This window comes from Pseudoalteromonas sp. SR44-8, from assembly GCF_014163635.1.
GTDB lineage: Bacteria > Pseudomonadota > Gammaproteobacteria > Enterobacterales > Alteromonadaceae > Pseudoalteromonas > Pseudoalteromonas rhizosphaerae.
The window spans coordinates 57,672-115,342 of the sequence record NZ_JACJDS010000002.1; the positions used below are offsets into that span (position 1 = coordinate 57,672).

A 57,671-nucleotide genomic window follows, 5' to 3' on the forward strand; every position below is an offset into this window, starting at 1 on the left:
GTGCATTTTGCTTTCCGATTTGTCAAAGACGGTGTATTTAACTTACTACCTATTATGGTTGTGTTTGTTACGCAGGTTGAAAATAAGTGGTTTTGGGGGCAAGTTGCATTAGCGGTAGCGATTATTAGCTTGTTAATTTATTCATTTTTTTACTATATTAATTTTCGCTTTTGCATTACTGATGAGCATGAAATATTACTTAATAAAGGGGTGTTTAAAAAAGAGCGTTTAACCTTGAACTTTTTGCGAGTGCAGAATGTTAATATTGCCGAACCGTTTTATTTTAAGCCTCTGGGTTTGGTTAACTGTATTTTTGATGCCGCTGGCAGCACTAGCCAAGAGGCTGTATTACCCGGGGTTACATCGCTATATGCTGAGCAAATGCGCGAGCGAGTATTGGCTTATAAAGAAACCCAACAACAAACTGCAGCTAAGCAGCAACCTGAAGATACACATACCAACGAACCACAACAATGTTTGGTGCTGAGCAATAAAGAAGTTGCAAAATTTGGCTTGATGTCGAATATGGCTATTTTGGCATTAGCAGCGCTTGCACCTTTTATGAATGTTGTGCTGGAGTTTTTAGAAAAAGCGGTGATCAATCGCCTAGAATCATTCTATCAGCAAGAAGTGGGCGTGTTGGTTGATGCTGCAGCACTCGCTGTGTTTTCAATACTTGTGCTTGTTGTGTTGGTTGCCGTTTTATTATCGGTATTAATGTCATTAATCCGCTTTTATAATTTTCAGCTTTACTTTCAGGCCGGAAAATTTAAACGCATTGCTGGATTATTAGAGCGTCATCAGTTGTCGGTGAGTCTTGATAAAGTACAATCGCTGCTGATTAAGCAAAACCTAATTGCACGACTACTTAAACGTTATACCGTGCAGTGCTTGCAAGCAACCAGCGGCGGCTTTAGCGCGGGCGCAAAGAGCAAACAAAGCTTAGTGATGCCAGTGCTTTCACTTGAGCAAGTAAAACAAGTTTGTCAGTGGGTACATCCTTGGCTTAATTTAACCAGTGATGATTTTAAAGCACTCAACTTTAAAGGTGTCGAAAAAGCGTTACTGATCAAAAATCTATGCTTTTATGCTTTGTTACCGAGCGCTTTAATTGCATTTATGGGCTATGCAGGACAAGGTTACAGCCCGGTATATGGCCTGCTTTGTGCTGTATTACTAAGTTCCTTGGTGTACTTATCATATCGACGATACGGTTATTATTTTTATCAATATCAAGGGCGATATTACGCAGTGTTTCGCAGTGGCATGATAAGTGTGCATTATCGAGTGTTTGAACTATATAAAGCGCAAAGCACGCGCGCAGTAAGCACTTATTTTATGCGAAAAAGTGGTTTGAAGAGCTTGTCTATACAACTCGCTGCGGGCACAGCGACTATGCCTTATATCAAAGCAGAGCAAGCCGATAAAATTATCGACTTTATTCTTTGCCAAGCCGAATCGGATCAACGAAGTTGGATGTAATTCACCGCTTTCAAGTTCTTAGGATGGTATTTTATTAGGCTATAAAGCGTAATAGCGGTAACTCACGTTTTCTTACATTTTTATGCTCTCTTTTTAGACTAAGTTATGACAATAATGGGTTTAAAATAAGAGATCAGGGAACATGATGAAAAAAACCTTACTCGCTACTTCGTTATTATTAGCCACACATACACAGGCCGCCGTGCAATGGCAAACTATTCATACCGAACACTTTAATGTTCATTACAGTCAAGAAAATGCAGATTGGGCACGCTCTGCGGCCAATGAATTAGAAATCGTCCGCAGCAAAGTGCTTGAGCAACAAAACCGTGCTTTAGATGAAGCGGTTGATGTGGTGGTGTTTGATCCACTCAATGCCGCTAATGGTTTTGCATTACCGGTTTCAAATAAGCCATTGATGGCGCTTTTTACTACACCACCGCAGTCAGATACAGTGATCTCAAATAATAGTGGTTGGCAGCAATTACTGGTACTGCACGAATATATTCATCTAGTGCATTTAGCACAACCTACCCGCAGTAAATGGCGTCAAGAGCTCAGGAATATTTGGGATTTATACGATATAACACACAGCGAGATGCCTCGCTGGGTGGCAGAGGGTTACGCAACATTACTTGAATCGAAAATGACGGGGCGTGGTCGGTTATTTGATAACTACAGCGAGGCGATTTTAATCGAATTTGCTCAGCAAGGTGCATTGCCCCGCTATGATCAGTTGAATAGTACAGATGGTGGCTTTATGGCTGGCTCTATGGCGTATTTAATGGGCGCCCGATTTTTAGCTTGGCTAGAGAAAAACTATTCAGAGCAAACCCTTGATGCTGTTTGGACGCGTATGCAAGGGGTTAAGCAACGCGAATTTGATGACGCATTCGAAGGGGTCTTTGGTGACTCTGCGAGTAAGTTGTATCGACGTTTTATTGCTGAGTATACCTATCAAGCAATGAGTAAAGAAAGAAGTGAACAGTCACTTACTAGTGAGCTTTGGTTGGCGTTAGATCACTATGCTAGTGGTCCTGCTTTATCACCAAATAGCGAGCAACTTGCAGTGGTGGAGCGTGATCAAGACGGCAAGACTCAGTTAAAACTCTACAGTACTGAGGATAACCTCAAAGCTGCAGAAGAGTTTAACCAAGAGCAACAAGAGCTACTCGCTGATGATCCTAAAGATGTTGCTGATAAACCACCCAAGGTGTTTCAACGTAAGCAAAAGCAAGTCTTGAATCAAATCAACCGTGCGGGTATTCAAAACCCACAATGGCTAAATGACGACGTGTTGTATTTTTCAGCCTACAGCAACGTAGATAATATTGATAATCAGCGTATATCAGATATATTTAGCTGGGATACGCAAACCGGTGAAGTTACCAAACTAACTGATTTAGCTGGCCTGCGGCGCTTTAGTATTGCAGATAATGGGCAAACACTTTATGGAGAACAGGTTAAAGGAGGTTACTCAGAGTTAGTGCGAGTTGATTTACAAACCGGTCAAGCTCAACCATTATTCGAAAAAAGTCTAGCAACGGTTTACGATTATCCTGTAGTTAGCCCCGATCAACAGCAACTCGCCTTTCTTAAAACTGAGTTTAATCATAATTGGCAATTGTATATACAAGATATTGATGGACAAAAATCAATTGCTGTACCAATGCCTAAGGGATATCAATACTTATCACAACCAAGTTGGAGTGCGGATGGCAAGCAGCTTTATTTTGTTGCAGGATTAGCTCAGGCAACGGATATCTATCGTTATGATTTAACTACACAACGTTTGTTCAAGCTGACTCAAGGTCAACAAGCGGTTGCTAATCCACTCGCATTATCTGACGGGGATTTACTGTATTTTTCAATCAGTAGTGATGGCCCTGACATTATGCAGCTACAGGTAAATAATAACGAAGAAGAAATCACCGATTTTGCAACTAACAGTATTGCGCCTTTGTTGCTTGTGAATGAGCACACCTTGCCAAAAGCTCAAGTATATCAACAACCCATTGGTGAGCAAACGCACTACGATATTTGGCAGCAAAAAGCCACTTTTGCGTTAGGTGAACAATATCATTCAGCCTCTGCGGCATTATTTTCAGCGAGTATTAAAGGCAGCGATTTACTCAAGCAATTAGATTGGCAGCTGGGCTACAGTATTGATTTACATGACACTGCACTGCAAGGCATTTATGCCCAAGCACGTTACAGTGCGCTTGCAATCAAGTTTGACAGCCAGTTATTTTCTTATGATTTGAATGCTAGCAAGCAATATCAGCATGGCCTGTTGGCTGATCAGTCAGTGCAAGGCGGCTATATTGCTGCCAGCCTGCCACTGAGCTTTGGAGAGTTTAAAGTACAGCCAGAACTGGCTTATAACTACTCAGAGATAGATGATGCAAATATCAAGCAAGAGCAGAGTTCACAGTGGCTTAGAGTCGGCTTGAAGCAATCTTGGAGCTATGACAGACAAGATTATGCCATTGGCCAAGCGATTGATGCGCGTTGGTATAGTGGCGATAGCGACACGCAGAATTGGCAGGGCTATGATGTTGCTGCGCAGCTATTTGGTAAAGCGCTGGCAATCCCTATGTATGCTAATTATAGCCAGCAATATAGAGATGATAGTGAGTTGCGATTAGGTGGTTTTAGCTCTTCGTTGTTATCAAAAAATATTCGCAGTGACTTTGTTTTTGCACCTGAACTGCCCTTTTACAGCGCTATTGGCAAACGCTATCAAGGTTATGGTGGAGGTATTAGTTGGGCAGAAGGCATGCCATGGTTGTACTATCAACAGCATCAGATTGACCAACAGGTATACGGGCAAAGCTATGGTGTGAAATGGCAAGGCCCCTTTAGTTTTGGCTTAGGCCCTGCAGGCCTCAATGATGTGAAGCTTGATTTTGGCCTAGTCAGAGTAGAAGGCGACAGCTTTGATGATGAGCTTAGAGGCTGGCTCGGGTTTTATTATTCGTTGTAAACGCTTACGCCTTGAGTCTTTTCACTCAAGGCGGTTATTGGTGACTTCTTATAGCGGCAAGCTTTGCCGCATAAATACTACGTTGTTGATGATCTCTTTCGAGATCCATAGCTTGTTTGAGTAATTTATGAGCGTCATTTAAATTACCTTGCTGATAACGGATTTTTGCAAGAGCTACATAGGGATCAGCCAAATAAGGTGCCTTGTTTATTGCTTCATCTATGTGTTTTTTAGCGCTCATTAAGCGCCCACTCAATGCTTCTGTTTCACCAAGAGCAATTAATTCATAAGGATCTTTTTCTTGAGCACCTAACAATGAATTAATTTGTTCAACTAACATTTCATTGCCAATATCTTCTGCGAGTACTTTGTAATTGCTTAGTAAGTTTAAACTTTGTAATTGCTGATCAAGCGCTGTTTGGTAAATTAATTGACTGGTTGTTTTATCGTTAATTCGACGATGTAATATAGCCGCAAGATTGAATAACTCAGCATCATTTGGGGCGTACTGATTAGCCTTAATTAACAAGCTATACACTTGATTATAATCACTTTCTAGTAAAGCATCAGCCGCTAAATTACTATAATATTTGGCAATGAGATCCTCATAACTAGCACTGCCAACATAAAAACTTCCTCGCGAAGGAAAATAGTCAATAAGTACTCCTGGTCGAATAAAAGTAATTTGATCGTCATCTTCAGTGAAAGGGCTATATAACTTAGTACGAAAATGGTTAGCAATAAATACCAGATTGCCTTCTTTGGCATAAACAGGCTGGCTTGTCATTTCTTGAAAACCAGTTTCCAGATCAATTAAGTTTGCATAGGCTTGGGTTAATATTGCCAGACTTATACAGTTACCATGAGATAACTCGAGGGTTTGCTCTGCTGTGAGGGTATCGCCATGATAGCTAAAATTACTAAAGCTGCGTTCAATGTAGTTATAAAGAATAATATCGTCAGTTAAACCGTCTTGGCGTTGATTCTCGACATAAGATAGAAAGATCTTAGCTTCATCGTTGGGCAGTTGAAAAATAACTTGTTCTGAAGGGACTTGCTGTAACTCAAAGAGAGTGTGATTTAGTAAACTAGTTAGTGTTGGCGCAACCGTACTCTGCTGTTCTGTGCTTTTACAAGCTGTTAATAAACATATTAATAATAAAGAAAAGTAAAGTTTCATAGTCACCTCAGCGTTTAGATAAAGGTACGCTGAGGTAAAAATTTAATCAAGTATTAAATGCTGTCGCTGTTCGCCTTTGCTCGCGATTTCTTTGTGATTGTTTTTTACGATTACGGCGGCTAAGCCACAAGTAAAAACCAGTGCCTGCAAGCCATACTGGGCTTAGGCCAATCACGCACCATAAGATTTTACTGAGTAAACCGGCAAAATAACCAAAGTGTAATTTTCTAAAGCTATCAATTACTTGCCAACCAATGCCGACTTCGCGAATATCCCAGTTAGCTATATGTTCACCGGTTTGTTTATCATAAGTAACGGTGTTAGCGTATTCGCTTGCCAGTGGATTGTTGCTATCAACTTCACCAAATAGCGTAATGTTTTCGTCAGGCTCCAGTGGCATAACTAAAAAAGTACCATTAAATGTCGGGATTTGTTTTTTGCTGTCATCTAGAATGGCTTGAAAGTTAATGGTATCGCTATGTAAGTTTTTAGTGAGTATAAAATGCTGTTCTTCTGCGTGTTCGACTACTTCGTGATACCACACAGCCCAATTAAAGTAGCCGCCAGTGATCGCCAAAATTAAAATAATGGGTGAGCCAAGTACCCCTGTCATTTTATGAATATCGCTTAGTACAATTTGCAGCGTCGCCTTGAAGCGTACTGAAAATAAACGTTGCCAAAATTTACGATAAATTATTAAGCCTGTAACGCCGAGGATAAATAGAAAGATTGCAAAAAAGAACCCAAGGACGGTGCCTGTTTGACCTGGTAGAGTTTTTAAATCGTTTAGCAAAAATGTGTAATGCAGTTCTAAAAACCAATCTGTGAAGTAGTGACTGGTGCTAACTGGCTGCGAGAGTATTTCGCCAGAATATTGATTGATATGAAATTTATACCAAGTGTCGGTACCGCGTTCGATTAAATAAACCCGATCAGCAGTATCATCATTAAATATTTCCCAACTACCTACTATATAGCTAGGAAATTCATGCTCAGCAACCGCTATTAATTTATCAATGGGTTTGCGTTCTGCGTGACTATCAACGACAAAGTGACTATCTGGCATGAGTAAGCCATCAATTTCACTTTTAAACACTAATACGCTGCCAGTAATACTGATCACAATAAGTGGAACTAAAGCACAAAGCGCAATCCAACTGTGTATTTTAAAAAGTGTTTTTCTCATAAGGCAAAGAGCTATCAAAATTAATTTGTTGCATGATAACAATTATCAATGTTATTTCAATTCTATGCGATGAGATGTTTACTTGCTAACTGCAAAGTGTCAGTCGAAAAACGGAAACTGTAAGGTTAACTTGCCGCATTAGCAATGAGTTTATTTTGTACAAATGGTTGCTTGTTTTTATAGGACCTTTACAATGCCGCGCCTTACATAAAGCATATAAAAACAGTAATTTACACTGATTTATTGTTTTGTTTATAAGTTGCTAACTTATTAATCAACTACTAACGAGCGAGGTCTACTTTGGCGCATTACCTGCCTATTTTATCATCATTTATTTTAGTGTTTAGCTTTTTACCGTTACTCAATAAAATTCGTAAAAATCGCAGTGTATCGGGTTTATCATTACTAATGATGGCCTTTGGTGTTGCCCAAAGTGTCTACTTTATTACATATAACTTGTACTTTGAGCGCTTTTATATGGTGCTGCCTTTTGTGGTGACTGGATGCTTAAGTGGCTTAATTTTGTATTATTTTGCCCGTTATAATGCAAAGACAAGAGAGCGAATTCAATTAACTGCCATGCTAGGCTTTTCGTTCTTACCATTTTTATTGTTGCTTAATCCTCAGTTAGAAACTGCACAGGTACTCACATGGCTTACTTTTGTGGGTTTGATCATGAGCTCTGTACGAGTGATGCCGCAAACCTATAAAACGCTGCGCAGTGGTGATATAAGCAACTTAAGTGCTCGTTATTTTAGTTTACAGTTTATAGCGGGTGTATGTGGTTTATTTGCAGAATTAGCGATGGCAGCACCAAGTACTTCGCATGTTTTAACGTTTGTGATGATCTTACTGACTAATGCCGCGCAACTTGGTTGTATTCAATATTATAAAATGCGCCCTGTCGCAGCTTGAGATTAGCTAGATAAATTTAATACTCTTTTAGCTCAATTTGTGGCAAGTTATTAGAAACTTAGCCTGATAAATTGAGCAAAAATGCAACTCACAATCCATCAAATAGACGCTTTCACTAACGAGCTGTTTAAAGGTAACTATGCCGCAGTTATTGATTTAGATAATTGGCTTGATAATGAGCTAATGCTAAAAATTGGCGCAGAAAATAACGTCTCCGAAACCGCGTTTACTTGTCGTCAAACTGACGGTAGTTTTGCTATCCGTTGGTTTTCGCCGTTAATGGAAATCGATTTTTGCGGGCATGCTACACTCGCTGCGGCATTTGTGTTGTGCGAACAGCACAATTTATCGCAAGTTCGTTTTCAAGCTGCTGCAGTCGGTGAGTTAGTTATTAATAAAAATAGCGATGGCAGCTTTGCCATGACTTTTCCAAAACAAGCTCCTTTTGTTACAACAGAAATACCCTCTGAGCTATTTTCTGGCTTGTCTATACAACCAGTTAAGGTGTTGAAAAACAAACAAGCTTACTTTGCGATTTATGAAAGTGAGCAGGATATATTAAACCTTAAAACAGATTCAAACTTGCTAAAAACACTAGCTCCACTTGATGTAGTTGCAACCGCACCAAGCGCAAAATACGACTTTATTTCACGTTATTTTTGGCCTGCTAATGGCGGTGATGAAGATTACGTTACCGGCTCAATTCATACCGGTCTCGCGCCTTATTGGGCGCAGCAATTAGTTAAAAAAACCTTAAGTGCTTATCAAGCCTCTAGTCGTGGCGGCCATATGCAATGCGAAGTCAGTGAACATAGTGTTACTCTCACAGGATACGCAGTGCGGTATATGCAAGGCACAATTTATTTGTAAGTTTTTAACAGCTATTTTGCGGTAGTTTAATGGTGATTTGCGCGCCATCTGCTGTGTTAGCTAACTGCAATTGGCCGTTGTGCTTTTGCACAATATCATTACACAAGGCAAGGCCTAAGCCGTTGCCTTGTTTTTTGGTGGTGTATAAAGGTTGCAGGGCATTATCAATATTGGCAAAACCAGGACCGTTATCAGTCAGCTGTAATATTTGCATGTCGCTTTGTGCAAAACAGCGCAATGTTATGCAAGCTTGCTCTGCGCAGGCTTCATAGCTGTTTTTAAATACATTAATTAATAATTGTTCTATCAGTAGTTTATCGGCAAAAAAGGATGGGGAACCTGCGAAGTTAAGTTGAACGCTTTGTTCTTTTGCGTTGAGTATTGCGAGCGCTTTTAAATCAAAGGTTTGCGGTTTTGCGCTCGGTAAACGACTTAACTCTGCATAGGCTTTAATAAAAAGCAGCAGTGACTCACTGCGCGATTTAATCCGTGTTAACACTTGTCTCGTTTGTATTTCGTCTAATTCATCTGCCGCCATTAGTGTATCTGTCATTGAGGCCATGGGCGTCAGTGAGTTGTTTAATTCATGCGATAAAATACGAATTAGATCAGCTTGTGATTGGCGCTTTGCATCTTGTAACTGATGGCCTATATAGCTGGCGGTAATAAGTGTTTGTTTAGCATCGCTCAGGGCAATGCGTTGTATTTGCCAATCCTGGTTTAATTTTGCATGGCTGCATTGGTTATTATCAAGGCTAAAACCACATTCTGTAAAAGTCATTCCTCGTAGTAATGGCGTTTTCAGCTGAGCATACATTGGGTGGTTAAAAAATATCAGTTGGCTTTGCTCGTTAAATACTGCAATAGGGTGTGGCCAATGCTGAAATAACCCATCAATTAAGTGCTCAGACTGCGGTTGTTGTGTTGTAAATAATGTTTCTATTTGTGCGCCGAGTATTGCCCATGGGGAGCTTGGATCACTGTAGCCTAAGCTAAGGTTACTTTGCCCTTGCTGTTTTGCATCAATATAAGCTTGTAATTGTGCCACGGGTGAAAAATGACTATGGAATAACCGATAGGCGCAAACAATCAATGCATAACTTAAGCAAACCCCTAAAGTGACGGTGAGTAGAGTGTCTTGGCTTAGTTGGTACACTAAAGCAGCAGTAGGAATAAGAATTGCGGCAAATATGGCGCTTAAAATGGCAATCATCTTGGCTTTATGGCTCATTTTAAAATGATTCATCCAAACCCTCTAATTGATATTTTTCCATACGCCGATAAAGCGCATTACGAGAAATACCTAAGCTTTTAGCTGCCGCTGTGATCTGCTGATTATGTTGTTGTAGTACTTCGACTATGCGTTGTTTTTCTAGCTCCTCTAAAGTCAGCGCAGGGATAGATTGACTTTGTGTTGTTTGATAGTCGAGCATGATATGATTTATTTCAATTGCTTCACCGTTACAGATCAGCACCGCACGTTCGATTACATGACTTAATTCTCGAATATTGCCAGGCCAAGGGTGGTTTTTTAGCAACTCGCGAGCACTGGCGGATAATGGCAATATGGGCTTGTTGTACTTAGCCGCAAACTGATTGATAAAATGTTCGCACAGCGCAGAGATATCGTCTTTACGTTCGCGTAGCGCAGGCAGACGAATGACAAAGGTATTTAAGCGATAATATAAATCTTGGCGAAATTGGCCGTTTGTAATTGCGCTGGCTAAGTCTTGATTGGTAGCTGCGATTAGTCGCACGTTTATATTTTCGCTGGCGTTTGCGCCAAGCGGAGTGAACTCACCAGTTTCTAAAACCTGTAATAATTTAGGCTGTAAATGAAACGGTAAAGTGCCGATTTCATCCATAAACAAGGTGCCATTTTTAGCACGGCTAAATGCGCCTAAGCGGTCTTGCTTGGCATCGGTAAAAGCCCCTTTATGATGACCGAATAGTTCACTTTCAAATAACGACTCTGCTAATGCCCCCATATTGAGACTTATCAGCGGCGCTTCGCAGCGGCCACTGAGCAGATGAATTCGCTTTGCTAATTGCGATTTCCCGGTACCGTTTTCACCTAAAATTAATAAATTCGCATCGGTCGGCGCCAGTTGCTTGATGAGTGTCTCGAGAGACTGCATCGCGCTGGATTGAGCAATCCAACTAGTGTCTACAGGCTTTGCCGTTACGGACTTAATATGATTAGCAATTTGGCTTAGCAATTTTTCTTTACGCCATGGTTTTTCAATAAAATCTTTTGCGCCATTTTGTAAACCAGTGACTGCCAGCTCAATGTTAGCCCAAGCGGTCATTAAAATGACGGGAATATTTAATGGGTTAATTTGTGCAAGTAACGCGAGCCCTTCTTTTCCTGAGGTGGTATCACGAGTAAAGTTCATATCCAATAACACCAGTGCAGGCGTTAATCGGCTAAGCAATTGCATGCATTGCACCGGTCCATCAGCTTCAACCACGCGATAACCGGCTTGCTCTAACAGTAATGTGAGTGCAAAGCGGATATCGTCATCGTCATCCACAACCAAAATAGTGGGTTGGTTCATAATGGTCGTATTGGCAGCGTTTGCTGCCAACTCCTTAAATTTATTGCTCTCTAAGCGCACGCATAGGATCAGCATTTATAATACGCCATACTACCAAAACAATGGCAATAAAGACGATAGCAATCAATAAACTAGTAAATATTGTAAGTGCTTGCCAGGAAAATGCCGGCAACAAAGGTATTTGCAATTGCAATAGTAAGTAAATACCACATGCAAGTGTAATCGCAATGACAAGTGCGCTCAGCAGTAAACCATTAAAGCTTTTAATGGTGCGTTTCATCAGATTACTACGACTTGCTCCTGTTGCCATACGGATGGCAAGCTCAAAGCGTTTTAGTTCTGTAAAGCTGATTGCCATACCATTACTCCCCACCGCGGCTAACAATAGCGTTAATACCGATAATGCACTGATAAAGTAAAACTGTACGCGAGCTGGCATTGTTTGCTCATCCCAGCGTTCAGTCAGTGTACGAGCTTTAACTTCGCTGACTTGTGGATGAGCACTTTTAATTGCTTGAATAATGGCGTTCTTATCAAACTCTTGCCCTTCTGGCAGTTGCATCACCAAGTTTATTGTTGAGGTGTTGCTCTTGTCAGTATAAAGCATAGCTGGGTAGCCTTGGTTTTTAGCCATGATAGTATAGGTATCGGCAACCACTCCAATGATACGTCGGCTAGCAATATTTTTTCCTACCACAGATTCAAGCGTACCGTCAGTCGAGATTTGTTTGGCAAAGGTCTCGTTAATAAGTGCTACATCATCTAAATCTTGGTATTGTGCTTGGCTAATATTTTGCCCAGCTAGTAATGTTAAACCAAAGCTATCCACATAATCAGCCGCTATGTTTATATTCATAAAGGTGAATCTTTTTTGGGTTTCATCATCCTGATTCATGCTAATTGTGGTATTAAAATTAAACGGTTCACCTTGGCTTTGTAATATGGTTATATTTGGTTGTATCTTTTGAACAGCCTGACTTAATTGGCGCTTTATATCGAGGGTGCCCAAAAAGCGTTGCTTCGCTTTTTGCTCGCTATCTTGGTCATTATCTAGCGCTACTTTTTGTGCTTCCAACTCGGCATTTGTTAAAAGAGCTTTTTCGTTATTGTGTAGGTTTACCTGAGCAACAAGTGTATTACCAGGGGTGAAACCTAAATCGACATTTAAGCTGTTATAAGCCGCATTTGCTAGCATCGCGGTACCTGTTAATATCACGGCGGCAGAGCTTAATTGTGCAATAAACAGTATACGACTAAGCATGGTTATTTTCCCTGCATTAACGCCTTTATTGCCGTTATTTAAATTGCTTATCAGCTGCGTTTGATCAAATTGCTGGGTTGATAGAAACGCAAAAAACAAGTTGATAGTTAAAACGGCCACTAGTGCAACCAATATAGTTACGGCGTCAATTTTTACCAGTTCGAGCATCTCTATATTACCGCCACTGATTATGGGTAATATGCGGATCAACCACGCAGCACCTAATAAACCTAACACTGCGGCAAGTAAAAAGGTGCTGAGATTTTCTAAGAAACTCATCACCAGTAGCTTGTTGCGGGTGGCACCCATGCATAGATGAGTTGCAAATTCTTGTTCACGCTGCTGATAGTGAGCAATAAATAAATTGAGTAGGTTTAGGCTTGCCATTATGAGTAGAATGGTGACAGCGGCGAGTAAAAACCAGATCATAGTTTGTTGCTCAGCCATTAAACTATCTCGATAGAGAACCGCAGTACTTTCTGGATTCATGCTTTCAAACATTTGCTTCATCGGGCCAAGTTGTTCACTTTCTTGTTGGTAATATTGCAGCCAGAAATCTTCGATGTCGCTTGTTGTAATTGCTTGCTGAGTTTTTCTAAACAGAGGTTGCAGGCTGCCATCAATCGTCATTTGTGTTGGCTTTGAAACTTGCTCTGCTAAATTGTAGTAAAGCCATATTTGCTGGGCGTACTTTTCGTCAGTTTCCGATAAAAAAGATGAAAAATCAGTAACAACGCCACGAACTTGCAGTGATTGGCCTTCAAGTTGTAAGGTTTGACCGATTACATTAGCATTATTTTGAAATGCACTGCGCCATAAACTTTGAGAAATCCACACTGCATTTTGGCTATTTTCTTGACTTGGTCGTTCGCCAACTAATAACTCGCCGCCGACTACCGTCATAAAGTTATCACTGGCATCAAAGCGCGATACAGGATAAGCAACCTCATCCACTTTTATAGCACTTTCATCTGCTTGAAAGCCTGCAAATTTGCCATACTGTTTATATTGTTCAGCTAACAGTGCAAGGCGTTTAGTGGTAAATATTGATACTCGCATATCGTCTGAGACAGCCATAGTCCGGTTAATTGTATAGAGACTTTGTTCGTCTTTAATATCGGGTAGCGGTTTAAAAATTAGGTTGCTACTCATTGCGACCACAACCAACACGGCTGCCAGCGTAAAGCTGAGTGTAATTAAAATGGGCAAAGATAGGCGCGGCAAAGTAAATAGCCTCAAAACGCCATGGCGCAGAGCGCGAAGGTAAAAACTCATGCTACCGCTTCCTTATGTTCAACAAGTACTTTGCCGTCAAATAAGCGAATTTGACGCTGTGCCATTTGGCTATACCGTTCGTCATGGGTCACCATGACGACAGTGGCACCTTGTTTGTTTAGCTCTAGCAAGAGTCGCATTACAGCATCGCCATTTTGGCTATCTAGATTACCAGTTGGTTCATCCACAAGTAGTAAGTCGGGGTTGCCAACTAGCGCGCGAGCAATCGCAACGCGCTGTTGCTGTCCGCCAGAGAGTTGGCTTGGTTTATGATGTAAACGGGCGCTCATGTTAACTGCCGCTAGTTGTTGCTCTACGGCGGCCTTAATATCTTTACTTGGCGTACCTCGGTGCTCCAGCGGCAAAGCCACGTTTTCAAATACGGTTAGGCTATCAATCAAGTTAAACGACTGAAATACATAGCCAATATGCTTATTCCTAACACTAGAGCGTTGATCAACATTGAGGCTGTGAGTGTCAATATTCGCCAGTTGATAGTCGCCATCGGTTGGCGTATCCAGCAATCCTAAAATACTCAGTAAGGTTGATTTTCCGCAGCCAGATGAGCCAGATATAGCGATAAACTCGCCTTTGTTTATTGTTAAAGAAACATCCTGTAGCGCATGAGTTTTAACTTGGCCTTTGCTATACACTTTATTGATGTTGTTAATGGTAACGAGTGCTGTCATGGTGTTTTTCCTTAAAGTTTTGCAGTATCTAGCGCCAAGTGGCTGTAAGTATGCCATTGGCTTAAATCATTTGTGATAATTTTTTCACCAGCGTTTGCACCAGCTGTGATGAGTAAATCTTTGCCCGTTAGCTCGCCAAAGGTGATCTCTTGTTGCTGTAATTGCGCTTGATTCGCTGAGTGTTTATAGAGCAGTTGCGCACCGAGAGGTTTTAATCCTGGTTGCTGGCTCACATAGAGGGCATTTTCTTTACGCTCAACAAATACTAAAGCATTGACAGGCTGCGCAGGGCGCAGGTTGGTCGGTAATGGTTCACTCAGGTGTACTTCGGCAATAATAAAGCCGTTTTCGACTACGGATGTTAGTTGCTTAACTGTGCCTTTTAACATGCCTGATGGATGTTTTAGTTCGACTCGAGCACCAAGTGTTATGCGCTCAGCAATGCGTTGCGGAATATTTAATTTAGCCATTAGTTGGCTTTTTGAGCCCACTCGCGCCATAGCTTGTCCTTGGCTTACTCGCTGACCAAGTTCAATATCTAAGCGCTGTAATGTACCTGCAATCCCTGCGATGATTGTTAATGCCGTCACTTTATTACTGACTAAATCTACTTGTTTTTGTTGCTGTGTTAATAAAATTTGTTGCTGCTGCAGTTCTAACTTGTGCATTTCTTTTTGTTTTTCAAAACGGTAGATTGCAAACTCAAGACGCTTTTTAAGTTGTTGGTATTTCAACGTAGCTCGTTCTAAATCAATTTTGGCGGCGATACCTTGCTCTGATAAGCGCTGATTGACATCAACATCTAATTTAGCGCTTTGTATTTGGCTATCAATATCAGCAAGCTCAGCTTGAAAGGTCAGTTGCTCATTTTGTTTTTGAAATTTAAATGCAGCAAATTCAGAGTGCATACGTTCTAGCTTGGCTTGAGCTTCAAAAAATTGCTGTTCTAGATCTGGGTTGGTGAGTTTGGCAATCACAGTGTCAGCTTCAACATCTGCGCCAGCACGTAGATAAATTTCACTAACTTGACCAACTGCAGGGGCACTAATTAGGCGCTCATAGCGTGATGCATATTGACCATACACCGGCGTCATAATATCAATATCACCTTGTTGGACGGTCACCACATTGAGCGTACTCGCATTTAGCTGCGGCACAGCAGGTTGCACAGCAAAATAGCTGATGCTTGCAAGCAGTATGAGTGCGGCAACAATGAGGGCTATTTTAACTTTGTTTAGTTTTGTGGTTTTCTCAATATTAATATTCATAATCTACAAATCTACGTGGTTGATAGTGTAGTTAATGAAAGTTTGATGCCAGAAATAAATACTGTTTATTTTCAGTTGGTTAAATTTTTATATGGTGATTATAAAGTGATAGCTGTTCGATATCGAACACGCAGGTGTTCGGTTTTAAAAATAAAAAAGGCCACACTTGAAGGTGCGGCCTTATTATTGCGTGGTTAGTTATGCTTCGAGCGCTTTATTGATTAGGCGATCGATATACTTTTTATGTGCTTTTGTCGCTGTATCTGCACCCCATGGCGTGCTGCTGTCTGCAATTTGAGTTAATTGATAAAGCGCTGCAGTTTTTGCTAAGTTATCGTGCTTGCTTGGTTTACCTAGTCCCGCGATAGCAATTAGCTGATTGACATATTCAATTTGCAAGTTATGACTGATTGAATTAGCTGCTTTACTGTCAATAAAAATACTCGCCGTTAAATCGTTCATAAACTGACTTAAGCTATATTCATTACCGTATAGTGCCGTGTCTGAGATGCGTTGCATAACAGCGGGGTGAAGTAATTGGGCTAATACTGATTTTTGCATCCCCAAAATCATTTTATGTGGTTTTGGATCTTCATTTTTGCCGTAATGATTAAAGCCGCGACGTTGTTGTTGCATGTAGTTATATAGAGGCTGCATGCTGGTAAGTACATCTGGGGCAAATACATTTTTCGCTAAAATTTGCATGGCTTGTTGTTGGCGCTCTAGTGGCACAGGGGTAAATGGTGCAACAGCATCATTACCACCCACAACAGCGCGCTCTACGTAGACTCCGCCAATTTGGCGAGAAATTATATTCGCTTGGGTGCGATATTGACCAAATAAGCTGTTTGCTGAGATCAGTAATTGTTGGTGTGACTCACCAGCAACACGCGCTTTATCTTTGAGCTCAGTAAACAGTTTGTTGATTAGCGCCATGCGATCAGCACCATACGCTGCTGGGTTTGATGACATATCGCCAATCATCACGCGAGGATCAATATGTCTACCGGGTGCGCGCATATCATCGGCATCGTTACCAAACGCAAGTTTGTGTTCGATTGAACGGGCTAAAATCTTTTCAAGGCGTTGCTGTTCAGCTGCTTCATCCGCTAATGCTTGGCTGTAACCAAACTCAATTGCCCAATCATCATAAGGACCAGGCTTGGTTTGGAAAATATCACCCTGAGCCATACCAATAGGAGAAATATTAGCAGGGGCATAATCCATCACTGAACCTGTTACGATCCCTTGTGTTTTATTTTTGTCGTGAACGTCTTTTTCATTCCACAAAATGGATGATTTCATATTGTGGTTTAAACCTAGTGTGTGGCCAACTTCATGTAGCACTAGTTGGGTTAAACCTTGACGTAAAATTTCTTTGTCTTCAATGCTTGCACCGGTTGAAAGGCTGTTTGCTAGCATCATATTTTGTTGTATTTCATGTCCTAGCGAGCAGTTTAGTTCACCGGTATTAGCAGCACCATTGCTGTGGCTCATAGTGCCTTGTGTAAATAGCGTATCGTAAATCCAGCGATTTTTCATAAATACAAACTCAAGCATGATGTCTGAGCCTAAAATTTCACCGGTTAATGGGTTTGCTAGGGCTGGACCGTAGCCGCCAAATGGTGGCTTTGGTGATGAAGTCCAACGTAGCACGTTGTAGTTGATGTCGCCTGCGTCCCACTTTGCATCATCCGGCTGGATTTTTACTTCTATAGCATTTTTAAAACCAGCCTTTTCAAATGAGCTATTCCATGCCAGGGTTGCTTTTGCAATGGTGTCGCGCCACTCAATTGGGGTGGTGTTTTCAATCCACCAAGTAATTGGTTTTACAGGTTCGGATAACGCAGCGCTTGGATCTTTCTTTTGTAAGTCCCAACGCTTGATCACATCATTATATGGTGCCCAGTCTGGGGAGGTCATTTGATCAAACTGATTTGTGAAATAACCAATGCGAGCATCGTCAATACGAGATTGGTAATCATTCTTTGGCAGTGCTACGAATGAATGCTGTACCTTTAAGGATACGTTGCGAGGATCACTTACTGCACTTGAGCCGCGCACGCTTGGGTTAGCATTTTCAAATACGTAGTCAACAACAACATCGAGGTTATTAGGGTAAGGGCGCTGTTTGATAATACGTGACTTTTTGTCGCTCAATTTACCAAGATTAAAGCGTTTTTTGGCATTTTTATCATCTGGGTTTGGCCAAGGAGAAACTTTATGTAGTGCTTCACTTAAAAATAGTTTGTTTACATTAAAAGCAATTTTGCCTTGCTCTTGTTTTTCAATCTTAATACTAGCTAGTACCGCTTCACTGATGTTTGCATTAGCAGCTTTTGCAATAGCACTACTTTCATCAAACTGGTAACGAGGTGTTTTACTGATAATGTCTATGCGATCAAAATACTTTCTAAATTCAATAAGCTTTGTTTCACGATAAGCCCCACGGAAGTGACCAGCATCAGTAACGCCATCGACAGTATGGGCAAAGTACACAAATGGGGTATCAAGCTGTGATTCATCAATTACCATTAAGTGATCACCGGTTTTTTCATCTTGATAGAGGCTAAATATCCCCGCAAACTCGGTTTTATCTTTGATCAGCTCGGCAATGGTTTTGTCTTTTTTTTCGTCTTTTTTATCTGCGGCCAAAGCGTGGCCGTTGGTCGCTAAAGCTAAACTTAATGCTAGCGTAATGGTTGTTAACTTCATTTTATACTCTTTATTTTACTTGTTAAAATCTTATTCAGTGTACCCAAACTGACTCGGGAAGAAACAAATCTAGGATGAAATTCCTAAGCTTGTTTTTATCATTTTGATTTATATGGTTTATTTTTTATATCAAAATATAACAAAAAATATTAAATAATAGATTAACAATGGTTTTTTAAAGCTTTTTAAAGATATCAATTTTTTTGTAACAGTTGCTTACAAATGTCACGTTAATGTTTCATTCAGCTCTGTTATTATGGCTTTAGTAAAATATTAAGGGGACTGATTATGCGAACAACGATATTAAAATGGGGACTTCCTTTTGTCGCGCTTGGCATAGGGATTGTTGGCTTTGTGGGAATTAATGCGATTGCCCAAGAACCAGAAAAAAAAGAAATAGTCGACACTCGGCCGGTTGTAAAAGTTGAGGCTGTGGCTGCCAACGATCACCAAGTAATGATTAACAGTTATGGTGAAGTAAAACCGTTGGAAAACACACAGCTTTCAGCACAAGTGTCAGGTGAAGTTGTTAGTTGGCATCCTAATTTTGTCGCCGGTGGTATTGTTGGACGTGGAGAAGTTCTATTTACTATTGAAAAAGATAATTACGAAGCGGCTGTACTGCAAGCTGAAGCTGAACTAGCTCGTGCGCAGGCGATGTTAATTGAAGAGCAAGCGCAAGCCAAAGTAGCAGAAGACGAAGCTAAGCGATTCCCTAGCAAAGCACGCACCGATTTATTTTTACGTAAGCCACAAGTGCTAAGTGCACAAGCGTCAGTTAAGTCAGCGCAAGCAGGATTAAAACGTGCACAGCGTGATTTAGACAACTGTGAAGTAACCGCTCCATACGATGCATTAGTTATTAATCGTAATGTTGGTGTGGGTCAATTTGTTTCTATGGGCGCACAAGTTGCTGAATTAAATAATATTGAAACCGCTGAAGTCATCATACCTATAGCTGGGTTTGATAGTGTTTTTTTACCTGAGCGCGTCAAAGGCGTCACTGCAACAGTGATTAAAACGGGCTTAAATGGTTTTACTCGCCAAGCGGTAATAGATCGTGATTTAGGTATTGTTGATAATGCTACGCGTATGAGTAGTTTGGTTGTTCGAATTGACGATCCGTATGGTTTAGTGAATAAACAACCAGCGATTAAGTTTGGCACTTATGTACAAGTTAATTTTGCCGGCACCATGCTTAATAATATCTATCGTTTACCGCAAGAACTGGTGAATAACCAAATGGTATGGATAGTTAATGATGAACAGCAACTTGAACCACGTAAAGTGAAAGTGATCCGCGAAGAAGGAGAGTTCTTTTATATTAGTGATGGTTTAGAGGCTGATGATCAATTAGTTGTTACCTTACCGGAGTATCCACAAAAAGGCATGGCAGTAAAAATTGCAGGCCTTCAAGATGCTAAAGAAATAGAGGCACCGAAAAGTGCATCTACTGAACAACTATAAAAGGTAGATTGAGTTATGAATAACACCGAACTACCCAACAAGGCTAAACAAACAGGGGTAATTGCTTACTTTGCTAATAACTCTGTTGCTGCTAATTTAATGATGTTTTTTATCATTGTAATGGGGTTGATAAGTTACTTTACGATTCAGCGACAAATGTTCCCTAATATAGAAATTAACTATATTAATGTGTCGGCGAACTATCCTGGGGCCTCGCCACAAGAAATTGAAGAAAGTATTCTAATAAAAATTGAAGAATCATTAAAAGATATAACAGAGATAAAAAAAGGGGTGTATCGCGCATTTCGAAATGGCGGCACGGCCAGCCTTGAAATAAACACTGATGCCGAACTTACCGACGTGCTTGATAAGGTAAAACTACGCGTTGATGGTATTGCCACTTTCCCTGCTGGAATGGAACCGGTCACCATAAGTCAAGTGGAGTTTCGCCAAGACGTAATAGGTATGACGCTGGTGGCCGACTTACCCTTAATTGAATTAAAACCTATAGCCAATCAAATTGAGAATGAGCTGTTACAGCTATCTAATGTGTCATTGGTGGTTAATGACGTTCCTCTGGATGAGATCGCAATAGAAATTGAACCAGATACATTACGCCAATATAATTTAACTTTGTCGGACGTGGTAAATGCTGTACGTCGTTATTCGGCTAACTTTTCAGCTGGGCAATTAAAAACAGATGCAGGAGTTATTTCGGTTCGTGTAGAGAATCAGTTTTACTCGGGTGAAGAGTTTAGACAAATTCCGGTTAAAATTGGCGCTAATGGCGCAAAAGTATTACTACAAGATATTGCTGTTATTAAAGACCAGTTCACTGAAGGGGAGCGTTACTTTAAGTTTAACGGTGAAAATGCGGTTTACTTATCGGTAAAAGCAACCGAAGATCAAAATATTATTCCGGTGGCTGACTCGGTAAAAGCGTATATTGATCAAAAAAATAAAGAGTTACCGCTCGGTGTGCGTTTAGAGCCATTAATGGACTTTACCTACTACCTAAATGCGCGCTTAGATATGATGAAAGCTAACTTATTTCAAGGCGCTATTTTGGTAGCAATCATGCTTTCGTTATTTTTACGCTTTAAATTAGCGCTATGGGTAATGATTGGCTTACCTGTGTGTTTTTTAGGGGCGATGATGTTGATGCCGCTGTTTGGTGTCACTATTAATATTGTGTCCCTGTTTGCCTTTATTATGGTGCTGGGGATTGTGGTGGATGACGCCATAGTCATAGGCGAAAGTGCCTACACCGAAATAGAGAAAAAAGGCGGTGGTGTTGTTAATGTGGTCAATGGCGCTAAGCGAGTGGCAACCCCTGCAACCTTTGGTGTACTAACAACTATTGCCGTGTTTGCTCCGTTTACGCTTTCGAGTGGTCCTGAAAGTGCCTTCTTTTATGGTATTTCAGTGGTGGTTATTTTATGTTTAGTTTTCAGCCTCATTGAATCTAAATTAATTTTACCAGCACATATTGCGCATACGCATTTCTCACCTATTAATCCTGATGGTTGGCGAGCACGTTTTAATAACCGTTTTTTTGGCTTTGTTAATGGCCCTTATAAACAATTTATAGTGAACTGCATAAAATGGCGCTGGACGGTGATGTTTGGTTTTATTGCGCTGTTAATTTTAACCTTTGGTTTAATTTCATCTAATCAAGTGCGTATGATCCCTTCACCTAAGGTACCTCATGACTTCCCGCAAATTAATGTAGAAATGAACGACAATGTATCCGACATTCAAACCATTAATGCGATACGTGAAATTGAAGCTATGGTGCTAGAGGTTGATAGACAAACAGAGCGTGAAGAAGGCCAGAAGATGGTGCGTGATGTGCTAGTGTTCAATCAAGGTCGCACTGAAGCGCAATTACTCGCACCATTAGTTGACGAAGAACTGCGTCCATATAATGCATTTGAGCTATCTCGACGTTGGCGTGAAGCGATGCCGGTTATCGCTGGTGTCAAATCATTAACTATTCAAGATGATGTTGGCGGCGGAGGCGGCGGTAGTGGTGGCGAGTTTGGCTATTTACTATATGGCTCTGATATCGATACGCTTAATGATGCGGGTCGTCGTTTTATACAGCTATTACAACAGCAAGAAGGTTTGTTTGATATTAGCTCAACTATCGATCCTGCCAGTAAAGAAGTGCAAATGAGCTTAAAACCAGTTGCCTATGACTTAGGCTTAGATCTGGCGGCAATTGCGAACCAAGTAGGTGCAAGCTTTTATGGTGGTGAAGCGCAGCGCGTTATTCGCCGTGGTGAGGAGGTTCGGGTGATGGTGCGTTATCCTAAGCTCACTCGTGAGGCATTTTCATCACTTAAGCATGCGGTTGTTACAACGCCACAAGGCCGAGAAGTTTTATTAGGTGATGTGGTTGAGCTAACAGAAACACCGGGCATTAGTTATATTCGCCGTGAAGGTGGTTATCGTACTGTTTACGTTTATGGCAACATTGACGAGGAAGCAATTGAACCGAGTGAGGTAGTCAAACAAGTTAAAGAAAACTTACTACCACAGCTTCAAGAAGAATACCCAAGTGTTAAGTCTGAATTAGGCGGTGCAATAGAAGAGCAGCAAGCGCAAGCAAATGAGCAGCAACTGTTTTTTGCAGGCGGGATGATTTTAGTTTACATATTATTGGCCGTACCGCTTAAAAGTTATTCACAACCTTTAATTGTAATGTCGGTTATTCCATTTAGTCTGACAGGAGCAATTTGGGGTCACTTTTGGTTTGGCTTAGACATTAGTCTAATGTCGGGTTTTGGATTAATTGCCGCAGCAGGGGTGGTTATTAATGACTCCTTGGTAATGACTGATTTTATTAATCAAGCACGCCGTGCAGGAATAGATATTAAAGATGCGGTTATAGAGGCCGGTTGTGCTCGTTTTAGACCTATATTGCTGACATCTATTACTACATTTGCAGGCGTATTGCCGATTATGTTTGAAACCAGCTTACAGGCTAAATTTGTAATACCTATGGCAGTTGCACTTGGTTTTGCTGTGATGTTTGCAACCTTAATTACACTTATTTTAGTGCCATGTCTGTATATTATTTTAACGGATATTGGGGGTTTGTTTAAACGTCCATTTACTAGCCAAAAGGTTAAAGTAAGCTAACTTTGAGTGTTAAGGTTTTGCTTACACCATAATAAAAAGCCAACCAGCTTAAGGTTGGCTTTTTTATTTTATGTCGACACAACTAAGTGTAAGCTTCTGAATTGTATGTAATAAATCATGTTTGAGCAGCTGTTTATAATACTGGTAGCTTTGAGTTTAATTACAAGAGGCCAGCTATTGAGACGTAAATTAACCTTGTTTTTACAGAAAATCTCTTAACCAGAGTGCAGGTTAATTAAACTTAAGTGCCAGCTTTAACTTTTGATTACATTCTTTAGTTTGATCTTCGAGCTATGTCACACTATACTCACGCTGTTTTGGCAAACTAACCGAAAGGTTAGGACGCAAAGTTTCCGGTCTAAGGTTTTAGCATTAAAACTAAGATAGCGGGGCCGTCGCACAGGGTAATACCAACCTCACTGTGTGTCATCAGCCCTACAATGTAGTTAAAAGTATTTCTTTTATCCAATAAATGCTGGATAGTACCTATTAGATATTCTTAAGGTGTTGCTTTGTTTATGCATACGTCATTGGCCTGTGGAAATTGGATGCCAATAGGTTGTCTAAATCATCATACCCAATTGTTTGTAGGTGATATGGTGACGGTGACTTTTTATGACACGCAAGGAGAGCTAGTCGATTTATCATTTCAATATGAAATTATCACCGAAGAACAAGGTGAGCCACATAATTGGCCACGCTTTGTCGCGGAATATATTAATACTCATATACCCTTAGTCGAAGCAGGAAGAATGACTGAGCAAGGTTTAGTGGTAGCTTATCGTTCAAACCAGATTTATGCACTCGAAGGTTGCGGGATTACTCGTGCGGAATTAACTTTTCAATGTATTGCTAAATGTGATGATTACCAGGTTGTTAAGCCCGCATATGATTATATCTATCCTGAAAAGTGTGGTGTATATAATGCGGGTGTAAAAGTATTACAGCCAAAAACAGGCTTAATTTATAAATGTAAACCTTGGCCTTTCAGCCAGTTTTGCAATGTGAAAGAAGAAAATAATCCACTTTACGAGCCCGGTGTTGGACAAAGTTGGCACCTTGCTTGGCAGCAAGTTTCCCCTTAATGCTATTTAGCATTTTTCGGCCCACTCATTGAGTGGGCTTTTTTATGCACTTTTGAAAATTATGTTAAACTCCAGCCATCGAAATTTTTTATTGGTTTTTCTGTGGCTCTATCAAACTTATCGTTGTCTTCACTTCCTAATGCTCCTGTTGCGCGTAAACAGCCGCACACGTTAACAACACACCAAAAAATACGCATTGATGATTATTATTGGATGCGTGATGACGAACGTACAGATCCAGCGATGCTGGCACATTTAGCTGCTGAAAATGACTATTGTGAACAGCAACTAGCGCCTATTCAGTCTTTTCAGAAGCAACTGTTCGAAGAACTAAAAGGGCGTATTGTTAAAGACGATAATACTTTTCCCGTTAAAGATGGCCAGTATTGGTATCACTCTGAAGTACGTGGCGATGATGAATATTCTCGCCATTACCGTAGTCGTCAGATGGATGCCGCAGATAAGCAGCTACTGTTAGATGTAAATATACTTGCAGAAAGTTTTGAATTTTATGAATTAGGCGAGGTGGCAATTAGTCCTAATGAACAATTGTTGGCTTACTCTGAAGATACCGATGGTCGTCGTATCTATACTGTAAAGTTTAAAGTTATTGATAACGATGATTTACTTGAAGATGTATTAGAAAACACCGAAGGGCAAATCGTTTGGGCAAACGACAATAAAACGGTTTTTTACGTAAAGAAAGACCTTAAAACGTTATTAGGTTATCAAGTTTATCGCCATGTATTAGGTACTAAGCAAGCGCACGATGTATTGGTATATGAAGAGCAAGATCGAAGCTTTTTTATGGGGCTTGGTAAAAGCCGTGATGAGGGGCTGATCATTATTGATTTAGCCACTACAGAAACGAACGATACTTGGGTGCTAGATGCTGATCAGCCGCAAGGAGTGTTTACTCAGTTACTGCCACGCGAAGAAGGGCATGAGTTTGATGTTGATAAACTCGGCGATACGTTTTATATCGTGACTAATTGGCAAGCTAAAAACTTTCGTTTAATGACGGCTAATACAAGTACCATTGCAGATAAAACACAGTGGCTTGAGCATACCCCTCATCGTGATAGCGTTTTATTAGAAGGCGTAGAGCTGTTTGACGATTTCTTGGTGCTTACTGAGCGCGAGCAAGGACAAACACGCTTTGTGGTCATTAATAAGCAACAGCAGCGTATGACCTTAGAATTTGATGATCCTTGTTATTATGCTGCCATTGCAATGAATCCTGAGCATGATACGCACGTAGCTCGTATTTATTACTCAAGCCTCACCACGCCAGGTTCATTATTTGAAGTAGACTTAAATAATGGTGATAAAACTTTATTAAAACAACAGCAAGTATTAGGCAGTTTTGATCCGCAAAACTATGCCTCTGAAAGATTAATGGTAACAGCGCGTGATGGTATTAAAGTGCCCGTGTCGCTGGTTTATCGTAAAGATAGTTTTGCTAAAAATGGCACTAATCCACTGTTTCAATATGGTTATGGGGCGTATGGCATAACCATCGATCCGAGTTTTTCGAGTACCTCATTAAGCTTACTCGATCGTGGTTTTGTGTATGCCATAGCACATGTTCGTGGTAGTGAGATGTTGGGCCGTGATTGGTACGAGCAAGGCAAAAAACAACATAAGCAAAATAGCTTTAACGACTTTATTGATGTAACCAAAGCATTGGTTGAGCAAGGTTATGGTGCGCAAGATAAAGTGTTTGCTTCAGGCGGTAGTGCCGGTGGCTTACTAATGGGAGCGGTTGTTAACCAAGCGCCAGCGCTTTATTTAGGAATTGGCTGCCATGTGCCATTTTTAGATGTGCTAACCACCATGCTGGATGAGTCAATACCTCTAACTACCAATGAATACGATGAATGGGGTAATCCAAATGACCCTGCCTATTATGATGTGATTGCTCAGTATTCACCGTATGACAATATTACCGCACAGGCATACCCACATATTTTAGTGACTACCGGTTTGCATGATTCACAAGTGCAATATTGGGAGCCGATGAAGTGGGTGGCTAAAATGCGTGAATATAAAACTGACGATAATATTTTGGTGTTTAAAACCGATATGGATGCCGGTCACGGCGGAGCATCAGGGCGCTTTAAAAGCTTGGAAGAAAAAGCATTAGAGATGGCTTTCTTTATCAGTTTGGCTGATTAAGTGTGATTTTCTATTCAATTGAGTTTCACTATGTTTGGAGGTACTTATATGTTTAATGTGCATGGGCGCTAGGAATACTCAATTGAATCACCAACGATATATATCAAAGTGATTGGTTGTTTTAATCGAGAAGGTATACAGGCTTTTACCAAGGATGTATTTGCTTATTTAGCAAAGTTGCCGCCTCAATCTATTGAATATGCGGTGATTAATTTAGTTGAGTTTGAATTAGCGACCGCAGATAGCTTGGCGGTTGCAACTGAATACTTTCATGGTGTTAAAGCGCGCGGTTATAAACGTGTTGTTTATATTCAAGCAAGTGCTGTAGCCAAAAGTTTGCTGGAACATATCTGGCGGGGTAGCGATATGGATATACAATTTTACGATGATATTCCAGGTTACTTAGCTAAGCACCCGGAACATCTATATATTAAAACCTGGTTATGATTAATTTAAATATGCTTTAAGCATCCACACTAGCTTCTCTTGCTCAGTTATATAATCACTCATCAATGAAGCCGTACCTTCATCTTGTGCATCACTTGCTTGCTCTAAAATATCGCGCTGCATTTTAATTAGCGTGCTGTAACCAGCGAGTAAGTTTTCGACTGCTGCGACACCATCACTGATATTTTTTGCTTCTTTAATTTTGCTGATCTCTAAGTAATCAGAAAATGCATGCAGTGGTGCGCCATCAAGCGTTAAAATACGCTCAGCGACTTCATCTACTTTTAAAAGTAATAGGTTATAAATTTCTTCAAACTTGATGTGTAGTTCAAAAAAGTTGCGACCTTTAATATTCCAATGAAAACCGCGGGCATTCATATATTGAATTTGATAACTACTTAGCAGGGTATTGAGTGACTTGACGATATCTTCACTTTTCGCGCTGTTAAGACCAATTGCGTTTACCTGTGACATAACTTCTCCTTAATAAACTGATAAGATGTTTTCTAAACAATGAAGCAAGTATCAGCCATTTTTAGTAATCTGTAAAATGGTTAAAATCGATAACCTCAATAGATTTTACCTATTAGCCAACCTGCTGTAGTAATTAACTTGTTCGTACAATAGAGATGGGCTCCAATCTTTAAAAAACCACCCCAAAAATCAAAATAACCGCAAATCGTTTAATAAAAGCACAATAAGATGATCTAAAACAAGCTTTTATAGCAAGCTATTACATGGCGAGTGGTTATTTGATTTAGGTCAAAATTAACGTTTTTAGTCGGCGCATAATCAACACAGATAAATTTGATGGAGAGATAACATGCAGGCTAAAACACAAAAAGAAAGTAAAATGGAATTAGTTGTTATTGGTATAGCGTTGTTGGCATTTGTAGTTGGCTTAGTCGGCCATTTAGCAGGAGCAAGCTTTGCTAACTTTGATACCTTTGGTTATATCGCAGCGCCAACACCACTGATCTTAGCAATCATCGCATTTGTTGCCTATAAAGTGGCTGCTAGTGCAGAAGATTAAACCAGCAACTCAACAATATAATTCATCACTTGGCGTGAGTAGATCATACTGGTGTGACTTAAATGAAACACTTTATGTTCTGCCATGCCTTTGAGTTTGGTTTCATCAATTAATACCGTGCCATCTGATTGACTACCTTTGGCAATTAGCGGCATGAGGCCGATGGGTAAATCGCCAGCAATACTATAAAGCTTGGCATTAAATGGCCAATCACCATTTTCGGTCAGTAAAAATTCCACACTGTTTTTTAAAAATACATCAAAGCCTTTTTGCTGCATTCTGCGGGCTATATGGCTGCCTTTATGCGGTGTGCCTAAAGTAATAACTTTTGTTACGTTTTGGCTTTGCTCTGAATTTGCAGCAAGGTATGCGCGCGCCACCAGTCCGCCCATTGAATGACAAACAAGGGCCGTATTTTTATCATTAATAAAATTATCAATCTGTTTAAAAATAGCGGCGCGATCGGGAGACAATGTATTGTAAGAGAGGTTGAGAATATCCAACCCAGACTTTTCAAGCTGCGAGCATAAAGGGCGCATTACAAAGCCAGACATATACAATCCGTGTAATACTACAACGCGTTTAACAGTCATACACCCTCTTAATCTATTGAATCTACAATTACATTAATTGTACTGGTTTTATTTCAATGTTAACTGAATCAGAGCTCACCCATACATCACCATCTTGAATGGTAATAGTCAGCGATATATTGCGATCAACCAGCGCTGCCAGCGCTTGAGTTGTAGCAAAATCTAAACTAAAAATACTTAAATTTTTAAACTCATACAATTTAGGTTGATGCTTTTGCCACCAAATTGCTTGGTTGTTTTCACCATAAGTGTATAGCACCACTTTTTTAGCTTTATTACAGGCTTTTTTAACACGCTTTTCATCAGGTAAACCAAGCTCAACCCACAGCTCGATCTCATCGCTATAGCTTTTATGCCACAGCTCTGGTTCATCATCAGCCGATAAACCCTTAGTAAATTCTAAACCATCACAGGCATTAAGTGCATAGGCAAGCAAGCGGATCATCAAGCGTTGCTCGGTTTCTGAAGGGTGTTGTGCCAAGGTTAAATTAAAGTCTTGGTATACGTTGCGGTCCATATCGCTTAGCGATAACTGCGCTTTAATAATCGTCGATTTAAGAGCCATAACAGTTTATTTAAAAAAATTTGCGTCAGTATAGCGCAATAATACCCAAACCACCTCAAGATACAGAGCCCAGCGTTTCACAGGGGGTTAATACCAAGGCGTAACTTTGCAAAAGTGTAGTCACTGTTAAGTAGTCATAACGCAGAGATCAAGTTGCTGTGAAACGTCCTAAGGATTGGTTTAAAAGCGATTGATACTGCGTTATTGATTTTAACAATAGAACCACTATTACTTGCAATCAATGCCTTGCCTAAATCACTTTTAATTCCAACTGAAACTCAGATCTTAAGGTGGTTTGGGTATGTGACCTGAGCCAGTTAAAAATTACATACTCTGTAAAGTTATATACTAATAACCAACTGAAGAAATCCATGCGTTTAATCAAATTAAAAGAAGTAATCGAAAAAACATCACTTGGTCGTTCAACAATTTATGAGTTTATGATTAAAGGCACATTCCCTAAGCAAGTATCGTTGGGTGCAAAATCTGTAGCCTGGCTTGAGTCAGAAGTGGATGATTGGATAATGGAAAGAATAGGTGAAAGGGGGTAGGCTCATGTATTCACCTAATCATTTTGATTTAATAGATTAAGTAAACTGTTACTTGTATTAAGAGTCTTAGCAGCTCAATTATTAATATATAGAGGGGTAGGCCATGCCTACCCCTCTATTTGATCTAATATTTAAATATGGAGTTTAGGAGCTTAAATACGGCCCTGTTCTTTAAGCCACCACTTTGGTGCCCAGCTGGTGGCACCTTTAAATAACTCCTCGTTTTCATTAAACGTATAGAACTGTTTTAATTCGTTAAGTACTGTTGAGCTATTTTGTTCACTGTTTGAGTTTGGGTACATAGAGCGAAGCCAAAGACCAAAGTAATCGGTAAATTTAGGGTGCTCAGCAATTTGGTATCTACAGTTATCCATCACAGACCTGAAGTAATGACCCATTGCCAGCAATAAGTAGCCTAAATCTTCGTAGTGTATCTTTTTGCTTTCAAGACAAGAGTATCCATAATTTTTCAATGTTTCTTTATTAATTCCCCATCGTGTTAATTGCTCAATATCTTCTCGTGGCGATTCATTATTAATTGGAGTACGTAGTAAATCCCAAAACTTAGCTATAAGCTCATCTTTTGGTTCTTTTGTTATACAGTTATTAAATGCTTTATTAATAAGCTCTGGGTACTTATCGATTAAGCAAGTACGGGGAACAGCATTGCTATTCAACGAATTAGCTTGTCGCATTAAATCGTGATAATTACGATAGCCTAAATTTTTCGAGCACTCTTCTAAGTATTGTGAGTGTGTTTTTTCTGGGTTTTGTTTATGTAGTTTCTTTGCACGCTTTTTAACGTGTGCAATTAAATTTGAATTTGTACCTGACATGACGTTCTCCTCAAAGCCATTGAACAAAGTGCACCCCTCACCAAAAACAATGACGAAAAAAACGTTAAATTTGAATAGTTAGGTTCTCCTGAGGAGATTTCCCTTTGGGGTGGGGAGGCGCCCTTTTAAGCACCATAAATATGATGTCTTAAAATAACTGGTATTGTCAACCCAGATTTTTCATAAGTAACCAATAACGTTACAAATATTCTTTAATTTTGGAGTAAATATGTTTGGCTGACAAAAGGGGGATGTTAATAAATTGACTTAGGAGTGTTCAATTTATTAAGTTTGTTTTACTCTACCAGTAATAAAGGATTGTTTAGCGTTAGATTGAGTCGGTAAAGCTTAATATGGATATAAGCAACAAACCATGCCACTGTATTTATTAAGCTTCCATCAACTACTCTGCTCATTAATGTATAATCTAGCCTAGAAATCCTCAGCTTATCGCAAATTAAATACAACGAGATTTAATAATGGAAAAAATAACGCTCTCACAGTTAGAGCAGTACCTCTCAAAGGCAGCCTGGATCTTAAAAGGGCCAGTAGATGCCTCCGACTTTAAAGTATACATATTCCCGCTACTTTTCTTTAAGCGTATATCCGATGTGTATGACGAGGAGTACCGCTTAGCACTTGAAGAGTCAGATGGCGATGAAGATTACGCCGCACTACCAGAAATGCACCGCTTTGAAATCCCACAAGGCTGCCATTGGCAAGATATTCGTGAAACAACCACCAACGTAGGTACAGCGATTGAAAGCGCCTTACGTGGCATCGAGCAAGCTAACCAAGAATACCTTTACGGTATATTTGGTGATGCCCAGTGGAGTAATAAAAATAAGCTATCTGATGCCTTACTCATTGACTTAGTTGAACACTTTTCACAATACATATTAGGTAATCAAAACGTTGACCCTGATATGCTAGGTAATGCCTACGAATACCTTATAAAACACTTTGCCGATTTAACCAATAAAAAAGCCGGTGAATTTTATACCCCTCGCTCAGTGGTGCATTTACTAGGGTTGATTTTAGACCCACACGAAGGCGAAACGGTTTACGACCCAGCATGTGGTACAGGCGGCATGTTGCTTGAGTGTGTCGATAATCTAAAACACAACAACGAAGACTACCGAACGCTAAAACTTTACGGCCAAGAAAAAAACCTAACGTCTAGCTCTATTGCGCGTATGAACATGTTTTTGCATGGCATAGAAGACTTTGAAATATTACGTGGCGATACACTGCGTAACCCGGCTTTTTTTGAAGCCGATGGACTTAAAACCTTTGATTGTGTAATAGCCAACCCACCGTTCTCATTAAAGGATTGGGGCGCTGAAAACTGGGCTAATGACCCATACGGCCGTAACATTGCCGGTGTACCACCACAGGGTAATGGTGATATGGCTTGGGTGCAGCACATGGTTAAATCTATGAACAGCACCGGCCGTATGACTGTAGTACTACCTCATGGCGCATTATTCAGAAAAGCCGCCGAAGGTAAAATCCGTAAGCAACTGCTAGAGCAAGATATGCTAGAAGCGGTTATCGGTTTAGGCCCTAACGTATTTTACGGCACGCAACTAGCAGCCTGTGTCATGGTGTTTAAGCAAAATAAACCAGCCGATAAAAAAGGCAAAGTACTGTTCATAGATGCTTCAGACCAAATTCGTGTAGGCCGTGCGCAAAACTTCCTAGAACCAAATCACGTTCAACAAATTTACGACTGGTATCACAATTATCAAGATGTAGAAAACTACGTAAAAGTAGCTTCTATGAACGAGTTAAAAGAAAACGACTTTAACTTAAACATACCACTCTACGTTGAAAAAATAACTGAAGATAATCTGCCATCAGTAGAAGAAGCAATGGCCGATTTAAAACAAGCCTGGCAAGCAAGCTTAGAAGCCGAAGAGAAGTTTAAACAAGTATTAAAAGGATTTCTAAAGTGAAAATGCCATCTAGTTCAGCACAAGACAGACAAGTATCAATTTGGTTTCAAAAAATCCAAAATGGTGAAATCAAGCTACCTCGCTTTCAAAGGCACCAAGCATGGGATAAAAGCCGTGTTTGTAGTCTCCTCGACACAGTAACTAAAAACTTACCATTAGGTGTAACATTATTGCTTGATGTAGATAAAGAGCAATTTGTTTCAAGGTATCTAGTTACAGCTCCAGAAACCCAGGGGCGTGTTACAGAGCATCTATTAGATGGCCAGCAACGGCTAACCTCGCTCTGGCGAGCATTACATAATAATTATGATGGGCTTAATTATTTTTTATATCTGAACACTTACGATGACAGAGTGCCGGATGAGGAAAAAACTGATGAGTCAGAGGTTTGGTATGAAAGTCGCTGGACCAATAAAAATGGTAAAACAATGCCGTTATGGGTCGATGAGCCTAGCGAATGCTTAAGAAGGGGTGTAATCCCAATGCATTTGTTTAGACCTGGAGATATTTCGAATGAAATTGAAGAGTGGATTGATTCTGCATTGTCAAACTCAGAGCCAAATATTGAAGAAGAAAACTATAAAGGCTTGTTAAAAGAGTGGATGGGTAAACAAGAAAAACTTAAAAATAAAATAAGAGACTTTAGAGAAACCATCACGCACTTTAACCTTCCATACTTAGCGTTACCGGCTCAGACAACTAAAGAAACAGCCTTGCAGGTATTTATTAACATGAACACCAACAGCAAGCCTTTATCACAGTACGATATTATTCGGGCAGAAATAGAGGGTGTTAAAGGCGTTTCTTTAGATGACTACCAAACTGAGCTAGATAAAAAGCATCCTGCAGTTCAGCATTATTTTGAATTACCGTTCCTCATACTTGCCACATCAGCTCTCATACAAGGGAAGCTACCAAATCAACGGGGTATGTGGGATATGAGCAAAGAAGACATGGTGGATAACTGGGATAAAATGTCTCTAGGTTTATCTAAAATGGCAACATTCCTTGAGAGCCAAGCTATTTACGATCGTAGCCGATTACCAACCAATGCAATATTGGCCGTCATTGCAGCCTTGTATGTTGATATACCTGAAAATTTAGACTCCAGAGGTAATTTTGAGATATTACTTAAAAAGTATCTTTGGTCTAGCTTTTTCACAGACCGTTATGAAAACTCTGCCGCCTCACATGCATTTAACGACTTTGTAGCGCTTAAAAACATAATTACAGCAGAAGTTAAAAATGATGGTTCAAATTATACTGAAAATGACGTTCCAGTATTAAATCGTGATTTATACCCACTTTCGACTGATGATGAATTAAAACGCGTTGGTTGGCCTAAACGCGAAAATATTCGCGGGCGCGGTATTATGGCTGTATTTAGTAAATTGGGTGCTTACGATTTTGCTGATGGAGCGCCGTTAACTAGGCAGCAACTTATTGATGGTCGTAGGCACTACCACCATGTATTTCCAGATGCTTTATTAAAAGAAGTTGAAACGGAAAGTTATTTTGCGTTGAACTGTGCTTTGATCACTGATAAAACCAATTTAAACATTAGTAATAAAGACCCACTTAATTATCTTAAAGACCGCTATAACTGGACCAGTGAAGATATCGTTAATGCACGTCTGCAATCACACCTCATTCCGTTGGATGAACTAAAATGCGGCGATTACACAGGTTTAGTTGGTGAACAAAAAGTAGAAAAAGTTAAAAGTGACTTTGCTCAGTTTATTGCAAAAAGAGCTGCTTATGTTGCCAAAGCTGTAGAGGTTTTAGCAGAAGGTCGAGATATAACAGCATCTGAAATTATTCGCGACGTAGATCAGCAAGCAATCGCCGTAGAGGAGCCATCAGCATGATGACCCAACAAGAATTAGAAAAATACCTTTGGGGCGCAGCCACAGCGCTCAGAGGTACAATAGATGCCGGTGACTACAAGCAGTACATTTTCCCGCTAATGTTCTTTAAACGTATCTCTGATGTATACGACGAAGAGTTTGAAAATGCATTAGCAGAAAGTGATGGCGATTTAGAATATGCAGCCTTTGCTGAAAACCATAACTTTTTAATCCCTGAAGGCGCACATTGGAATGATGTGCGCGAAACCACAACCAACATTGGCCTAGCACTACAAAACGCCATGCGTGCCATTGAAAAGGCTAACCCTGATACCTTAGACGGTATCTTTGGTGATGCCAGTTGGACCAATAAAGACCGCCTTACCGATGCCATGCTCACTAACCTTATTGAGCATTACTCAAAGCACAAACTTAACTTAAAAAATGTACCCGACGACAAGCTAGGTAACGCTTACGAGTACTTAATTAAAGAGTTTGCAGACGATAGTGGCCATACCGCAGCAGAGTTTTACACCAACCGTACCGTGGTTAAATTAATGACCATGATAATGGACCCACAACCGGGTGAGTCAGTGTACGACCCTACTTGTGGCTCGGGTGGTTTATTACTTAACTGTGCCTTGCACCTTAAAGATGAAGGCAAAGAATACCGCACCCTTAAATTATACGGCCAAGAGATTAACCTACTAACCTCAGCCATTGCTCGTATGAACATGTTTATGCATGGCATTGAAGAATTCGATATTGTTCGCGGTAATACCTTAAGTAATCCTGGATTGCTTGAAAATGACGAGCTGAAAAAATTCAACGTTATTCTCGCTAACCCGCCATATTCAATTAAATCGTGGGATCGCAAAGCGTTTGAAAGCGATCCTCATGGCCGAAATGTATGGGGCACACCTCCACAAGGCTGTGCCGATTATGCCTTTCAGCAACATATTCAGAAAAGTTTAGATTTAGGTAATGGTCGTTCCATTTCATTATGGCCGCACGGGGTTTTATTCCGCGATTCAGAAGCAGAAATGCGCACAAAAATGATAGAGCAAGACCAAGTTGAATGTGTCATTGGCCTTGGTCCAAATCTATTTTATAACTCGCCTATGGAAGCGTGTTTGTTGATTACAAAAACAAACAAAGAAGAAAGTAAAAAAAATAAAATCTTGTTCATTAATGCGGTGAAAGAAGTGCGCCAAGATAGAAATATGGGATATTTGGATCAAGTCCATATTGATAAAATATTTGATGCTTACAATAAGTTTGAAAGTGAAGAAAACTTTGCTGTGTTAGTCGACAAGCAAGAGGTATTAGATAAAAAAGCAAATATGGCAATTAACTTGTATGTACGCCCTGATTCTATAGAAAGTAGTGAAGAAGGTTGTTTTGCAACAGCGTATCAAGATTGGCAGCAGTCATCAGATAACCTAAAACAATCAATGGAAAAGTTATTTAAGGAGCTAGTGTAATGTTAGACATGGAAGCTATTAAAAACTTTTCTATAGATAAATCAGACTGGAAAAAGGTTAAGTTTGGTGATGTGGTATTTGAACCAAAAGAGTCAGTTAAAGACCCTATAGCTGAAGGTGTTGAACATGTAGTAGGCCTAGAGCATATTGATAGTCAGGAAATTCAGCTTGAGCGCTCAGGAAGTACAGAGGGAGGTACGACTTTTACTAAGAAGTTTAGTAAAGGGGATGTCTTATTTGGCCGACGTCGAGCGTACTTGAAAAAGGCTGCTAAAGCTAACTTTGCAGGGATTTGTTCTGGCGATATTACAGTAATGAGAACCAAGAAAGAAAAGTTAATCCAGGATCTTCTCCCATTTATTGTTAATAACACAAAATTTTTTGATTACGCAATTAAGCACTCTGCTGGAGGACTTTCTCCAAGGGTAAAGTTTAAAGATCTATCAACAAATGAGATTGATTTGCCACCTTTAAATATTCAAGAAGATTTATTAGAGCTTTTATCTTCAGCAGAAAAGTTACATTCTGAGAATATTAAGTTAAAGCATTATTTAGAGGTGAATAATAAGGTTTTTGTAACGAACAAAATATCAGGTATGTCGGAAAAAAGCCCCGTTTTTAAGCTAGGCGATTTAGTTGAATTCACAACAGGAAAGCTTGATTCAAATGCATCTGTAGAAAATGGGACCTATCCTTTTTTCACTTGTGCTCCAACAACATTGAAAATTGACCAGTATTCTTTCGACTGTGAAGCATTACTACTTGCAGGCAATAACGCTTCAGGTGTTTACCCTTTAAAACATTACAAAGGTAAATTCGACGCATACCAAAGGACATACGTAATTCAAATTAAAGATAGTAATTCACTAATGTACAGTTACTTACTAGAAGTTTTGAGAAACAAGCTTGAATTGTTACAAAGATTATCAGTGGGGAGTTCAACTAAATTTTTGACTATAAAGGTACTTAAAAACTTAGATGTTCCCGTACCATTGATAGACGAACAACTCGATTTTGTTAATAAAGTTTCTGCGTATCACCAAGCTATTTCAGACTCTGATAGCAATTGTAATAGTTACAAAAACTTATATGAAGAATTAAAACAGAAGGTGTTTTAGGTATGGGATTTACCGAATTAAATAGTGTGGAACACTACATCATCCATCAAATGACGGGCGTTAATCTAAACGCTCATCAGGTTTCTGAACCTCAAAAAACATTTGGCGTTCAATGGCAATTCCAATCGCCAGAACAACTAGGTCGTGGTGTTAATGAGGTTTTAGTTGAATCTGAAGTGGTTAAAGCGTTAATTCGCCTTAACCCTGAGATTGAAGCTAACCCACATTTGGCTGATGAAGTAATACATAAGCTCCGTGCTATTTTAATTTCGGTAAATCAAGTTGGCTTAGTTAAAGCCAATGAAGAGTTTTTCGCTTGGATGACAGGCGAAAAAACCATGCCGTTTGGCGAAAATAATCGCCATGTTCCTGTCAACCTTATCGACTTCGATGACTTAACTCGCAATAACTATGTGGTGACGAATCAGTTTCGTATCCATCACCGAGAAACTAAAATACCTGATGTGGTATTAATGATTAACGGTATTCCAGTAGTGGTGGGTGAAGCGAAAACACCTATTCGGCCATCAGTAACCTGGTTAGATGGTGCCCATGAAGTACACAGCATTTATGAAAACGCTGTACCGCAGTTTTTTGTACCTAATATTTTATCATTCGCTACCGAAGGACGTGAGCTGTTTTATGGTGCAATACGCTGCCCATTAGAGTTTTGGGCCCCGTGGCGTGTTGAAGACGCACAGTTAACGCGTGCTGTTGGTCTATCAGGGGTAGGTGCAGAGCTAACCGATTTATTAAGCCCTGAACGCTTGCTCGATATAATGCGTAACTTCTCGTTGTTTACTACCAATAAAAAGAAGCAACGCATAAAAGTAATACCGCGTTTTCAGCAATATGAAGGGGCGAATAAAATTGTTCAGCGTGTGATTGAGGGCAAAGTTAAAAAAGGCTTAATTTGGCACTTTCAAGGCTCGGGTAAATCATTGTTAATGGTGTTTGCTGCACAAAAACTTCGCCGTGCTGCACAGCTTAAAAGCCCTACAGTTATTGTACTGGTAGATAGAACGGACTTAGATACCCAAATAAGCGGCACCTTTAACGCTGCTGATGTCGCTAACGTTGAATCAACCGACAGCATTAAAGAATTACAGCAAATGCTTGAGCGAGATACCCGTAAAATTATTATCTCGATGATCCACAAGTTCCGTGATGCCAAACCTAATATGAATGACAGAGAAAACATCATTGTATTAGTCGACGAAGCACACAGAACCCAAGAAGGTGATTTAGGCCGTCAAATGCGCGCCGCTTTACCTAATGCCTTTTTATTTGGTTTAACTGGTACACCTGTAAACAAAGCCGATAAAAATACCTTTTGGGCATTCGGCGCTGAAGAAGACAAAGGCGGCTATATGAGCCGTTATACCTTTCATGACTCTATTCGTGACGAAGCCACCTTACCACTGCATTTTGAACCACGTTTGGTAGATGTTCATGTAGACAAAGAAGCACTCGATAAAGCCTTTAAAGACTTTAAAGAAAGCGCCGCGCTAACAGATGAAGAAGCCGATGCGCTAAATCAAAAATCCGCTAAAATGTCAGCGTTTTTAAAATCTCCTGAGCGTGTTGAAAAAATAGTTGAAGATATTGCCATTCACTTTATGGATAAAGTAGAGCCCCATGGTTTTAAAGCCATGATAGTGACACCAGACCGTTATGCCTGTGTGCAATATAAAGAAGAACTCGATAAACACTTTGATGAAGCAGCCAGTAAGGTGGTTATATCCACCAGCGCAAACGATGATTATGAGTTTAAGCAAAAGTGGGGCGTAGACAAAAGCCAGCAAGAAAAGCTGGTGGATGAATTTAACGATGCAAAATCAGAGCTTAAATTTATTATTGTTACCGCAAAACTGCTAACCGGGTTTGATGCGCCTATATGCCAAACCATGTATTTAGATAAGTCGATTAAAGACCACACCTTATTACAGGCAATATGTCGTACAAACCGTTTATACCCCAATAAAACTTTTGGCTGTATTGTTGATTACTTTGGCGTATTTGACGATGCCGCAAAAGCATTAGAGTTTGATGAAGAAAGCGTACAGCAAGTTATCTCTAACTTAAGCGAGCTACGCGCAAAGCTACCAAAAGCGATGGCTGATACATTAGCCCACTTTGCTGGCATAGACAGAACCATTGAAGGTTTTGAAGGCCTAGAGGCCGCACAGAACGCTATAAGCACCGATGATAAGAAAGATGCCTTCGCGCTAGATTTTAAATACCTAGCCAAACTATGGGAATCACTTTCACCCGATAGCGTACTTGATGAATACAACGAAGATTACAAATGGCTAGCCCAGGTTTATGAGTCGGTAAAACCAGCCTCAGATAACATTGGTAAGTTGTTATGGCTAACGCTAGGCGCACAAACAACACAACTCATACACGACAACGTGCATGTAGGTAATGTACATAACCTAGAAGAGTTTGTGCTTGATGCAGACGTTATCGAAAATATATTTAATAACCCAGACCCACGTAAAACAAAACAGCTTGAAAAAGAGCTAGCAAAGCGTTTTAAAGACCGTGGCGATTTACCTGTATTTAAGTCGTTAAGTGAGCGACTAGAAGCCCTGCGCGACAAAGCCGAAAAAGGCTTAATAGCCTCAATCGACTTTGTTAAAGAGCTGTGCAAAATTGCCAAAGAAACTGTCCAGGCAGAAAAAGAATTAGACGACGAACTACAAGAAAAAACACCAAAAGCTGCATTAACAGACCTGTTTTTAGAGCTTAAAGACGACCAAACTCCAGCGGTAGTAGAGCGCATAGTAACCGACATAGACGCCATTGTGCGTGTTGTCCGCTTCCCTGGCTGGCAAGGTACAACCGGCGGCGAGCGCGAAGTACAAAAGTCACTACGCAAGGCATTACTCAAATACAAACTCCATACCGACCAAATACTGTTTGATAGAGCGTATGGGTATATAAAGGAATATTATTAAAATTCAGGTGCTTATATTGCAAGGTTAATTATAAGTAGAGTTAGTTTGAACTAAAGTGAGCAAATTTTGACTAATAAAGTAGACTTACCATTATGGTAAGTAGTAAAATCGTCAGCCAATATTCTGGTGAGCTACCTAAATCTGAAAAAGATCGTAAAATAAAAGGTCAAACAACGCCTCTTTATGGATCATCAGATGTTTTAGGTTTGCTGGATCAAGGTAAGCTCATTGCGTGGTCCAACGGATGCGCAAGAGATATGCAAAAGTGGTGTTTAGATCAAGATGATATTGAGTCTTTAACTAAGTATGCAATTGAATATGGCCAGTACTTAGGATCTGAGTGGTGCCAACCTAAACCTAATGGACCTTGGGCTGCATGCGATGCTTATCGGTTTATACGCAAAGAGTGGAATGAAAATGCGTATAAAGAAATGGATTTTGAATATTATATTAAAGTAGCGATTGGCAAGACCGGCAAAGTATTACTTTTAGCCTCTTGCCATCCTTCTGGTTCTTGATAGGAGAACGAAAATGAAAAATACTTCTGTATGTTCAATATGTGAAGAGGGTGAGTTACACGCTCATGTTGGTTCTAACCCTGTTGAATATAAAAATACTCATAAAGAATTGCCAATGCATTACAGCGAGTGTGATTGCTGTGGTTCTGAAATAACTCTGCCTGAACAATCGCGTACAAATAAAAGATTGATGATCGCGTTTAAAAAAGAAGTCGATGGTTTACTTACAGGTAGTCAGTTAAAAGAATTACGTAATACTCTTGGTTTAACACAAGCCGAAGCCGCTCGTATTTTTGGTGGTGGCCCGGTCGCCTTTTCAAAATACGAAGCTGATGACGTAACTCAGTCTGAGGCAATGGATAAGCTATTGCGAGTTGCGCATGATGTACCGGCAGCCTTTGAGTACTTAAATCATACTCATACATACAAAGAAGCACGAATTCGCCCTGTACCAACTCATAAATGGAGTTGGACCTCTTTCACTCAATCGGTAGTTAGCAGTGAAAAACCTCGTCAAAAAGTGACAGTTATTAGCTCTAATACGCTTAAAGGCGGCCAAGGTTATACGCAGTCACAGTTACAGGCAGTTGGCTAAAATGAATAAAGACACTTTACAAAAAGCGATTGAAAACTTACAAATTCAAGACTTATACGTGCGCAATGTGAATGCACAATGTAGCGATGGCTTTGATCCAAAGTACTCTAATCTAGATGGCTGCATCATTCAGAGCAAGCACTTAGTAACAAAGTCTGAAACGATTCAAAATGACGATGGTGATTTATTATTTCGTGTGTTTGTCGAAGTAGGAGTGAAGTGGGTCAAAGAGGAAAGCGAAGATGCTGACATGCTAGCTTTAATAGAAAGCGAGTTTGTCGCGGAGTATTTACTGAAGGCTGAAATAGGCCCTGAGTGCTTAGACGAATTTGCTCTTAATAATGTTAGTTATCATGTTTGGCCTTACTGGAGAGAACTACTTTCTGCTCAGTGCGAGCGAATGAGGCTACCTCGTATATCACTGCCAATGATGCAAATAGCTCAAAACCAAGATGTATTAGAATAACAGCATGATAATTAGTTTAACCTAGCACACTGCTAATATTTGGTATCAAGTGTGTGCTAGGTTAAATTTAATTGTAAGGCACGCTAGTAATAATTCCATTGCTAACTTTAAACCCTTGATAAGTTAAATATTTAGTGAGTTTGCCTTGATAGGTCACACCATTTTTTTTTAATATGATACCAACATTAAAGAGTGGCATTGATAATTTTATTAATTGCTTTTCATTTAGGGTCAAATTATGAGTCGTATTAATGGTCTTCAAGTTAGTGTTACTACACAAAGAGTGTTGTGAAATATAAGTAACATCAAATTTTTGAGATAAATGACTAACATCTTCAATAAAAGTTTTATCATTACTGGCAAAGTAAATTTTAGTTAATTTGGCTTCTTTACTTTTCATAAATGCCAATTCAATAACCCTAGATTTTATTCTAAGATCAGCTTCTTGAGGTTCTGTTTTGACCAATAAAAAATTTGCTTTTGAAAATTGTTCAGATTTAATCCATCTAGATGAGCTTTCAATAGTGCAAAAAATTTCAATCTTTAAATTATAGTTCATTACTTCATGAGAAATTATAGAGGATATTGTCTTTGGGGATAGGTTATCACCATCGATTAACATTAAGCACTTTATGTTAGGCTTTATAAAACGCTTAGCTAGGCTTTCAATTTGATTAAATAAATTCATTTCGCTTCTCTTTAGTCAAAAAAAACCCATCCTGAAAAGTATACGACTTCAACAAAACGGGTCTGTTGTAAATATCAAAGATTAGTGTTTATAGGCGCTTTTTTTCCTGTACATATATGCCGAAAGTGTGTTCCTTAAATGAAGCTAAGACATCAAAGCTCGCTATAATTTTAATAGTTTGCCCCTCTTTAGGTATGCTGTTTTCAGTTAAAACCCAAATATTACCGCTGCTATCTTGTACTTTAAAAAGCTTAAAGTTCAATACTTTCGTTGCATCTACAACCTTACCTTCAATTAATATGTCCTTATCGAAAAAGTAATTTGGGTTAGCTTTTACTTCGCTAATTTGTGTATTTTCAGTGTTTAAGTTATCGACATACCCGCCGCACCCTAAAAGTGAAGTACATAAAAGAAGCACTAGAGATTTCATAATATTGAACCTTTAGTTTTGCCAGACAACATACCAATTCTTTCGTCTAAAATATCATTAAAGCGTGCAATTAAAAGAGACTGAACTCTGAAATGGTTTTCAATTTTTTCTTGAAAAGCTTTCTTTCTCATCTCTTGCATTAATGGGATTGCGCATTGCTCGATTTTTTCCATCTCACTCAAGCAGTTCTTTTCAAATGCATCATCTATTTTCGAAAGGTTTTCAGCCAATTCGTCAGACATTCTTTGAAAGTCTTCACCAAGTCTTTTTCTGATAGCCGACTTTCCTGATTCTAAAACAGAATTAGCTGTCTCTGTTACCATTTGTGCTTCAAACTCTCGTACGACTCCATGTATTCGTTTTCTACACATAACCTCTTGTTCAGCTAATTGAACTTCACATTCAATTAGTTTTTTAGCCACACTGCTGGGGAATATTCGACTTAGCATTCCATTGCCTAAATGCGTTTTCTCCAGCTCATTGTATTTAGAGGCTGAATCGCCTATTTCCTGTCCTATTTCTGTGTCAAAAAGCGGGTTATTTTTGAGATTACTATTTGAATCGTTCATAACGTTTACTCCGTTGGTTTTGGGTGCTAAATAAAGGTTTTACTGGTTGCTTCCATTTCATCGTAAATATCTTCCATTGAGTGTTTCGCCTCTGCTTTTGCTTGTTGGGCTTGAGCTGAAAATTTAGTTGTCTCAGTGACGTTGAATAAGGCTGCCTCTTCCATTTGTTCTTTTCGCTCAATATAGCGACTAATCCCTTGCTTATAGGTATTAGCTAACCAGCTAGAAAGATAAATTATTAGGGCTTCAAGCATCACTGTAACAAGCAAGGAAAAAAGCCATACGATAGATAAATACTGCATATCCCAGTCAAATGTCTGCAAAGCCCTTTTTAGGTCGAGAATAATTGCTAGTTTTGAGCGATCGTCATCAAAGTAGTTTTTATCTAAGATACTGTTTTGGGCCAATTTAAATTCTTTAAAAAGAAGAGCACGCTCAGCATCTATTTTTTCTATGCTTTTGTTTAATAGTGATGTTTTATCTTCCATCGCTTTATCAAGTGAAGCTATTGCATAGTTTAAGTCAGCTTTCTTTACTCTTTCTAAAGCGGCCACACGGGGCCCATCAGATATGCCGTTAATAACATTCTTTGCTTCAGTAGTAATATTTGAAGTTAACGTTTTACTGCCATGAATCGCTAGTTCTTTGATGAGTTCAGCTTGCGCTTCAAACTTGCTGTTAATGGCTATTTTTTTTGCAGCTGCCTTTGCATCGAGCAGTACGGTTTGTTCCTGATAATTTTTCTTTAGAATATCAAGGTCATATTTTTTTATTTGTTCAGCATTCGGTGCAGATAACCATGTCGTCAGCAATAGCAAGGTCATCAGGGCTGAAAAGACGATTAACATTATTCGTATTAAATGGGGAAGAATTACAGTTTTTCTTGGGTTTACTGCTTTTGATACAGCAATAAACAGAGGAACTAATGTTTTGAAAGCATTACAAGCTAAAACAAGGGTAATAGTTACGGCTGGTGATATAGCAAAAATTTGTAATGCTGCAACTACTTCAAAAATAAAGCTCACAACAATTAAGGATAGTAATAGCACTACCCCAAAGAAAATAATCGAGTTAACTAGCATCCCCTTATTAACAGTGTATGGATCGTGTATGGCATGGTTTTTATTTGGTCGCGAATAGCTAGTTTTCATGATGATTACCCCTTGATTTCAAATCAAAATGTCAATTCTAAAATTAACTTCTTGCTCTTTATTTCTTAAACAAATAAATGACACTTCTAATTTTGCATGTGTTGATTTAGAGAGCTAGTGAGGTTTTTGAATAGGCGTGTAGCTATTTCGGATAGTCTCGGTTTAATTTAAAAAAATTAGTTAAAGACATACAAAAAACTTTTTCGTTTTTCTTGTCTGGTTGGTCCTGTGTGATGGGCTCTTGTATATAAAAAAAACAAATTAAAACGAAAAACTCCGAAAAAAGTACTCGTAAGCTAGGTGTCGTTATATTATTTTATTTTTTTATAAAAAAAAGAGGGTCTTATGGATCTAGGTATATTAACCGTTTTTGTTATTTCACTTATCTTGACAGTTATTGCTGCATACATAGGTAGAAAGCATACTTCTGCTGACACTTCAAATGGGCTAGCAAGTAATAAACTCAATAAGTGGATGATTGGGCTTAGTGCTGGTGCAACTGCTAATAGTGGCTTTGTTGTAACAGGAGCTGTTGGACTTGGGTACTTATATGGAATGCAATGGGTTCTTTTACCTATAGCTTGGTTGTTAGGAGACGTTTTATTTTGGAGAACCTGTCCGTCAAAAATAAATAGTTTAGCAATATCCAGTAAGGCTCAGACAATGTCTCAAATTATTGAGCAAGGTGTTGTAGGCAGCAGCGATGAGCGACGATATTTAAAGTATTACGTTTCTATTTTAGTTGTTGTTTGTTTGAGTGGTTACTTAAGCTCGCAATGGATTGCGGGGGAAAAGTTTTTAAATGGAACCTTTGAATTTGGTACATGGCTGTCGTTTAGTATCTTTGCTATTACTATAATTATATACAGTGTAATTGGAGGTTTTAAAGGTTCTGTATATGCGGATAGCTTTCAAGCTATAATTCGTTTCATTGGGACAATCCTGGCGTTATTTGGCGTTATTTATGTGATTAATGTTAACCCAGCAGCATTTGAACAAAATATAAAAATATTAGATGATAGTTTTTTTTCTATATTTGGTTCTATGACTTTATTCAGCACTATTAGTTTTATCATTGGTTATAGTTTTGCTGCGATAGGTTTTGGTTTAGGGCAGCCACAGATAGTTACCAGATATATGTCCGGCTCATCGCCGGAAGAAACAGCTAAAGCCAAGTGGATATATATCTTTTTTGTTCAATTCACGTGGATTGCGATGACTGTTTTTGGGATGCTTCTTAGGGGGGTCGAAACTGATTTACAAGATCCTGAACAAGGTCTGGCAATATTTTTTGTAAATAATTTTCATTACATTATAACAGGGATAATCATAGCTGACATATTTGCAACTATAGCTGCTTCCACAAATTCACTATTAATTACTCTTTCACAGACGATAGTACATGACATGGAGTTTATAAAAAGTAAACATCTATCTAAAGATCCTATTACTGTGTTCTCATTCATAATAGGTATAACAACAATGCTTTTGGCATGGCAGTTTAAAGGTAATAGTGTTTTTGATATTGCGATTAGTTCAGTTTCATTTTTGGGAGCGGCAATTGCAGTTCCTATGCTAATAATTATTAATAAAATAAAAATTACTGCTAAAGAAATATTTATTATTAGTCTTTCAGGTTTATGTACTTCAGTGGTTTGGAAGCTGGGCCCTTACACGAGCTCGGTCAATGAAATAGTACCTGCTGTTTTTATGTCTTTAGTGATATATTTCATACAAAAAAGGGCTATTAAATGAGTGTTAAAGATTGGAAAAGTAAGAAGGAGATAGTCAGGCTCCTTTATAATGAGATGAGCGATGAACAAGTAATTGTGAGGATATATTATGATCAAGGGAACTTTAATTTCACACTAGAGGGATTAATAGATTTTTATAAATATCGCTGGGGCAAACCTGGCCGGCCTCTCTTAAAACGAAATAATAAATATATTCACTTTTTTAAAGTTTTATCTATTGAGTTAGGTTTAGATGAAGAAGTATTTGGAAATCAGATTGTTTATGGCGACCTAATTGATTTTATGAGAGCTTTACCTGTGGAAGGGCTGGAAAGAGTAAGAAGTGCAATCAATAATCATGAAATCGAAGATAAGCTAATTGAAAAGTGTATAGAGTCTGAATTAAATCTCATTACCAAACAGTTCGATGAACCGAGTCAAAACCTTAATTTAAATATTGAAGTACCTAAAAGCGCTAGTTGGTTCGCCATATATCATAAAAGTGGTGAGAAAAAGAAAACGATTGAACAGGCTTTTTTTAATAACTCCCTAGACCAGTCTGCTTTTTATCAGACCCCAGAATCAGTTTTGCGCTGGCAGCAAATAATCGAACACCCTCTGTATGAGGGGTTTGATGCTTGCAAAGGAACGTTAAAAAAGTTTGTTAAAACTAGTCATTGGAAAAGTTTAATAAATTCAAAAGATTTTGATGGGTGTATAGTGCTCACTGGCGGGGGGGCACCAGAAAAAGATCTAATAATAACTTCAAGTATAATCAACGAAATAACACCAAAAAAACCTATATTACATGCATTGATTGACACTAGCTCATATATGCTAAGTTATTCAATTAATTTTATAGAAGAACGTATAAATACAAATCTGAATGTTTTATCAAGTTATATTGATTTTAAGTTTTTAGAATGTGATATTTTTCAATTAAGTGACTTATGGCTAAAGAAGAAGGGGAAAAATTATTGTTGGTTTATTCCGGGTGGTACTTTAGGGAATTTATCTGAAAAAGCAGTATTTGAACTTCTTGCTTCTCAATGTAACGAAGGCGATATGCTAGTTCTTGGTATTGGTATTGTGCCAACTTCAGGAAGAGCAGAAGATATTGGTAGACTAAAAGATCAGTTAATTGAAGAATATAAGTCAGATGAAGTTATGGACTTATTAAAAATTCCTATTCAATCTTTATGCGGTGTTTTTAATCAAAAGAATAACCTTGTTGAAAATGTAATGAAGACATGGAAGTTGGATGTGCTTGAGGATAATGAATCTTCAGATGTAAAAGGCTCATTAACTCCAGTTGCATCTGTAGAGTTGGAAAGTAAAGAAAGAGTTGAGTTATTTAAAAGCACAAGATATGACCTTGATGAGCTCATTTTATTTGCTAAGAAGTATAGGTTTGAATATATTAACAATATATCCCATGGGGATGAGAGTTACTGTCAAGTTGTTTTTAAGCGAGAAGCGACTCGCTAAACTTATTGGCTCTGGAAGCTAAACTGAATTTAAGGTGTATCAGTTATTTATTAGTGATCAATAATTTCTTTTTCACGGGTAGTTTCGTAGATTTTTTAGTAAACTCTCATCATTACGAAAAGTACAAAAGCATAGTTTCACTTTTAGTACCCACATTAGTACCCATGGCCTAAGGCCTGAAATTAAAGGTCATATAAATCAAATGAGTAGAGCAGGAATACAGTGGTTCCCTGGGCATATGAATAAAGCCCGTAATGAAATTAAAGAAATAATGCCACAAATGGATGTGATCATTGAAGTGCTTGATGCGCGCATTCCTTACAGTAGTGAAAACCCGATGGTGGCGACGTTGCGTGAAGGTAAGCCGGTCATCAAAATTTTGAATAAAGCTGATTTAGCCGATCCTAAAATGACGCAAACGTGGAAGGATTACTTTGAGCAAGAAAATGGCGTAAAAGCGATTGCGTTTGGTAATGATAAAGCGGCTGAAGTTCATCGTATTAATGAACTGTGTAAAAAATTAGTACCACACAAAGTCGGTGCTGATAAGCAAATTAAAGCCATGATCATGGGTATTCCTAACGTGGGTAAATCTACGTTAATTAATGTGTTAGCGGGTCGTATTGTTGCGAAAACAGGCAACGAACCGGCGGTTACTAAAGCGCAGCAACGTATTAAGCTAGAAGACGGCATCATGCTTTACGACACACCGGGTATGTTGTGGCCAAAAGTTGAAAATGAAAACTCAGGCTACCGTTTAGGTGCTACAGGTGCGATACGTGATACCGCACTTGAATATGAAGAAGTCGCTAGTTACACCGCTGAATATCTATTGCGGGCGTATCCTGAACTTTTAAAAGCGCGTTATAAAATTGATGAATTACCTGAAAATGATTGGGAATTTGTTGAAATGGCGGGTAAAAAGCGTGGTTGTATTCGTGGTGGTAACCAAATTGATACTTATAAAATGTCAGAAATTCTAATTAATGAATTACGCGATGGCATAATTGGTCGTATCACTATGGAAACTCCAGCTATGCGTGAAGAAGAAGAAGTGATGGTTGCAGGGCTTCGTGCTGCGGCTGAGGCTAAAAAAGCCGCTAAAGAAGAAGAGAAAAAACAACGTCGAGCACGAGCACGTAAAAACCGCCGGTAATTGTTTTTCCACTGGTTAGCTCACTAAATTACAGACATAAAAAAAGCCCGTAAGGGCTTTTTTAGTTTCATATCTACCGTCACCGATATGAGCAATGTAGCAAGTAAAATAGTAGGGCGGTTACCTGTCACCAACATCAAGGGGCGTTGCGGTTAGTAACAGGTAACCTTAGCTGTTTACGTGCGCCACACGTGTTTCAGGGTCGAGAAACAAATCAGTTTATTCCGTACAAGTCGTTGTGCTTTGCGTCTTGTTGATATTGATTATCAGTTAGATCTTGTGATCTGTCAACACTCATTTGCAAATAATTCTCATTTATTTTATTTGCTGATAAAAACAACAAATAAAGCACTTTGTTGGCATTAATATTACACAGCCCGACTTCTTGCTGATATTAGATTATTTTGCATTGCTAATGCTTATGGCGTCTTATTACTTGCAATGCGGTTATTTATTTGTTCTACCAATTCTTTATCTTTGCTTCCTTCGCTATTAACTATAAGTAAAAAGTGCTCGCCTTGTTTGTCGATAACTTTAATCACTGTATTATCAAGTTGTGTTCTGCCATAAGTGACTTCGACGCTAGTAACATCCTTAAAGTGTTTTAAGTTTGATTCAAGTTGGCCTTGTTCATTTTGCCAATAGCTAAAAATGTAGTTGTCGCTTATACCATTGCCGTCGTTACGAAAATCTACCCACGCATCGCTGTAAAAATATAAAACATCTTCATCAATAGGTACTAATTGATGGCGTTTTAAGAATTGCATTTGAAATGACCACAATTTATCGCCTTTTACGATAGCGGTACTCGGTAATAAATAGACTTCTTCCAGTAAGCTTAAAAATAAAATAGGTACCCAGATTATGGCGATAACTATATTTCTTACTCGCCATTTAGAATTGTATGCAAGTGCGTCAGATGATTGGTTTAGGTGTTGAATGTAATTAACTAATGGCAGCCATAAAAATGGCAGGATACAAATAGCTATAGTAGTTGCTTCGTCAATACGGGTCATGAGACTTGCCAAAATAACCAGTAACCACGCAATAATTGCCAAGACGTTTGGCATGATTTTATTTTTATTGTGCTGCGTTTGGCTGTGTGCAACTAGCTCTAAATATAAAGAGTAATAAAAAAATATCGCGAAAATCCCGCGAGCAATCGGCATGATATGACTATTTTGCTGTATTTTAATTGCTTTCCAGTTGCGATAACTCCAGTAGTTAATAAAAAGTCCTAAAGTAAAAATACTATAAAGAATAAACTTTGCATTAGTAACTGGGTAAAACTGCGCATCACTAAATGTTGGGCGCTTTGCTGACTCGATACGCCATGCCACAATAAAAAATATCAGTGCGAGCAGGTAAGCAAGTAATACTACAATGATCCAATTATCGTTTAAATCAAAACTGCTAGTGGTATCTGCAGTTACATATTTAACAATGCCAAACTGCGCATTGTCGATTAGCTTGTCTCGTTCGCTCAGGTACAGTTTAATCTGATCAGCTGGAATATGATCTTGTTTGGCGCTAAATGAAAAATCGAGTGTTAATATATTGTCCGTAAAGTGGATATTCTTTTTGAAATTAAAGAACGCATTATCAATTTCACTTTGCTTATTATCAAAGTGCCAATTTGGTTCTTCAAATTTTATTTTAATCGTTGTTTCAATATTATTTGGGTACTTAAAATACAGCGGCGTTGTGCGATTAATTTGATCGGGTTCGTAAACGCTATTTTGTATCTCTGAGGCATAAAAGTCAGCTCTGAGTCCTTCGTCGTCAGGTTGCCAAAAATCATTAATAAGGTAAAACTCGTCACTTAACAGCTCGCCGTTATTTGTATTCTCAGTTACCGTCATCGGCTTATCAATGGCTATGCCTTGAAAATAGCCTTGGTAATATTCTAGGTAATCTTTCGCTATTTTATCGAGTCCATTGCGGGCTAATGAACTGCGTCTATTTACAGCATCAAACTGGCTATATATGTAACTAGTTTGAAATGTTGTTGGCTGTTCAGGTTTAAGAGCTATGGTGTAGTTATCATGCGTTTTAATTGTAATACCATCGACAGGGGGACTCATTTTTGTAAGCTGTTGCTCAAAAGGTTTAACAATCAATGCATAACCATAATTTGGTTGTGCTAAATGCGCTAAAGTTCCGGTTTGATAGTTTATTGTTGGATCTAGCCAATAACGTTGACCTGCATGCTCAAGCGTGACAATGACATGATCAAATATTTGTGCTGAGGCTGGTAGTTCAATTAACCGTTTACCTTCGTCAGTGTTCACTAATGCAGGATAGGCTTTGATCCCCATTGCTTTAAGTAATGAAATTAGCAGTACGGTTTTGTCTTTACAATCACCATAACGAAGTGCCAGAGTTTCAGATGCCGACGTTGGTTGGTGGGAGTTAGTACCCATCTCCAAGCCTAAATAACGAACCTCGTCTTGACTGAATTTTAATGCAGCGGCGATACGATCGGAGGCTTGTGGATTATGCATGGCTATTTCATCGGCAATGAGTGTTACAGGATCTGTTACTTCTATTGCGGATTGATATAAAGGGGCTGCCCAGTTAGCAACTTCCTGCCATGATTTTAATTCAGAGAAAAAAACCTGTTTATACGGGTTATACCAATATGGTGTTTGGCTTGAAGATGTGATTGTTGCTTGATTGTGTAAGCTGATTTGATAGTCATGACCAACAGCGAGCGGGGTGTCTTTTATGTCAACCTCGCCGTTAATTGTATTGATATAAAGTGGTGTGGGTTTTTGCCATAACACACGCATAAATTGTTGCGCCACCGGTACCGACCAGTTTAATGTGCGAGACGCGCTAAAATGTTGGTAAATAGGGTTGCGGCCAGTAATCGTAAAGCTGTAATCGAGCTGGTCGTTAATGCGCATATCATCAACAATAATATTTAAACTTAGGCTGCCGTTGTAAATTCCATTGGCTAATTCGGTTTCTCGTTGTAAGACCTTAAATTGTGCGCTAGCGAGTTTATTTATGTATTGCCCATCTCGGATAAGGCCAAGACTATTGAGTGTGAGGGTTTGATAACTGGGATCAAAGTCTAAATTAAGTTGGCTAATGTAATCGATGCCAGTTTGGTTCACCGCCTGCATCACAGTACGCGTGTAGCGCTGCTGAGGATGTTGAGCAGATACTTTTATTTGGGTATCAAGTAATCGGTAATAAGTACCATCGACGATTTGGTTGACTGGGATTTCCGTTTTAATCAGTGGCTGTTGTTTCACCCAATCATCTGCAGCTTGGATTTGGTATTCTTGGCTGGTGCTATAAAAACTTATAACTAAAAAACACACACTGAGTGTGAGGCTCGTTAATTGAGTCCATTTCATTATTGTTCTTCTTTTTGGCTGGTTTTAAGTGTCCCTATTGTTGTTAGATTACCAAGCTATGGCTTATAAGCCAATAAAATACAGGGCATTATCTTGGTAAGGTAACTAATACACGAGTACCTTGACCTTCAGGATTGGCTAATAATTGTAACTGACCACCTTGATTACGAATGAGTTCGCGGCTGATCACTAAACCGATCCCTGCGCCTTGCGCTTTTGTTGAATAAAAAGGCACAAATAGGTTTTCAGGATTTGTAATACCAGTGCCGTTATCGAGCAGCTTAATAACAACTTTATCTTTATGTTGTTGCCAGCTAAGAGTAGGTGCGCTTCTACCTCCGGCTTCAAAGGCATTTTTAATTAGGTTGATCAGTGCTTGTTCTAACTGGCCTAAATCTACATTGAAGTGCTGAGGTTCAGTTGCTTGAATAACTAACTGTGGAAATAAGGCATGTAATCTCAGATTGATTTGTTCTGTGGTTACGGCTTGCTTATTAGCGGCAGGCAGCTGTGAAAAGGCACTGTAACTGGCTACAAAGTCGAGCAAATGCTGGGCGCGTTTTTCAATCACTTGTAGCATGTCGCTGGCTAAATCAGGTGCATTACTGATCTGTCCTTGCTGCTTCATGATCTGAAGAGACTGACTCATTGAGTAAATCGGTGTGAGGGAGTTTCTAACTTCATGATTAAGTACGCGTATTAATCGCTGCCATACTTGTTGCTCGTTGCTACGTAGTTGTTGCTCAATCGAAAATAATGTCAGTAATTCGTAGCTTCGCCCTGCACGCCAAAATGTTTGTGATGAGATATGAAAACGCTGCTCAAAACATGAATCATCATGTTGTTGCCACATGCCTTGGTTATATATGAGGCCGAGATTATTTGCTGTTAAACCTGCAACGTCAGGAGTGGTTAAACTATTTAAGAATGCTTGATTAGTGAAATAGACTAATCCGTGCGGGTCTAAAATAACAATGGGTAAATCAAGCATGCCAACAAACTCAAATACAAACTCTTCGGTTTGTATGTAATGACGTTTATTTTTAGCAATTTTGTTACTGAGTTTATTAAAGTCGGCTTTTAAGCTTGTAATGCGCCCACCTTGGTATTTGGCTAAGTGCCAGCTATTGCTTTCGTTATTCGCAAGGGCATCAAGTTGTAAGCCAAACCGATCGAGTACATCAGTAACTAGCCGATAACTTTTTAGCGCCGCAAGTACCGTTAGAGTGACCAACGGCAATAATATACTGATACTGGCAAACCAATCTAAATCCCAGCTGATCGTAAGCAAAATACATAACGTCAGCAGGATAAAAACCATCAAATAAAGGTAGCGTTTAAGGTGCTGTTCAAGTGACTGGTTGGTTGGCATTTAACTGTCTGCTTCTTTTAAATCAAGCTGATGCTTATCGATGCGCCTGTAAATAGCTGATTTACTTAATCCTAAAAATTCCCCAGCAGCAATAACATTGCCATTAAATTCAGCCAGTGCTTTTTGGATCATTTGTTTTTCTAGCTCCTCCAGCGGTAATAGCGGTAATGATTGATTGGCTGCTGCGCTATGGCTGATGCTTGCTTCACTACTGGGTTGTGCAAGAATTAAATCACAGGCGCCAATATTGTCGTTGTCGCTCATAATCACGGCTCGCTCAACACAATGGCTAAGCTCTCTTACATTACCAGGCCAATGGTACTGGGTAAGCGCCAGCGTCGCTTCGCCAGTCAGTGTCATGCCGCTGCGCTGATATTTTTTACTGTGTGTTGCCAACAAGTGATTAGCCAGCTCAACGATATCTTCCGGGCGTTCGCGCAGGGGCGGAATGTGTAGTTCAATGGTGTTGAGTCGAAACAGCAAATCGCGGCGAAATTCGCCCTCTTCAATCGCTTTGGCAAGCTCTGCATTGGTTGCAGCAATAATACGAACGTCGGCAATTTTGGTTTGACTGGAGCCGAGCACTTCAAATTCTTGGCTTTCGAGTACGCGCAGCATTTTACTTTGCAACTCCAGCGGCAAAGTGGCTATTTCATCTAAAAATAAGGTACCGCTATTGGCTATTTCAAAGCGGCCTAAGCGGTCTTCTTTGGCATCAGTAAAAGCGCCTTTTTTATGACCAAATAATTCACTTTCAAATAATGATGGGGCAATAGCACCAATGTTTACGCTAACGAAGCGTTGCTCACTGCGGTTTGAATGTTGATGTATGTAATGTGCTAAGAGGCTCTTGCCAGTGCCATTTTCGCCAGTAATTAAAATGCTGGCATTGGTTTGGGCTGCGCGTTTAGCTCGGGCTAATAACTGTTGCATAGTGGCTGACAGGGCAATGTAATTAGCATCGCTGGTGCTATGCAATGCTTTTAAACAAGCATTGTCGTGGTTGGTTTTTTGTTGTTTCAGCTGCTGTTGTACCACCGCAGTTAAGCGCAGGTTGTTCCATGGCTTTTCAACAAAATCGACCGCACCCAACTGCATGGCTTTTACAGCAACATCAACGCTTGCCCATGCGGTCATGACTACCACCGGGATATTAGCGCTCAGGGTCTGCAGTTGCTGTAAAAATCGCAGTCCTTCAGCGCCGGATGTGGTGTCGAGTTTAAAGTTCATATCAAGCAAAATAAGGCTTATAGCTGTGCTGCTGATTATTTCCAGCGCCTGCTCTGGGCCTTGTGCTTCAATGCACTGATAGCCAATTTGATTTAATGCCACGATGGCCGCCATGCGTACATCGGCTTGGTCGTCGATAACTAAAATTGTGTCCATTTTGTTCTTCTTGTTTCAAGCAAAAGCAAATTGCTTTACTTTTGCTTGGTTATCACATCATATTGCTTAGTCGTTACGAAGCGCAGCCATGGGTTTTGCTTTAATTAACAGTAATAATGGCCTAAAACACGCGAACATGGCAATAATTAAGGTAATTGTCCATGCCATTAATTGCAGCCGGACATCCATGATTAGCCATGACATTAGCTGTTCTTGAAGTATAAAATAACCAGCTAACACGGTTATTATTGCAAGGGCAAAGCCAACCAGCACAGGGATCACCGCCTCTTTGCTCATTAATTTAAATAAGCGTATCTTTTTAGCGCCGAGCGCCATGCGAATACCAAACTCATAACGGCGCAGACCTAGGTTATAGCTCAGCACGCCAAAGATACCTATTGCTGCTAATAATAGAGTAAATAATGCCAAGGTACTACACAGTGCTACTGTTAGGTGGCTCATATACAATAAATCATCGTACTCTTGTTGTAAGTCTCTAAATTGCCATAAAGTTAAGTGACTATTGGCTTTTCTTAATAAACTTAAAACTTGCTTGCTGGTCAGCTCAACACCTTGCTCTGTTTCAATAACAAACATATAGCTCCAAGGCTGTGCGGGCCACCACATGTGCCGACCAAATGATTCGTCGTAGTATTTAGGGTGGTTAAAGTCCTCCGTTATACCGACAATTTCAAACATTTTATCTTCAAGGCCTTTGTAGCTTTTACCGATAACATTTGTGTACTCCTGGTCGGGTAATAGCCATTTAGCGACACTGATAGATACCAATAACTCGTTAGTTTCACCGCGCATTGCTTGCTCACTAAAAGTACGCCCAGCGAGTATTTTTGTGCCCACTAAATCAAAGTAATCAGGCCCGACCCACTGGCTTGGAAAGAAGATTGAGCTTTTACCTGCAACATCGGTTAGGGTATTGGCATTTTGTCTTGCGGATACTGGGCTTTGCCCAAGAGCAACATCTTTAATGCCTTCGCTATTTTGTAATACTTTTTGATACTGCTTAATTTGCTCGTAGCGCTCAGCCAGTGTTGCATTGTTATTGGTTTGAAATAACTGTGCAAAGTACAGGTTTTCAGTGTCGCTACCCAGTGGGCGATTAATGGTGTCGAGTGCTTTGCTAACAATCATAATTGAAAAGCTAACTAATAAGGCTGCCACAAACATTTGTGTGCCAATTAGTATACGCACAGTACGACCAGATACTTGCGACACGCCGCCTTTGCCACTGTTTTGCATTTGGCTATTTAAGGTTTTGTAGTTAACTAAACGTGCAGTGATCACTGAGAATATGTACGCTAAAGCAATACACATAACTACCGCTATCAGCACCAAATTAAGGTCAACAGCCAAGCTGTTCACCAGTGGCAAGCGTCCTTCTGCAAGTACTTTGAATAACCGAATGCCCCAAATAGATAAAAACAGTGCAATGCTGACCGATATACTCATTAAAATGAGTGATTGCAGTAAAATGCTGCTAAATAAAGTTTTACGTTTTGCGCCCAGTACAGCTTGCAGCGCTAAGGTTTTATGCTGTGCTAACGCGCGTGAAAAAAACAAGGTGCTGACGTTTAGTACAGCGATGACCAATAGCCCCACCGCGCCTGCAAGCATCATTAAACTAAGTTGATCGTTATTGCCAAGCTCAACTTCACGATACGGTGTTACAACGGGCTTTACATCAGTAATGCCGCCATTATTGAGCCACTCAGATTTAATGTTATCAATTTGGGCTTTTAAGTCGGTTTTTACTTGCTCGTTAGTGACGCCAGGCTTTAATACTGCAATCAGTTTTAAGTTTCTAAACGTGTTGGTCCACGGGCTTTGCCAGTCATCATTATGGAAAAATCGACGGTCAGAACTGGTTGGATACCACACATCAACAGAGCCCGCTTTAATCATGTAAGGTGGGCTGAAATTAGCCGCTACAACCCCCGTTATTATATGCCCATCACCTTCAATCTCACTGGCTGTTTTTAAGGGCTTACCAATTACATCAGGGTCACTATTAAAATGTTCTTTCCAGAACTTCTCTGAAATGACCGCGCTATTATCAGCTTCTTCTAAAGTTCCGCCCTTTTTAAAGCCATGTCCGAGTAAAAAAGGAGTATGTAGGAGCTCAAAATATTCACCACCGACATACAGCACATCCTTTTTTGGTTGGCCGTCTAAGTATAAAAAAACATTTTCAGCGGCATTCATCATAAAAGCTTGCTCAAAGCTTTGATTGTTTTTAAGCCAGTGCACCATAGATTGATAACTTTGAAAGCCAACTGCATCGTAGTCGTCATAGGTTAGGCTTTGCTCAACCACCACCATGCGGGTTTCGTCAAATACATCAAGGGGTTTTAAAAAGTAACTATTTACTAGGCTTAGCACTACAAATAACGTCGCGAGAGTGAGCGCCAAGGTGGCTACAACGGCGGTAACAAACCCCGGTGCGTTCATCAGTGATGCCCACGCCAAGCGCAGTTGACTACGTGTTTTAGTTAAACGGCTCATGTTAAATCACCTCGGCAGTATCAGCGGATACAGCGCTGGTATTTTCAGTGTGCGTATCTTGGCGTGCTTGCGAATACGAGATAATTTCGCCATCGAGTAGTTTTAGCTGAGTTTTTGCGCGTCCTGCGTAACGTAAATCATGGGTTACCATACAAATGGTAGTGCCTTTTTGATTCAGTGCGTCGAGCAAGTCCATCACTGCATCACCATTTTTAGAGTCAAGGTTACCGGTTGGCTCATCAACCAATAAAATACTGGGTTTACCGGCAAGGGCGCGGGCAATAGCAATACGTTGTTGTTGCCCACCAGAGAGCTGATTAGGTTTATGTTGGATGCGGTGCCCCATTTCAACCTCATCAAGAGCATGCTTTACTGCGCTCTGAATATCAGCTTGGCTCATAGCAGGCTCACGATAGGTCAGCGGCAATGCTACGTTATCAAACACCGAAAGTTCATCTATTAAATTAAATGACTGAAAAATAAAGCCAATATGTAAATTACGCAGCTCTGCCTGTTGGTCCATGTCGAGGGTTTTGGTATCGACGTTTTTAATAAAATATTGCCCCTCGGTAGG

Annotated in this window: 43 protein-coding genes and 1 riboswitch (2 of these 44 cut by a window edge); of the genes, 22 read left to right on the forward strand and 21 right to left on the reverse strand. The window is 39.6% G+C overall.

Annotated elements, in window-relative coordinates:
• A protein-coding gene (locus H5183_RS01125; RefSeq protein ID WP_182730692.1) for a PH domain-containing protein crosses the window boundary here: on the forward strand, positions 1-1,482 show its 3' portion. It extends 54 nt beyond the left edge of the window; the window shows 1,482 of its 1,536 coding nt (coding positions 55-1,536); its start codon lies off the left edge, out of view; the stop codon is at positions 1,480-1,482.
• A gap of 145 nt (positions 1,483-1,627) precedes the next feature.
• Complete coding sequence (locus H5183_RS01130) at positions 1,628-4,468, forward strand: PD40 domain-containing protein (protein WP_182730744.1); 2,841 nt, start codon at positions 1,628-1,630, stop codon at positions 4,466-4,468.
• A 34-nt stretch (positions 4,469-4,502) separates the two neighbouring features.
• Here the strand turns inward: H5183_RS01130 and H5183_RS01135 are convergent, their stop codons facing one another.
• Together H5183_RS01135 and H5183_RS01140 are read right to left on the reverse strand one after the other, a co-directional pair.
• Positions 4,503-5,648 (reverse strand): lipopolysaccharide assembly protein LapB, encoded by a 1,146-nt coding sequence (locus H5183_RS01135; RefSeq protein WP_182730693.1) that lies wholly within the window; start codon positions 5,646-5,648, stop codon positions 4,503-4,505.
• A 46-nt stretch (positions 5,649-5,694) separates the two neighbouring features.
• A complete protein-coding gene (locus H5183_RS01140; protein ID WP_145240219.1) occupies positions 5,695-6,834 on the reverse strand; it encodes a PepSY domain-containing protein in 1,140 nt (379 codons plus the stop codon).
• Between the two features lie 300 nt (positions 6,835-7,134).
• Here H5183_RS01140 and H5183_RS01145 point away from each other — a divergent pair, with 300 nt between their 5' ends.
• On the forward strand, positions 7,135-7,749 hold the full coding sequence (locus tag H5183_RS01145; RefSeq protein ID WP_145240221.1) for a PQ-loop repeat-containing protein: 615 nt from the start codon (positions 7,135-7,137) through the stop codon (positions 7,747-7,749).
• Between the two features lie 81 nt (positions 7,750-7,830).
• On the forward strand, positions 7,831-8,619 hold the full coding sequence (locus tag H5183_RS01150; protein ID WP_182730694.1) for a PhzF family phenazine biosynthesis protein: 789 nt from the start codon (positions 7,831-7,833) through the stop codon (positions 8,617-8,619).
• Between the two features lie 4 nt (positions 8,620-8,623).
• Here H5183_RS01150 and H5183_RS01155 read toward each other — a convergent pair whose 3' ends face one another.
• The 6 genes from H5183_RS01155 to H5183_RS01180 form a co-directional block, all read right to left on the reverse strand.
• Positions 8,624-9,865 carry a PAS domain-containing sensor histidine kinase gene (locus H5183_RS01155; RefSeq protein ID WP_182730695.1) on the reverse strand — a complete coding sequence of 414 codons (1,242 nt, stop codon included), beginning with the start codon at positions 9,863-9,865 and terminating at the stop codon, positions 8,624-8,626.
• Positions 9,852-11,252 carry a sigma-54 dependent transcriptional regulator gene (locus H5183_RS01160; RefSeq protein WP_257325203.1) on the reverse strand — a complete coding sequence of 467 codons (1,401 nt, stop codon included), beginning with the start codon at positions 11,250-11,252 and terminating at the stop codon, positions 9,852-9,854. The genes H5183_RS01155 and H5183_RS01160 overlap by 14 nt, the downstream gene beginning before the upstream one ends.
• Positions 11,218-13,713, reverse strand: coding sequence for an ABC transporter permease (locus H5183_RS01165; protein WP_182730696.1), 2,496 nt, complete (start codon positions 13,711-13,713; stop codon positions 11,218-11,220). Before H5183_RS01165 ends, H5183_RS01160 begins: the two co-directional genes overlap by 35 nt.
• A complete protein-coding gene (locus H5183_RS01170; RefSeq protein ID WP_145240229.1) occupies positions 13,710-14,402 on the reverse strand; it encodes an ABC transporter ATP-binding protein in 693 nt (230 codons plus the stop codon). The genes H5183_RS01165 and H5183_RS01170 overlap by 4 nt, the downstream gene beginning before the upstream one ends.
• Positions 14,403-14,413: 11 nt before the next feature.
• On the reverse strand, positions 14,414-15,670 hold the full coding sequence (locus H5183_RS01175; RefSeq protein ID WP_182730697.1) for an efflux RND transporter periplasmic adaptor subunit: 1,257 nt from the start codon (positions 15,668-15,670) through the stop codon (positions 14,414-14,416).
• 198 nt (positions 15,671-15,868) lie between these two features.
• Positions 15,869-18,385: a zinc-dependent metalloprotease gene (locus tag H5183_RS01180; protein ID WP_182730698.1), complete on the reverse strand. Its 2,517-nt coding sequence runs from the start codon at positions 18,383-18,385 to the stop codon at positions 15,869-15,871.
• Positions 18,386-18,673: 288 nt separating this feature from the next.
• Between H5183_RS01180 and H5183_RS01185 the strand changes: the two genes are divergently transcribed.
• From H5183_RS01185 to H5183_RS01205, 5 genes are all read left to right on the forward strand, one after another.
• Positions 18,674-19,852, forward strand: a complete 1,179-nt coding sequence (locus H5183_RS01185) for an efflux RND transporter periplasmic adaptor subunit (protein ID WP_145240236.1) — start codon at positions 18,674-18,676, stop codon at positions 19,850-19,852.
• A 15-nt stretch (positions 19,853-19,867) separates the two neighbouring features.
• The gene (locus tag H5183_RS01190) at positions 19,868-22,999 is read left to right on the forward strand and encodes an efflux RND transporter permease subunit (RefSeq protein ID WP_145240238.1); all 3,132 of its coding nucleotides are present in this window, start codon (positions 19,868-19,870) and stop codon (positions 22,997-22,999) included.
• Positions 23,000-23,308: 309 nt separating this feature from the next.
• Positions 23,309-23,399: riboswitch (cyclic di-GMP riboswitch) on the forward strand.
• Between the two features lie 118 nt (positions 23,400-23,517).
• Positions 23,518-24,084, forward strand: coding sequence for a chitin-binding protein (locus tag H5183_RS01195; protein ID WP_145240240.1), 567 nt, complete (start codon positions 23,518-23,520; stop codon positions 24,082-24,084).
• A 102-nt stretch (positions 24,085-24,186) separates the two neighbouring features.
• Entirely contained in the window at positions 24,187-26,262 is a 2,076-nt protein-coding gene (locus tag H5183_RS01200) for a S9 family peptidase (protein WP_182730699.1), read from the forward strand.
• A gap of 108 nt (positions 26,263-26,370) precedes the next feature.
• Positions 26,371-26,709 carry a hypothetical protein gene (locus H5183_RS01205; RefSeq protein WP_182730700.1) on the forward strand — a complete coding sequence of 113 codons (339 nt, stop codon included), beginning with the start codon at positions 26,371-26,373 and terminating at the stop codon, positions 26,707-26,709.
• Here H5183_RS01205 and H5183_RS01210 read toward each other — a convergent pair whose 3' ends face one another.
• Positions 26,710-27,183: a Dps family protein gene (locus H5183_RS01210; RefSeq protein ID WP_145240248.1), complete on the reverse strand. Its 474-nt coding sequence runs from the start codon at positions 27,181-27,183 to the stop codon at positions 26,710-26,712.
• A gap of 349 nt (positions 27,184-27,532) precedes the next feature.
• On the opposite strand from H5183_RS01210, the gene H5183_RS01215 reads away from it, so the two are divergent.
• Positions 27,533-27,742, forward strand: a complete 210-nt coding sequence (locus tag H5183_RS01215) for a hypothetical protein (RefSeq protein WP_182730701.1) — start codon at positions 27,533-27,535, stop codon at positions 27,740-27,742.
• On the opposite strand, the gene H5183_RS01220 is transcribed toward H5183_RS01215, so the two are convergent.
• Positions 27,739-28,335: an alpha/beta hydrolase gene (locus H5183_RS01220; RefSeq protein WP_145240252.1), complete on the reverse strand. Its 597-nt coding sequence runs from the start codon at positions 28,333-28,335 to the stop codon at positions 27,739-27,741. The two genes, H5183_RS01215 and H5183_RS01220, sit on opposite strands and share 4 nt — an antisense overlap.
• A gap of 28 nt (positions 28,336-28,363) precedes the next feature.
• On the reverse strand, positions 28,364-28,900 hold the full coding sequence (locus H5183_RS01225) for a YaeQ family protein (RefSeq protein WP_145240254.1): 537 nt from the start codon (positions 28,898-28,900) through the stop codon (positions 28,364-28,366).
• Between the two features lie 371 nt (positions 28,901-29,271).
• Between H5183_RS01225 and H5183_RS01230 the strand changes: the two genes are divergently transcribed.
• A complete protein-coding gene (locus H5183_RS01230) occupies positions 29,272-29,451 on the forward strand; it encodes an AlpA family transcriptional regulator (protein ID WP_145240257.1) in 180 nt (59 codons plus the stop codon).
• 152 nt (positions 29,452-29,603) lie between these two features.
• Here H5183_RS01230 and H5183_RS01235 read toward each other — a convergent pair whose 3' ends face one another.
• Positions 29,604-30,287 (reverse strand): hypothetical protein, encoded by a 684-nt coding sequence (locus tag H5183_RS01235; RefSeq protein WP_182730702.1) that lies wholly within the window; start codon positions 30,285-30,287, stop codon positions 29,604-29,606.
• A gap of 479 nt (positions 30,288-30,766) precedes the next feature.
• On the opposite strand from H5183_RS01235, the gene H5183_RS01240 reads away from it, so the two are divergent.
• The 8 genes from H5183_RS01240 (at position 30,767) to H5183_RS01275 (ending at position 41,236) form a co-directional block, all read left to right on the forward strand.
• Positions 30,767-32,245 (forward strand): class I SAM-dependent DNA methyltransferase, encoded by a 1,479-nt coding sequence (locus tag H5183_RS01240; protein WP_220496233.1) that lies wholly within the window; start codon positions 30,767-30,769, stop codon positions 32,243-32,245.
• Between the two features lie 2 nt (positions 32,246-32,247).
• The gene (locus H5183_RS01245; RefSeq protein WP_259397080.1) at positions 32,248-34,113 is read left to right on the forward strand and encodes a DUF262 domain-containing protein; all 1,866 of its coding nucleotides are present in this window, start codon (positions 32,248-32,250) and stop codon (positions 34,111-34,113) included.
• Complete coding sequence (locus H5183_RS01250) at positions 34,110-35,576, forward strand: class I SAM-dependent DNA methyltransferase (RefSeq protein WP_220496234.1); 1,467 nt, start codon at positions 34,110-34,112, stop codon at positions 35,574-35,576. The genes H5183_RS01245 and H5183_RS01250 overlap by 4 nt, the downstream gene beginning before the upstream one ends.
• Complete coding sequence (locus H5183_RS01255) at positions 35,576-36,694, forward strand: restriction endonuclease subunit S (protein ID WP_182730704.1); 1,119 nt, start codon at positions 35,576-35,578, stop codon at positions 36,692-36,694. Before H5183_RS01250 ends, H5183_RS01255 begins: the two co-directional genes overlap by 1 nt.
• Before the next feature lie 2 nt (positions 36,695-36,696).
• Entirely contained in the window at positions 36,697-39,657 is a 2,961-nt protein-coding gene (locus tag H5183_RS01260) for a type I restriction endonuclease subunit R (protein ID WP_182730705.1), read from the forward strand.
• A 92-nt stretch (positions 39,658-39,749) separates the two neighbouring features.
• Entirely contained in the window at positions 39,750-40,175 is a 426-nt protein-coding gene (locus H5183_RS21610; RefSeq protein WP_220496236.1) for a hypothetical protein, read from the forward strand.
• 13 nt (positions 40,176-40,188) lie between these two features.
• Positions 40,189-40,770, forward strand: coding sequence for a type II toxin-antitoxin system MqsA family antitoxin (locus H5183_RS01270; protein WP_182730706.1), 582 nt, complete (start codon positions 40,189-40,191; stop codon positions 40,768-40,770).
• Between the two features lies 1 nt (position 40,771).
• A complete protein-coding gene (locus H5183_RS01275; protein WP_220496237.1) occupies positions 40,772-41,236 on the forward strand; it encodes a hypothetical protein in 465 nt (154 codons plus the stop codon).
• A gap of 67 nt (positions 41,237-41,303) precedes the next feature.
• Here the strand turns inward: H5183_RS01275 and H5183_RS01280 are convergent, their stop codons facing one another.
• The 4 genes from H5183_RS01280 to H5183_RS01295 form a co-directional block, all read right to left on the reverse strand.
• Positions 41,304-41,924 carry a hypothetical protein gene (locus H5183_RS01280; RefSeq protein WP_182730708.1) on the reverse strand — a complete coding sequence of 207 codons (621 nt, stop codon included), beginning with the start codon at positions 41,922-41,924 and terminating at the stop codon, positions 41,304-41,306.
• Between the two features lie 88 nt (positions 41,925-42,012).
• Positions 42,013-42,354: a hypothetical protein gene (locus H5183_RS01285; protein ID WP_182730709.1), complete on the reverse strand. Its 342-nt coding sequence runs from the start codon at positions 42,352-42,354 to the stop codon at positions 42,013-42,015.
• Positions 42,351-42,923: a hypothetical protein gene (locus H5183_RS01290; protein WP_182730710.1), complete on the reverse strand. Its 573-nt coding sequence runs from the start codon at positions 42,921-42,923 to the stop codon at positions 42,351-42,353. Before H5183_RS01290 ends, H5183_RS01285 begins: the two co-directional genes overlap by 4 nt.
• A gap of 26 nt (positions 42,924-42,949) precedes the next feature.
• Positions 42,950-44,074, reverse strand: coding sequence for a hypothetical protein (locus H5183_RS01295; protein WP_182730711.1), 1,125 nt, complete (start codon positions 44,072-44,074; stop codon positions 42,950-42,952).
• Between the two features lie 345 nt (positions 44,075-44,419).
• Here H5183_RS01295 and H5183_RS01300 point away from each other — a divergent pair, with 345 nt between their 5' ends.
• The 3 genes from H5183_RS01300 (at position 44,420) to ylqF (ending at position 48,451) form a co-directional block, all read left to right on the forward strand.
• Positions 44,420-45,829: a sodium:solute symporter family transporter gene (locus H5183_RS01300; RefSeq protein WP_182730712.1), complete on the forward strand. Its 1,410-nt coding sequence runs from the start codon at positions 44,420-44,422 to the stop codon at positions 45,827-45,829.
• Positions 45,826-47,295 carry an L-histidine N(alpha)-methyltransferase gene (locus H5183_RS01305; RefSeq protein ID WP_182730713.1) on the forward strand — a complete coding sequence of 490 codons (1,470 nt, stop codon included), beginning with the start codon at positions 45,826-45,828 and terminating at the stop codon, positions 47,293-47,295. Before H5183_RS01300 ends, H5183_RS01305 begins: the two co-directional genes overlap by 4 nt.
• Positions 47,296-47,497: 202 nt before the next feature.
• Positions 47,498-48,451 (forward strand): ribosome biogenesis GTPase YlqF, encoded by a 954-nt coding sequence (ylqF, locus tag H5183_RS01310; RefSeq protein WP_145240293.1) that lies wholly within the window; start codon positions 47,498-47,500, stop codon positions 48,449-48,451.
• A gap of 419 nt (positions 48,452-48,870) precedes the next feature.
• On the opposite strand, the gene H5183_RS01315 is transcribed toward ylqF, so the two are convergent.
• The 5 genes from H5183_RS01315 to H5183_RS01335 form a co-directional block, all read right to left on the reverse strand.
• Entirely contained in the window at positions 48,871-51,819 is a 2,949-nt protein-coding gene (locus tag H5183_RS01315) for a DUF3857 domain-containing transglutaminase family protein (RefSeq protein WP_182730714.1), read from the reverse strand.
• An 88-nt stretch (positions 51,820-51,907) separates the two neighbouring features.
• A complete protein-coding gene (locus H5183_RS01320) occupies positions 51,908-53,191 on the reverse strand; it encodes a PAS domain-containing sensor histidine kinase (protein ID WP_182730715.1) in 1,284 nt (427 codons plus the stop codon).
• On the reverse strand, positions 53,192-54,577 hold the full coding sequence (locus H5183_RS01325; protein ID WP_145240299.1) for a sigma-54 dependent transcriptional regulator: 1,386 nt from the start codon (positions 54,575-54,577) through the stop codon (positions 53,192-53,194).
• Between the two features lie 66 nt (positions 54,578-54,643).
• The gene (locus H5183_RS01330) at positions 54,644-57,097 is read right to left on the reverse strand and encodes an ABC transporter permease (RefSeq protein ID WP_149982235.1); all 2,454 of its coding nucleotides are present in this window, start codon (positions 57,095-57,097) and stop codon (positions 54,644-54,646) included.
• 1 nt (position 57,098) lies between these two features.
• On the reverse strand, positions 57,099-57,671 hold the 3' portion of the coding sequence (locus tag H5183_RS01335) for an ABC transporter ATP-binding protein (RefSeq protein WP_182730716.1). Its footprint extends 183 nt past the window's final position; 573 of the gene's 756 nt are visible here — the last part of the coding sequence; its start codon lies off the right edge, out of view; it ends in the stop codon at positions 57,099-57,101.

Bases quoted from the DNA above. Each gene is read 5' to 3' on its own strand.
- H5183_RS01130 (WP_182730744.1), top strand. From the start codon at position 1,628: ATGAAAAAAACCTTACTCGCTACTTCGTTATTATTAGCCACACATACA.
- H5183_RS01135 (WP_182730693.1), bottom strand. From the start codon at position 5,648: ATGAAACTTTACTTTTCTTTATTATTAATATGTTTATTAACAGCTTGT.
- H5183_RS01140 (WP_145240219.1), bottom strand. From the start codon at position 6,834: ATGAGAAAAACACTTTTTAAAATACACAGTTGGATTGCGCTTTGTGCT.
- H5183_RS01150 (WP_182730694.1), top strand. From the start codon at position 7,831: ATGCAACTCACAATCCATCAAATAGACGCTTTCACTAACGAGCTGTTT.
- H5183_RS01155 (WP_182730695.1), bottom strand. From the start codon at position 9,865: ATGAATCATTTTAAAATGAGCCATAAAGCCAAGATGATTGCCATTTTA.
- H5183_RS01160 (WP_257325203.1), bottom strand. From the start codon at position 11,252: ATGCTGATCCTATGCGTGCGCTTAGAGAGCAATAAATTTAAGGAGTTG.
- H5183_RS01165 (WP_182730696.1), bottom strand. From the start codon at position 13,713: ATGAGTTTTTACCTTCGCGCTCTGCGCCATGGCGTTTTGAGGCTATTT.
- H5183_RS01170 (WP_145240229.1), bottom strand. From the start codon at position 14,402: ATGACAGCACTCGTTACCATTAACAACATCAATAAAGTGTATAGCAAA.
- H5183_RS01175 (WP_182730697.1), bottom strand. From the start codon at position 15,670: ATGAATATTAATATTGAGAAAACCACAAAACTAAACAAAGTTAAAATA.
- H5183_RS01180 (WP_182730698.1), bottom strand. From the start codon at position 18,385: ATGAAGTTAACAACCATTACGCTAGCATTAAGTTTAGCTTTAGCGACC.
- H5183_RS01185 (WP_145240236.1), top strand. From the start codon at position 18,674: ATGCGAACAACGATATTAAAATGGGGACTTCCTTTTGTCGCGCTTGGC.
- H5183_RS01190 (WP_145240238.1), top strand. From the start codon at position 19,868: ATGAATAACACCGAACTACCCAACAAGGCTAAACAAACAGGGGTAATT.
- H5183_RS01195 (WP_145240240.1), top strand. From the start codon at position 23,518: ATGCATACGTCATTGGCCTGTGGAAATTGGATGCCAATAGGTTGTCTA.
- H5183_RS01210 (WP_145240248.1), bottom strand. From the start codon at position 27,183: ATGTCACAGGTAAACGCAATTGGTCTTAACAGCGCGAAAAGTGAAGAT.
- H5183_RS01215 (WP_182730701.1), top strand. From the start codon at position 27,533: ATGCAGGCTAAAACACAAAAAGAAAGTAAAATGGAATTAGTTGTTATT.
- H5183_RS01220 (WP_145240252.1), bottom strand. From the start codon at position 28,335: ATGACTGTTAAACGCGTTGTAGTATTACACGGATTGTATATGTCTGGC.
- H5183_RS01225 (WP_145240254.1), bottom strand. From the start codon at position 28,900: ATGGCTCTTAAATCGACGATTATTAAAGCGCAGTTATCGCTAAGCGAT.
- H5183_RS01230 (WP_145240257.1), top strand. From the start codon at position 29,272: ATGCGTTTAATCAAATTAAAAGAAGTAATCGAAAAAACATCACTTGGT.
- H5183_RS01235 (WP_182730702.1), bottom strand. From the start codon at position 30,287: ATGTCAGGTACAAATTCAAATTTAATTGCACACGTTAAAAAGCGTGCA.
- H5183_RS01240 (WP_220496233.1), top strand. From the start codon at position 30,767: ATGGAAAAAATAACGCTCTCACAGTTAGAGCAGTACCTCTCAAAGGCA.
- H5183_RS01245 (WP_259397080.1), top strand. From the start codon at position 32,248: ATGCCATCTAGTTCAGCACAAGACAGACAAGTATCAATTTGGTTTCAA.
- H5183_RS01250 (WP_220496234.1), top strand. From the start codon at position 34,110: ATGATGACCCAACAAGAATTAGAAAAATACCTTTGGGGCGCAGCCACA.
- H5183_RS01255 (WP_182730704.1), top strand. From the start codon at position 35,576: ATGTTAGACATGGAAGCTATTAAAAACTTTTCTATAGATAAATCAGAC.
- H5183_RS01260 (WP_182730705.1), top strand. From the start codon at position 36,697: ATGGGATTTACCGAATTAAATAGTGTGGAACACTACATCATCCATCAA.
- H5183_RS21610 (WP_220496236.1), top strand. From the start codon at position 39,750: ATGGTAAGTAGTAAAATCGTCAGCCAATATTCTGGTGAGCTACCTAAA.
- H5183_RS01270 (WP_182730706.1), top strand. From the start codon at position 40,189: ATGAAAAATACTTCTGTATGTTCAATATGTGAAGAGGGTGAGTTACAC.
- H5183_RS01275 (WP_220496237.1), top strand. From the start codon at position 40,772: ATGAATAAAGACACTTTACAAAAAGCGATTGAAAACTTACAAATTCAA.
- H5183_RS01280 (WP_182730708.1), bottom strand. From the start codon at position 41,924: ATGAATTTATTTAATCAAATTGAAAGCCTAGCTAAGCGTTTTATAAAG.
- H5183_RS01285 (WP_182730709.1), bottom strand. From the start codon at position 42,354: ATGAAATCTCTAGTGCTTCTTTTATGTACTTCACTTTTAGGGTGCGGC.
- H5183_RS01290 (WP_182730710.1), bottom strand. From the start codon at position 42,923: ATGAACGATTCAAATAGTAATCTCAAAAATAACCCGCTTTTTGACACA.
- H5183_RS01295 (WP_182730711.1), bottom strand. From the start codon at position 44,074: ATGAAAACTAGCTATTCGCGACCAAATAAAAACCATGCCATACACGAT.
- H5183_RS01300 (WP_182730712.1), top strand. From the start codon at position 44,420: ATGGATCTAGGTATATTAACCGTTTTTGTTATTTCACTTATCTTGACA.
- H5183_RS01305 (WP_182730713.1), top strand. From the start codon at position 45,826: ATGAGTGTTAAAGATTGGAAAAGTAAGAAGGAGATAGTCAGGCTCCTT.
- ylqF (WP_145240293.1), top strand. From the start codon at position 47,498: ATGAGTAGAGCAGGAATACAGTGGTTCCCTGGGCATATGAATAAAGCC.
- H5183_RS01315 (WP_182730714.1), bottom strand. From the start codon at position 51,819: ATGAAATGGACTCAATTAACGAGCCTCACACTCAGTGTGTGTTTTTTA.
- H5183_RS01320 (WP_182730715.1), bottom strand. From the start codon at position 53,191: ATGCCAACCAACCAGTCACTTGAACAGCACCTTAAACGCTACCTTTAT.
- H5183_RS01325 (WP_145240299.1), bottom strand. From the start codon at position 54,577: ATGGACACAATTTTAGTTATCGACGACCAAGCCGATGTACGCATGGCG.
- H5183_RS01330 (WP_149982235.1), bottom strand. From the start codon at position 57,097: ATGAGCCGTTTAACTAAAACACGTAGTCAACTGCGCTTGGCGTGGGCA.